At 63.5% G+C, this 56941-nt stretch carries 52 protein-coding genes, 3 tRNA genes and 1 pseudogene (1 of these 56 cut by a window edge); 24 read left to right on the top strand and 32 right to left on the bottom strand.

The window, feature by feature from the left end; translation table 11 throughout:
- The 5 genes and pseudogenes from ACOJCM_RS00120 to ACOJCM_RS00140 form a co-directional block, all read right to left on the bottom strand.
- A pseudogene (locus ACOJCM_RS00120) lies at window positions 1–75 on the bottom strand (electron transfer flavoprotein subunit beta/FixA family protein); the annotation flags it as partial.
- A 92-nt stretch (window positions 76–167) separates the two neighbouring features.
- On the bottom strand, window positions 168–1556 hold the full coding sequence (locus tag ACOJCM_RS00125; RefSeq protein ID WP_445210028.1) for a hypothetical protein: 1389 nt from the start codon (window positions 1554–1556) through the stop codon (window positions 168–170).
- Complete coding sequence (locus tag ACOJCM_RS00130) at window positions 1553–1978, bottom strand: PaaI family thioesterase (protein ID WP_445210029.1); 426 nt, start codon at window positions 1976–1978, stop codon at window positions 1553–1555. The genes ACOJCM_RS00125 and ACOJCM_RS00130 overlap by 4 nt, the downstream gene beginning before the upstream one ends.
- Window positions 1975–3576 carry a class I adenylate-forming enzyme family protein gene (locus ACOJCM_RS00135; RefSeq protein WP_445210030.1) on the bottom strand — a complete coding sequence of 534 codons (1602 nt, stop codon included), beginning with the start codon at window positions 3574–3576 and terminating at the stop codon, window positions 1975–1977. Before ACOJCM_RS00135 ends, ACOJCM_RS00130 begins: the two co-directional genes overlap by 4 nt.
- Window positions 3576–4727, bottom strand: a complete 1152-nt coding sequence (locus ACOJCM_RS00140; protein WP_445210031.1) for an acyl-CoA dehydrogenase family protein — start codon at window positions 4725–4727, stop codon at window positions 3576–3578. The genes ACOJCM_RS00135 and ACOJCM_RS00140 overlap by 1 nt, the downstream gene beginning before the upstream one ends.
- A 201-nt stretch (window positions 4728–4928) precedes the next feature.
- Between ACOJCM_RS00140 and ACOJCM_RS00145 the strand changes: the two genes are divergently transcribed.
- The 9 genes from ACOJCM_RS00145 (at window position 4929) to ACOJCM_RS00185 (ending at window position 13339) form a co-directional block, all read left to right on the top strand.
- A complete protein-coding gene (locus ACOJCM_RS00145) occupies window positions 4929–6458 on the top strand; it encodes a 3-hydroxyacyl-CoA dehydrogenase (RefSeq protein ID WP_445210032.1) in 1530 nt (509 codons plus the stop codon).
- Between the two features lie 18 nt (window positions 6459–6476).
- Window positions 6477–7685, top strand: a complete 1209-nt coding sequence (locus ACOJCM_RS00150; protein WP_445210033.1) for a 3-oxoadipyl-CoA thiolase — start codon at window positions 6477–6479, stop codon at window positions 7683–7685.
- A gap of 92 nt (window positions 7686–7777) precedes the next feature.
- Window positions 7778–8590, top strand: a complete 813-nt coding sequence (locus ACOJCM_RS00155) for an IclR family transcriptional regulator (RefSeq protein ID WP_445210034.1) — start codon at window positions 7778–7780, stop codon at window positions 8588–8590.
- Between the two features lie 96 nt (window positions 8591–8686).
- Complete coding sequence (locus ACOJCM_RS00160) at window positions 8687–9808, top strand: MlaE family ABC transporter permease (protein ID WP_445210035.1); 1122 nt, start codon at window positions 8687–8689, stop codon at window positions 9806–9808.
- A complete protein-coding gene (locus ACOJCM_RS00165) occupies window positions 9805–10611 on the top strand; it encodes an ABC transporter ATP-binding protein (protein ID WP_445210036.1) in 807 nt (268 codons plus the stop codon). Before ACOJCM_RS00160 ends, ACOJCM_RS00165 begins: the two co-directional genes overlap by 4 nt.
- Window positions 10611–11549: an MlaD family protein gene (locus ACOJCM_RS00170; RefSeq protein ID WP_445210037.1), complete on the top strand. Its 939-nt coding sequence runs from the start codon at window positions 10611–10613 to the stop codon at window positions 11547–11549. Before ACOJCM_RS00165 ends, ACOJCM_RS00170 begins: the two co-directional genes overlap by 1 nt.
- Window positions 11546–12166, top strand: a complete 621-nt coding sequence (locus ACOJCM_RS00175) for an ABC-type transport auxiliary lipoprotein family protein (protein ID WP_445210038.1) — start codon at window positions 11546–11548, stop codon at window positions 12164–12166. Before ACOJCM_RS00170 ends, ACOJCM_RS00175 begins: the two co-directional genes overlap by 4 nt.
- Window positions 12167–12281: 115 nt before the next feature.
- Window positions 12282–12968, top strand: a complete 687-nt coding sequence (gene csiR, locus ACOJCM_RS00180) for a DNA-binding transcriptional regulator CsiR (protein WP_445210174.1) — start codon at window positions 12282–12284, stop codon at window positions 12966–12968.
- 149 nt (window positions 12969–13117) lie between these two features.
- Window positions 13118–13339 (top strand): hypothetical protein, encoded by a 222-nt coding sequence (locus ACOJCM_RS00185; RefSeq protein ID WP_445210039.1) that lies wholly within the window; start codon window positions 13118–13120, stop codon window positions 13337–13339.
- Here ACOJCM_RS00185 and ACOJCM_RS00190 read toward each other — a convergent pair.
- Genes ACOJCM_RS00190 through ACOJCM_RS00200 form a run of 3 tightly spaced genes read right to left on the bottom strand, consistent with a single transcriptional unit; the run spans window position 13306 to window position 15745 of the window.
- Entirely contained in the window at window positions 13306–14289 is a 984-nt protein-coding gene (locus ACOJCM_RS00190) for a biotin-dependent carboxyltransferase family protein (protein WP_445210040.1), read from the bottom strand. The genes ACOJCM_RS00185 and ACOJCM_RS00190 overlap by 34 nt on opposite strands.
- Window positions 14286–14996 (bottom strand): 5-oxoprolinase subunit PxpB, encoded by a 711-nt coding sequence (pxpB, locus tag ACOJCM_RS00195; protein WP_445210041.1) that lies wholly within the window; start codon window positions 14994–14996, stop codon window positions 14286–14288. The genes ACOJCM_RS00190 and pxpB overlap by 4 nt, the downstream gene beginning before the upstream one ends.
- Window positions 14993–15745 carry a 5-oxoprolinase subunit PxpA gene (locus ACOJCM_RS00200; protein ID WP_445210042.1) on the bottom strand — a complete coding sequence of 251 codons (753 nt, stop codon included), beginning with the start codon at window positions 15743–15745 and terminating at the stop codon, window positions 14993–14995. Before ACOJCM_RS00200 ends, pxpB begins: the two co-directional genes overlap by 4 nt.
- Window positions 15746–15961: 216 nt before the next feature.
- Here ACOJCM_RS00200 and ACOJCM_RS00205 point away from each other — a divergent pair, with 216 nt between their 5' ends.
- The 4 genes from ACOJCM_RS00205 (at window position 15962) to ACOJCM_RS00220 (ending at window position 19395) form a co-directional block, all read left to right on the top strand.
- A complete protein-coding gene (locus tag ACOJCM_RS00205; protein ID WP_445210043.1) occupies window positions 15962–16399 on the top strand; it encodes a VOC family protein in 438 nt (145 codons plus the stop codon).
- A 50-nt stretch (window positions 16400–16449) separates the two neighbouring features.
- On the top strand, window positions 16450–17433 hold the full coding sequence (locus tag ACOJCM_RS00210; RefSeq protein WP_445210044.1) for a TRAP transporter substrate-binding protein: 984 nt from the start codon (window positions 16450–16452) through the stop codon (window positions 17431–17433).
- Window positions 17434–17501: 68 nt separating this feature from the next.
- Entirely contained in the window at window positions 17502–18059 is a 558-nt protein-coding gene (locus ACOJCM_RS00215; protein WP_445210045.1) for a TRAP transporter small permease, read from the top strand.
- 31 nt (window positions 18060–18090) lie between these two features.
- Window positions 18091–19395: a TRAP transporter large permease gene (locus ACOJCM_RS00220; protein ID WP_445210046.1), complete on the top strand. Its 1305-nt coding sequence runs from the start codon at window positions 18091–18093 to the stop codon at window positions 19393–19395.
- Here ACOJCM_RS00220 and ACOJCM_RS00225 read toward each other — a convergent pair.
- Genes ACOJCM_RS00225 through ACOJCM_RS00240 form a run of 4 tightly spaced genes read right to left on the bottom strand, consistent with a single transcriptional unit; the run spans window position 19303 to window position 25135 of the window.
- Window positions 19303–21255 carry a protein kinase domain-containing protein gene (locus ACOJCM_RS00225; RefSeq protein ID WP_445210047.1) on the bottom strand — a complete coding sequence of 651 codons (1953 nt, stop codon included), beginning with the start codon at window positions 21253–21255 and terminating at the stop codon, window positions 19303–19305. The two genes, ACOJCM_RS00220 and ACOJCM_RS00225, sit on opposite strands and share 93 nt — an antisense overlap.
- A 9-nt stretch (window positions 21256–21264) precedes the next feature.
- On the bottom strand, window positions 21265–22905 hold the full coding sequence (locus ACOJCM_RS00230) for a dihydrolipoyllysine-residue acetyltransferase (protein WP_445210048.1): 1641 nt from the start codon (window positions 22903–22905) through the stop codon (window positions 21265–21267).
- Between the two features lie 27 nt (window positions 22906–22932).
- Window positions 22933–23910: an alpha-ketoacid dehydrogenase subunit beta gene (locus tag ACOJCM_RS00235; protein WP_445210049.1), complete on the bottom strand. Its 978-nt coding sequence runs from the start codon at window positions 23908–23910 to the stop codon at window positions 22933–22935.
- A 1-nt stretch (window position 23911) separates the two neighbouring features.
- Entirely contained in the window at window positions 23912–25135 is a 1224-nt protein-coding gene (locus ACOJCM_RS00240; RefSeq protein ID WP_445210050.1) for a thiamine pyrophosphate-dependent dehydrogenase E1 component subunit alpha, read from the bottom strand.
- A 384-nt stretch (window positions 25136–25519) separates the two neighbouring features.
- Between ACOJCM_RS00240 and ACOJCM_RS00245 the strand changes: the two genes are divergently transcribed.
- Window positions 25520–27331, top strand: coding sequence for a hypothetical protein (locus tag ACOJCM_RS00245; RefSeq protein WP_445210051.1), 1812 nt, complete (start codon window positions 25520–25522; stop codon window positions 27329–27331).
- Between the two features lie 7 nt (window positions 27332–27338).
- On the opposite strand, the gene ACOJCM_RS00250 is transcribed toward ACOJCM_RS00245, so the two are convergent.
- From ACOJCM_RS00250 to osmF, 4 genes are read right to left on the bottom strand one after another with little or no spacing between them, the layout of a single operon-like run.
- Entirely contained in the window at window positions 27339–28100 is a 762-nt protein-coding gene (locus ACOJCM_RS00250) for an ABC transporter permease (protein WP_445210052.1), read from the bottom strand.
- Window positions 28097–29038, bottom strand: a complete 942-nt coding sequence (locus tag ACOJCM_RS00255) for an ABC transporter ATP-binding protein (RefSeq protein WP_445210053.1) — start codon at window positions 29036–29038, stop codon at window positions 28097–28099. Before ACOJCM_RS00255 ends, ACOJCM_RS00250 begins: the two co-directional genes overlap by 4 nt.
- Window positions 29035–30156 carry an ABC transporter permease gene (locus tag ACOJCM_RS00260; RefSeq protein WP_445210175.1) on the bottom strand — a complete coding sequence of 374 codons (1122 nt, stop codon included), beginning with the start codon at window positions 30154–30156 and terminating at the stop codon, window positions 29035–29037. Before ACOJCM_RS00260 ends, ACOJCM_RS00255 begins: the two co-directional genes overlap by 4 nt.
- Window positions 30157–30204: 48 nt before the next feature.
- On the bottom strand, window positions 30205–31113 hold the full coding sequence (gene osmF / locus ACOJCM_RS00265; protein WP_445210054.1) for a glycine betaine ABC transporter substrate-binding protein OsmF: 909 nt from the start codon (window positions 31111–31113) through the stop codon (window positions 30205–30207).
- Window positions 31114–31203: 90 nt separating this feature from the next.
- On the opposite strand from osmF, the gene ACOJCM_RS00270 reads away from it, so the two are divergent.
- The gene (locus ACOJCM_RS00270; RefSeq protein WP_445210055.1) at window positions 31204–32196 is read left to right on the top strand and encodes a DUF1853 family protein; all 993 of its coding nucleotides are present in this window, start codon (window positions 31204–31206) and stop codon (window positions 32194–32196) included.
- Window positions 32197–32242: 46 nt separating this feature from the next.
- On the opposite strand, the gene cysS is transcribed toward ACOJCM_RS00270, so the two are convergent.
- Both cysS and ACOJCM_RS00280 read right to left on the bottom strand, forming a co-directional pair.
- Window positions 32243–33652 carry a cysteine--tRNA ligase gene (gene cysS, locus ACOJCM_RS00275; RefSeq protein ID WP_445210056.1) on the bottom strand — a complete coding sequence of 470 codons (1410 nt, stop codon included), beginning with the start codon at window positions 33650–33652 and terminating at the stop codon, window positions 32243–32245.
- A gap of 1 nt (window position 33653) precedes the next feature.
- Window positions 33654–35348 (bottom strand): glutamine--tRNA ligase/YqeY domain fusion protein, encoded by a 1695-nt coding sequence (locus ACOJCM_RS00280; RefSeq protein WP_445210057.1) that lies wholly within the window; start codon window positions 35346–35348, stop codon window positions 33654–33656.
- Between the two features lie 155 nt (window positions 35349–35503).
- Between ACOJCM_RS00280 and ACOJCM_RS00285 the strand changes: the two genes are divergently transcribed.
- Together ACOJCM_RS00285 and ACOJCM_RS00290 are read left to right on the top strand one after the other, a co-directional pair.
- Entirely contained in the window at window positions 35504–36013 is a 510-nt protein-coding gene (locus tag ACOJCM_RS00285; RefSeq protein ID WP_445210058.1) for a peptidylprolyl isomerase, read from the top strand.
- A gap of 93 nt (window positions 36014–36106) precedes the next feature.
- Window positions 36107–36868, top strand: a complete 762-nt coding sequence (locus ACOJCM_RS00290; protein ID WP_445210059.1) for a UDP-2,3-diacylglucosamine diphosphatase — start codon at window positions 36107–36109, stop codon at window positions 36866–36868.
- 6 nt (window positions 36869–36874) lie between these two features.
- On the opposite strand, the gene ACOJCM_RS00295 is transcribed toward ACOJCM_RS00290, so the two are convergent.
- The 10 genes from ACOJCM_RS00295 to ACOJCM_RS00340 form a co-directional block, all read right to left on the bottom strand.
- Window positions 36875–37927, bottom strand: coding sequence for a CobW family GTP-binding protein (locus ACOJCM_RS00295; protein ID WP_445210060.1), 1053 nt, complete (start codon window positions 37925–37927; stop codon window positions 36875–36877).
- A 172-nt stretch (window positions 37928–38099) separates the two neighbouring features.
- Window positions 38100–39917: a SurA N-terminal domain-containing protein gene (locus tag ACOJCM_RS00300; protein WP_445210061.1), complete on the bottom strand. Its 1818-nt coding sequence runs from the start codon at window positions 39915–39917 to the stop codon at window positions 38100–38102.
- Between the two features lie 226 nt (window positions 39918–40143).
- On the bottom strand, window positions 40144–40416 hold the full coding sequence (hupB, locus tag ACOJCM_RS00305) for a nucleoid-associated protein HU-beta (RefSeq protein WP_445210062.1): 273 nt from the start codon (window positions 40414–40416) through the stop codon (window positions 40144–40146).
- 175 nt (window positions 40417–40591) lie between these two features.
- Complete coding sequence (gene lon, locus ACOJCM_RS00310; protein WP_445210063.1) at window positions 40592–42997, bottom strand: endopeptidase La; 2406 nt, start codon at window positions 42995–42997, stop codon at window positions 40592–40594.
- 146 nt (window positions 42998–43143) lie between these two features.
- On the bottom strand, window positions 43144–44421 hold the full coding sequence (clpX, locus tag ACOJCM_RS00315; RefSeq protein WP_445210064.1) for an ATP-dependent Clp protease ATP-binding subunit ClpX: 1278 nt from the start codon (window positions 44419–44421) through the stop codon (window positions 43144–43146).
- Window positions 44422–44498: 77 nt separating this feature from the next.
- On the bottom strand, window positions 44499–45119 hold the full coding sequence (clpP, locus tag ACOJCM_RS00320) for an ATP-dependent Clp endopeptidase proteolytic subunit ClpP (protein ID WP_445210065.1): 621 nt from the start codon (window positions 45117–45119) through the stop codon (window positions 44499–44501).
- Window positions 45120–45210: 91 nt separating this feature from the next.
- Window positions 45211–46569: a trigger factor gene (gene tig / locus ACOJCM_RS00325; RefSeq protein ID WP_445210066.1), complete on the bottom strand. Its 1359-nt coding sequence runs from the start codon at window positions 46567–46569 to the stop codon at window positions 45211–45213.
- 276 nt (window positions 46570–46845) lie between these two features.
- Window positions 46846–46920: transfer RNA gene (locus ACOJCM_RS00330), tRNA-His, on the bottom strand.
- A gap of 59 nt (window positions 46921–46979) precedes the next feature.
- Window positions 46980–47056 (bottom strand) — tRNA-Arg (locus tag ACOJCM_RS00335).
- A 67-nt stretch (window positions 47057–47123) separates the two neighbouring features.
- Window positions 47124–47200: transfer RNA gene (locus ACOJCM_RS00340), tRNA-Pro, on the bottom strand.
- A 211-nt stretch (window positions 47201–47411) separates the two neighbouring features.
- On the opposite strand from ACOJCM_RS00340, the gene folD reads away from it, so the two are divergent.
- From folD to mtnN, 3 genes are all read left to right on the top strand, one after another.
- Window positions 47412–48290 (top strand): bifunctional methylenetetrahydrofolate dehydrogenase/methenyltetrahydrofolate cyclohydrolase FolD, encoded by an 879-nt coding sequence (gene folD / locus ACOJCM_RS00345; RefSeq protein WP_445210067.1) that lies wholly within the window; start codon window positions 47412–47414, stop codon window positions 48288–48290.
- Window positions 48291–48360: 70 nt separating this feature from the next.
- Window positions 48361–48834, top strand: a complete 474-nt coding sequence (locus tag ACOJCM_RS00350; protein WP_445210068.1) for an S-ribosylhomocysteine lyase — start codon at window positions 48361–48363, stop codon at window positions 48832–48834.
- 50 nt (window positions 48835–48884) lie between these two features.
- Window positions 48885–49625 carry a 5'-methylthioadenosine/S-adenosylhomocysteine nucleosidase gene (mtnN, locus tag ACOJCM_RS00355; protein WP_445210069.1) on the top strand — a complete coding sequence of 247 codons (741 nt, stop codon included), beginning with the start codon at window positions 48885–48887 and terminating at the stop codon, window positions 49623–49625.
- Between the two features lie 73 nt (window positions 49626–49698).
- On the opposite strand, the gene pyrC is transcribed toward mtnN, so the two are convergent.
- Window positions 49699–50736, bottom strand: coding sequence for a dihydroorotase (gene pyrC, locus ACOJCM_RS00360; protein ID WP_445210070.1), 1038 nt, complete (start codon window positions 50734–50736; stop codon window positions 49699–49701).
- A 171-nt stretch (window positions 50737–50907) separates the two neighbouring features.
- Here pyrC and ACOJCM_RS00365 point away from each other — a divergent pair, with 171 nt between their 5' ends.
- Window positions 50908–51330, top strand: a complete 423-nt coding sequence (locus ACOJCM_RS00365; RefSeq protein WP_445210071.1) for a hypothetical protein — start codon at window positions 50908–50910, stop codon at window positions 51328–51330.
- Between the two features lie 10 nt (window positions 51331–51340).
- Here ACOJCM_RS00365 and ACOJCM_RS00370 read toward each other — a convergent pair whose 3' ends face one another.
- From ACOJCM_RS00370 to ACOJCM_RS00380, 3 genes are all read right to left on the bottom strand, one after another.
- Window positions 51341–52585, bottom strand: coding sequence for an NAD(P)/FAD-dependent oxidoreductase (locus ACOJCM_RS00370; protein WP_445210072.1), 1245 nt, complete (start codon window positions 52583–52585; stop codon window positions 51341–51343).
- A gap of 150 nt (window positions 52586–52735) precedes the next feature.
- Window positions 52736–53191 (bottom strand): tellurite resistance TerB family protein, encoded by a 456-nt coding sequence (locus tag ACOJCM_RS00375; protein WP_445210073.1) that lies wholly within the window; start codon window positions 53189–53191, stop codon window positions 52736–52738.
- 77 nt (window positions 53192–53268) lie between these two features.
- The gene (locus ACOJCM_RS00380; protein WP_445210074.1) at window positions 53269–53949 is read right to left on the bottom strand and encodes a GntR family transcriptional regulator; all 681 of its coding nucleotides are present in this window, start codon (window positions 53947–53949) and stop codon (window positions 53269–53271) included.
- Window positions 53950–54122: 173 nt separating this feature from the next.
- Between ACOJCM_RS00380 and ACOJCM_RS00385 the strand changes: the two genes are divergently transcribed.
- The 3 genes from ACOJCM_RS00385 to ACOJCM_RS00395 form a co-directional block, all read left to right on the top strand.
- A complete protein-coding gene (locus ACOJCM_RS00385) occupies window positions 54123–55679 on the top strand; it encodes an ABC transporter substrate-binding protein (RefSeq protein ID WP_445210075.1) in 1557 nt (518 codons plus the stop codon).
- A 66-nt stretch (window positions 55680–55745) separates the two neighbouring features.
- The gene (locus tag ACOJCM_RS00390; RefSeq protein WP_445210076.1) at window positions 55746–56723 is read left to right on the top strand and encodes an ABC transporter permease; all 978 of its coding nucleotides are present in this window, start codon (window positions 55746–55748) and stop codon (window positions 56721–56723) included.
- On the top strand, window positions 56720–56941 hold the beginning of the coding sequence (locus ACOJCM_RS00395) for an ABC transporter permease (RefSeq protein WP_445210077.1). It continues 615 nt past the right edge of the window; only the first 222 of its 837 coding nucleotides appear in the window; it begins with the start codon at window positions 56720–56722; its stop codon lies off the right edge, out of view. The genes ACOJCM_RS00390 and ACOJCM_RS00395 overlap by 4 nt, the downstream gene beginning before the upstream one ends.

A 56941-nucleotide genomic window follows, 5' to 3' on the forward strand; every position in this document is an offset into this window, starting at 1 on the left:
GTCGGAGTGATCCGGCTTGACGCGGATCTTGACGTTGTAGTCGATGACGCGTTTGACCGCGACGAGTACTTTCATGGGCTCTCTCCCGATTCATATCCATGGCCTGACGAGCAGACCGACCTCAACTTCCTAACGGTGTACAGCAGCGAGGCAAAGCCTCATGCGTCCTACCAAGACGCGAACAGGAACCAAGCGGACAGCAGCGGAATGCAGGTCAGCAGGAAACGCGCATTCCAACGATAGCCAATGCGGGTCGAGGCGACACCGGTAAAGCGCGACAGGATCAGCATCGAAGCTGTCATCGGCGAGGACATCAGGGCCAGCGCCCAGCCCACCATCAACGAGGCGCCGACGATAGCAGGTGTCAGCCCCTCGATGGCCAACGTGGGAAGCAACCCGACCAGCAGGGTCACGGTCACGATCGGATTGATTCCCACCTGAGCGAGCACCACTACCGCCAGCATGGCCAGCACGGCATTCGCCGCGCCCAGCGGACCGAGTACCACCATGAGCGGTCCCAGGCTTTCCACATCGATCAAGCCCACGCACAGGTGGCCGAGGTACCCCGCCGCCCCCAGGACGACCACCTCGTTGGCACTGGGTGCCAAGAGCCAGGGCAGCTGGCGCTGCAGGCTGGCGAGCGCCGCCGGAACGCCCAGCAAGCCCAGCCGTCGCCGCTGCCAGGCCAGCCAGGCCAGGGCCCCGAGCGGCGCACCGAGAAGCGCGGCAACAGGGAGGCGGACCTCGAGCGACCAGGCGAGGAAGGATACTAGCGAGACGATTCCCAGCAGCAACAGGCAGAAACGACCGAGCGGCGCCAGGGAAGGCGCCGGCGACTTTGCCTTGCGTGCGGCGGGATGCGGGCCGGTGACAACATCCACCGCCCAGCCCACCAGGAAGATGACCAGCGCGGCCCCGATCACGTAGGGCGCCAGGTCGAGCCAGCGTAACTCGGGCAGGCTGGAAAGCACCACGGCCACGCCGATACCCATCGGCGAGATCAGCGGCGCCAGAGAGAAACCTCGCAGCAGGGCCAGCATCATCCGCCGCCGGCGCGCCCGCTGCACCCAGGCACGCCCCTGGGCGGCCGACAGGGTGTTGCTCTTCTCGATCATGCCGGCGAAGAGGTTGAGTACGCCAATATTGAGAATGATGCCGAACAGCGCCGAGCCGGCGGAAAGGATGGGATAACGACGCCCGGGTGGCTGTAGCAGCATGGCCTGGCCGCAACGACGCACCAGGCTCGAGCGATAGGCGGGCAGGCGCAGCAGGCTCAACGCCACCACGAAGGTGGCGAAGAAGGCGAAGCGGCCGGCCGCCTCGAACAATAACGAACCCGGCGATTCGACATGCCATAGCACGAACAGGGTCAACGTCCCGGCCACCAGCAGCAGCCCATTGGCCATGGGAGACAGCACGCCTCGTAGCGTCGCCAGGTAGGCCGCCAATGCCAGCACGCCAATTGCCTGCAGGATCGTGTTGCCGAACACGAGGTGGCATAGCGTGCTCAGGGTGACCAGCACCAGCAGCCCGGTGCGCAGCCGAACCCGCGTCACTCTTCCATTCCCTCCCGGGACTCGCTGCCGCTGCGACGCCGAAAAGCGCCTTCCCCCAGGGCCAGCAACCCACCGCTGGCATCGACGACTTCCCCGCTGGCCAGGTAAACCTTGCGTCCGCCGCCACGCACCCGGCCGGTGGCCCGCAACAAGCCGACGCCGGCGGGCCCAACGAAGGTTGTCGTCAATGATAGCGTCATGCCGCGGCGTACCCGCCCGGGTAGATCGCAGTAGAGACCGGCGAGGCTCAGGGCACTGTCGAGCATGGAGGTGAGAACGCCACCATGTACGATACCGCTGCGGTTCAGATGATGCGCGTCGGCCACCAGTTCGACGATGGCGATTCCGTCGGACCACTCGACCACCTGCATGCCGAGCAGCTCGTGGTAGCCCATCAGTGCCTTTTGGGGGGCATCGTTCATGCACTGTCCTCCCGACCGGCCAGGTCGCGCAGGCGTCCCTTGAGAATCTTGCCGCTGGCCGTGGCCGGCAACGCATCCACCAGCACCAGCCGAGAGGGTCGCTTGTACGGAGCCAGCCGCTGGGCGAGGAAGTCGTCAAGCTCCGCCTCGTTGACCGCAGCGCCGGGTTCGCACTGGACGAAGGCGACGACCTCCTCGTTGCCGGCCACTTGGCGCCCCACTACCGCCGACAGCGTCACGTCCGGATGCTCGTTGATCACCGCCTCGACATCGGGGGGATAGATATTGAAGCCGGAGCGAATGATCAGCTCCTTGCTGCGGCCGACGATGTAGAGCTGCCCGTCTTCGTCGAAGCGGGCGATGTCGCCGGTATTGAGCCAGCCATCCGCCGTGAGGCAGGCACGGGTGGCCGTCGGCTGGCGGAAGTAACCCTTCATCACGTTGGGGCCGCGCACCCATAATTCGCCTGCCCCCTCGTGGTCCGACTCGTTCTCGCCGGCCTCTCCCAGCGGCTCGAGACGGTACTCCAGCAGTGGCAGCACGCGCCCGACGGTATTGCTGTCGAAGCGGTCCTCGATACGCGTCTGGCTGATGGTCGGACTCGCCTCGGTGAGGCCGTAGCCATTGTGAAGCGTGAGACCGAACAACGCCTGCACACGCCGCTTGAGGTCGCCATCGAGCGGCGAGCCACCGGCGGAAATGTAGCGCAACTCGGGGGCAACGAGAGGACGAGCCTCACGACGCAGGTACTCCAGGGTACGCGCAAACATGGCCGGTACACCCTGCAGTACGGTAATGCGCTCGTGTTCCAGCGCCTCGAGCATCGACGCAGCATCGAAGCGCGGTACGGTATAAAGGCAGGCGCCGTTGTAGAGCGAGCCCATGCACACCGACGACAAGCCGAACACATGCGACATGGGAAGTACGCCGTAAACCCTTTCGCCTTCGCCAAGATGGCGCATGCCGCCGGAAAGCGAAGCGATATAGAGGATGCCGCGATGGGTCAGCATGACTCCCTTCGGGGCCCCGGTGGTCCCCGAGGTGTAGATCATTGCCGCGACCTGGTCGGCACCGCTGGCCGTGACCGGCTCCGACGCCACCTCGCACAGCGCGGACAAACGCAGACGTCCCAAGGAAGGATGCTCGTATGCCTCGGCACCATGACGCTCGCCGTGGGCCTCGGCGTCCGGCGAGGCCTCGCTGGTGTAGAACACCCGGCGCGGCTGGCAATTGTCGCGGATGGCATCAATCTCAGGGGCCGATAGCCGCGAATTGACGATAGCCACCCAGGCGTCACGCTCGCTCGCCGCGAGGAGCAGCACGACTAGCGCCCGGCCGTTCTCGCTCACTGCCATGATGCGGTCGCCGGGGCGAATCCCCAGCGTATCGAGCCATTCGGCGGCGGCGCGGATCTCGCGACCGAGCTGGGCAAAGCTCCAGCGCACGCTGCCATCGACCAGCGCCGGACGCTCCGCGAGATGCACGGCGTTCTCCAGCACGCGAGTGCTGAGCCGCTCCGGCAGCTCGGCAATCAACTCGCTGGCCAAGCGACCGAAGATCGCTTCGTCGGGTGCCCGGCGCGTCACGGAAAGCGTCATCAGCTCGCCTCCCGCACCATGTTGCGGGCAATCACCAGTTGCTGGATCTGGGTCGTACCCTCGTAAATGCGGAACAGACGTACGTCACGATAGAAACGCTCCACCGCGTACTCGGCAATATAGCCGGCACCGCCATGCACCTGCACCGCACGATCTGCGACACGCCCCACCATCTCGGCGCAGAACAGCTTGCAGCAGGAGGCCAGCGTGGAGACATTCTCGCCGCTATCCTTGCGCCTCGCGGCATCCAACACCATGCTGCGGCCGGCATAGGCTTCGGTCTTGCTGTCGGCCAGCATCGCCTGGACCAGCTGGTGCTCGGCCAGAGGCACGCCGAACTGCTTGCGCTCCATGGCATAGTTGAGCGACTCCTCGACCAGGCGCTCGGCCACGCCCACGCACACTGCCGAGATGTGCAGGCGCCCCCGGTCGAGTACCTTCATCGCGGTCTTGAACCCCTGCCCCTCGCGGCCGCCAATGATGTTCTCGGCGGGTACCCGACAGTCATCGAAGATGATGTCGCAGGTATGCGCTCCCCTCTGCCCCATCTTCTTGTCGGCCGGGCCACGCTTGAGCCCCGGTGTATCTCCCTCGACGATGAATGCCGTGATGCCGCCCGCCCCCTTGTTGTCAGGATCGGTGCGTGCCATCACGGTGAAGACATCGGCTTCCGGACCGTTGGTAATGAAGCGCTTGGTGCCATTGAGGACGTAATGATCGCCATCGCGCACCGCCGTCGTGCGCAAGCTCGCGGCATCGGAGCCGGAATCGGGTTCGGTGAGGCAGAAGGAGCTGAGCAATTCACCGGTCGCCAGGCGCGGCACGTACTTCGCCTTCTGTTCGGGTGTGCCATCGATCAGGATGCCCTGTGCGCCGATGCCGTTGTTCGTGCCGAAGATCGAGCGGAAGGCCGGCGACGTCTTGCCGATTTCCATCGCCACCAGCGCCTCCTCTTCCATGCTCAGGCCCAGTCCACCGAACTCCTCCGGGATCGACAGGCCGAATAGGCCCATCTCCTTCATTTCCTCGAGCAGTTCGGGTGGCACGGCATCCTCTTCCGCCAGGCGTGCCTCATTGGGTATCAAGCGCTCGCGCACGAAGCGGGAAATGGTATCGATGAGCTGATCGAGCAGTTCGGGATCGCGAATCATGGCATGTCCTCACGAGTGTGGCGGGGCAAATCCTGGCCGGACCTTGAAATGTCGGGCTTTCAGCGAATAATTTCGCATAGCAGAATGAAAGACCGCTTTTTATTGTCAGGCACTCTTGCATAGCCTAGGATGGTCGTCAATAAAACGAAACCAGGTTTTGCCAAGCGAAATACAAAAAACGCATCAAGAGAGGACGTCAACATGTCGAACGGCATCTCGCCGACCCGCCCCCCCTTTCATACTCTGGGAATCGTCGGCACCGGCGCCATGGGGCGCGGTATCGCCCAGATCGCCGCCCAGGCCGGGCTGACCGTCTACTTGCACGACATGCGCACTGGCGCCGTCGACGAGGCGCGTGACTTCATTGCCGGCATGTGGCAGCGCGCCGTGAAGAAACAGCGGCTCAGCGAAGCCGATGCCGAGCGTTATCTGGCCAGCCTCAAGCATGCCGAAACGCTCGCTGAACTAGCCGGGTGCGACATCGTCGTCGAGGCCATCGTCGAGAAACTCGAAGCCAAGCAGTCGCTCTTCACCGAGCTTGAGGAGATACTCGACGAACGCGCCGTGCTGGCCACCAATACCTCGTCGCTCTCGGTGACGGCCATCGCCTCGGCCTGTCGCCATCCGCAGCGCGTGATCGGGTTTCACTTCTTCAATCCCGTTCCGCTGATGAGGATCGTCGAGGTGATCCCGGGACTGCGCACCGCAAGCGAGGTGGCCGACAACGTCGAGGCGCTGGGCCGGGCCATGGGCCATTTCACCGCCCGCGCCACCGATACGCCGGGTTTCCTGGTCAATCATGCCGGGCGTGCCTTTGGCACCGAGGCACTGCGGATCCTCGGCGAGAGCGTCACCGACCCCGCCGTTGTCGATCGCATCCTGGTCGATCAGGGCGGTTTTCGCATGGGGCCGTTCGCGCTGCTCGACCTCACCGGACTCGATGTCTCCCACGCCGTGATGGAGTCGATCTACCACCAGTATTATGAGGAGCCACGTTTTCGACCCTCACCGTTGACGCGCCAGCGACTGACCGCCGGGCTGCTCGGACGCAAGAGCGGCGAGGGTTTCTACCGTTACATCGACGGCAAGCCCCAGGTGCCCGATGACCCCTCGCTGCCAACGGCCGCGCCGCGCCCGGTATGGATCGGAGCCGAGGAGACCGATGCCGGACAGGCCCTCGCCGAACTCGTGCACAGTGCGAACTGGCCACTCGAGAGCGGCAAGTCACCCACTTCGGAAGCGCTCTGCCTGCTCACGCCGCTGGGTGAAGATGCCACTGGCTGTGCCGTTCGCCTGGGCCTGCCGGCCGAGCGCTGCGTGGCCATTGACATGCTGGCCGGCCTCGACAGGCGCCGCTCGCTCATGCTCACCCCGGCCACCCGAGGCGACATACGTGATGCCGCCATGGCCCTGCTTGGCCACGATGGCACGCCGGTCAGCGTCATCAACGACAGCAACGGTTTCGTGCTGCAACGCGTCGTGGCATGCATCGTCAACGTTGGCAGCGAAATCGCTCAGCAGGGCGTGGCAGACCCGGCCACTATCGACCGAGCCGTGGAACTGGGCCTGGGCTATCCCCGGGGGCCGCTGGCCATGGGCGACCACTACGGTAGCCGCCGCATTCTCGCTATTCTCGACACCCTGCTGACAGCCACGGGCGACCCACGCTATCGCGCCAGCCCGTGGCTACGCCGCCGTGCCACCCTAGGCCTGCCGCTGACAGCGGCTTGAGGCAACCAAGGAGCTTCCATGCAAGACGCCTATATCTTCGACGGCCTGCGCACGCCGTTCGGCCGCCACGGGGGCAGCCTGGCCGCCGTGCGTCCCGATGACCTGCTCGGCCACGTGCTGAAGGCGCTGGTCGAGCGCAACGCTTTTGCCACCGAAGCCTACGAGGAGGTGCTGGCCGGCTGTACCAACCAGGCCGGCGAGGATTCGCGTAACGTTGCCCGCCATGCGGGACTGCTGGCCGGGCTGCCCGTGGGGGTGGCCGGGCAGACCGTCAACCGGCTTTGCGGCAGCGGACTCGCTGCCATCATCGATGCCGCTCGCGCCACCCGCCTCGGCGAGGGCGAACTGTTCCTGGCCGGAGGCGTGGAGTCCATGTCCCGCGCCCCATATGTGCTGGGCAAGGCCGAGTCCCCCTTCGCCCGCAACCAGCCGATGTACGATACGGTGATCGGCTCGCGCTTCCCCAACCCTTGGCTAGCGCGGGAGTACGGCAGCCACAGCATGCCGGAAACCGCCGACAACGTGGCCCACGACCTTGGCATCGACCGTGACGCCAGCGACGCCTATGCCGCCCGCTCCCAGGCACGCTACGCCGAAGCCCGGGACCAGGGGTTCTATGACGCCGAACTGCTGAGCATCGAGGTGCCCCAGGGGCGCAAGCAACCGCCGCTTGTCGTGGCGAGCGATGAACATCCACGCCCGGGAACTGATGTCGATAAGCTCGCCCGCCTCGGACCACTGTTCGAGGGTGGTGTGGTCACTGCCGGCAACGCCTCGGGGCTCAACGACGGTGCCGCGGCTTTGGTCGTGGGCAGCCTGGCGGCCGGTGAACGTGCCGGCAACGCCCCTCGGGCACGCATCGTATCCAGCGCCGTGGCCGGGGTTCCACCGCGGGTGATGGGATTGGGCCCGGTTCCCGCCAGCCGCAAGGCGCTGGAGCGTGCCGGCCTCGCCCTCGACCAGATGGACGTCATCGAGATCAACGAGGCCTTCGCCGTCCAAGTGCTGGGCTGCGTGAAGCAGCTTGGCCTTGATGCCGATGACAGCCGGCTCAATGCCAACGGGGGCGCCATCGCCATCGGTCACCCGCTCGGTGCCTCGGGAGCGCGTCTGGCCCTGACCGCCCTGCGCCAGCTGGAAGCCACCCGTGGCCGCTACGCCCTGGTCACCATGTGCATCGGCGTCGGCCAGGGCATCGCCTGCATACTCGAGCGCCTGGACGCCTGAACGACCCGCATTCTCCCGTGCCGGGGTCGCCAGCGGACCCGGCACGAGGCGATATGCGATACTCCGCCAAACGATTGCGTCAGGGAGTCGTAATGAACAAGCCTGTCCCTCTGGAAGACGATCAGGCCACGGCGGCCAAGGATCGCAACTTCGTCACCGCCCTGGCCCGGGGCCTGGAGCTGCTGCGTGCCTTTGGCACCGGTGAAGAGTACCTGGGCAATGCCGAGCTCTCCGGTCGTACCGGCATTCCGCGACCGACGGTATCGCGCCTGACCTATACGCTGACCCAGCTCGGCTACCTGCGTCACAATACCCGGCTGGAGAAATACCGTCTGGGGCCGGGCATCCTGGCGCTGGGTTATCGCTTCCTGGCAAGCCAGGGCATTCGCGAGATCGCGCGCCCCTTCATGCAGCAGTTCGCCGAGGCCACGGATTGCAACGTCAGCCTGGGGGCGGCCGACAAGACTGACATGGTCTACATCGAAAGCTGTCATGGCAGCGGACCGTTGATCATGCGCCTCGACGTGGGTTCGCGCTTGCCCATGGCAACCACGGCGATCGGCCGTGCCTGGCTGTGCGGCCTCCCCGAGCCACGCCGCGAAGCGGTACTGGCCGAGCTCGCCCGCGTCCATGGAAACGACTGGCCAACGCTGGAAAAAGGGATCCGGCGCAGCCAGGAAGAGTACGAGCGCTACGGTTTCTGCCTCTCTGAAGGCGACTGGCAATCCCAGATCAGCGCCGTTGCCACACCGCTCATCCTCGAGGATGGGGCCGAGGTCATGGCCATCAACTGTGGCGGTGCCGCGCATCGCCTCGGCCATTCGATCATGGTCGACAACCTGGGGCCGAGGCTCAAGGAGGTGGCGCGGCGCATCCTGAGGGAACTGCAGCACGGCAACGACTGACCGCTGGTAGCAGGAAGCACCTCGCTATCCCCCAGGGACGTATGACGATATAGTGGGAATTGGCATCATTCTTCAGGGAGAGACGAACGACTCGCCATGCCCCACACTGCCTCCCGTCCCGGCATGCTCGTCCAGGATGCTCATCGGGTGAGCGCCGTAGGCGACTGGACGCTGCCGCATTACGCCAGGCTGCGAGACGCCGTAGCCGGGGTCCACCAGGTCGACTCCATCGACCTGGAGCAGCTCGGAGAGCTGGACACCGCGGGCGCCTCCCTGCTGGTCGACCTGCTCGGTCCCGATGCCCTGCGCGAAACTGCCAGGTACGCCTTGAAACTTCGCCCTTCGCAGCTTGCGCTGTTGACGACGGTGGCCGATGCCGCTCAGGGTCCGCTCTATCCGCCCCAGCCGCCTCGTACCGGCCTCAAGTCGACGCTGGCCGACCTGGGCCGGGCCATTGAAGACCTCGGCCGACAACAAGGGAAACTGCTCGCCTTCATCGGGTTGACGCTCGTCACGCTGACGGTAGCCCTGAAGTCTCCCCGCCGCTGGCGCCTCACCTCACTCGTCGCCCACATTCAGCAGATCGGGCTCAACGCCCTGCCCATCGTGGCCCTTCTCACTTTGCTGGTAGGAGCCGTCGTGGCGTTTCTTGGCGCCACCGTACTGCAGGATTTCGGAGCGACCCTCTACACCGTCAACCTGGTGACCTATGCGTTCCTGCGTGAGTTCGGTGTACTACTGGCCGCCATACTGCTGGCCGGCCGTACCGCCAGCGCCTTTACCGCCCAGATCGGCGCCATGAAGGCCAACGAGGAGCTCGACGCGCTGCGTGCCCAGGGTCTCGACCCCATGGAACTTCTGGTGTTACCCCGCGTACTGGCGATGATGGTGAGCCTGCCCATCCTGACCCTGGTCGGCATGCTCAGCGGGATGCTGGGTGGGGCCCTGGTCTGCGCCGTGGTGCTCGATATCCCTTCCACTCAGTTTCTCACCATCCTGCAGCGCGACATTCCCCTTGGCCATTTCCTGGTAGGCATCGGCAAGGCCCCACTGTTCGCCTTCGTTATCGCCGTGATCGGTTGCCTCGAAGGCTTCAAGGCCGACCCCAGCGCCCAATCCGTGGGGGAACACACCACTTCCAGCGTGGTGCAGTCGATCTTTCTCGTGATCCTGCTCGATGCACTTGCTGCGCTGTTCTTCCTGGAGATGGGCTGGTGAGTCAGCGAGAGGAAGCCATCGTCGAGATACGCGGCCTGGTCAATCGCTTCGGACGCCAGGTGGTACACGATGGCCTGGACCTGGACATCCGCCGCGGCGAGATACTGGGCGTCGTGGGCGGCTCCGGCACCGGCAAGTCGGTTCTCCTGCGCAGCATCGTCGGCCTGAAGCGGCCCGATGACGGCGCCATTCGTGTCTTCGGCGAGGATCTGCAGCGTTTGCCTCCGATTCGGCGAGCCAGGCTCGAGCGTCGCTTCGGCGTACTGTTCCAGCGCGGCGCCCTCTTCTCCTCGCTCAACCTGCAGGAGAACGTCGCCCTGCCGCTCGTCGAACACGCGGGCCTGTCGCGCGCCGACGCCGAGCGACTCGCTCGCGTAAAGCTGGCGCTTGCGGGCTTGCCTCCCGACGCTGCCCACCTCAACCCGGCGGAGCTGTCGGGCGGTATGATCAAGCGCGCCGCTCTCGCCCGCGCCCTGGCGCTCGACCCCGAGGTGCTGTTTCTCGACGAGCCCACCGCGGGTCTCGACCCCATCGGGGCCGCCGCTTTCGACCGGTTGCTCAAGACACTGCGCGACGCGCTCGGCTTCAGTGTGTTCCTGGTCACGCATGATCTCGATACCCTCTATTCGATCTGCGACCGGGTCGCCGTCATCGCCTCAGGGCAGGTGCTGGTGGCCGACACCCTGGCGGCCGTGGAAGCCACTGACGATGCTTGGGTATACCAGTATTTTCATGGCCCCAGAGGGCGTGCCGCCAGTCTGGCGGCGCATCGCCACCCATCGCCACAAGGGGAGTATCGCTGATGGAAACCCGCGCTCACCACGTCGTCATCGGCTTGTTCGTCGTAGTGGCCATCGTCGGCGGGGCCCTGTTCGCCCTGTGGCTCAACCAGAGTACCCGGGCCCAGGCCTATACCGAGTATGAGGTCCTGTTCAACCACGGTGTCAGTGGCCTCGCCGAGGGCAACGCCGTGGAGTACAGCGGTGTGCGAGTCGGCGACGTGGTCGAGTTGCGCCTCGACCCGGCCGATCCTCGCAACGTCATGGCACGCATCCGCGTCGAGAGCCAGGTGCCGATTCGCCAAGACACACGGGCGCGCCTGGCGCTTGCCAACATCACCGGCAGCATGTCCGTACAGCTGCACGGCGGTTCGCCCGAGAGCCCCTTGTTGATCTCGCGCCAAGACGCTCCGCCGCGAATCGTTGCCGACCAGTCGCCGCTCGGCGCACTGCTCAGCGACAGTGAAGAACTGCTGGGCAGCGTCAACCGCGTGCTGACACGACTGGAGGCGGTACTGTCGGAGGACAACGTGGAGAACGTCGAGCGGATACTGGCCAACCTGGAGCGCACCACGGCTCAGCTCGCCAGCCTGGGTGACACTCCCGGACGGCTGGCCGAGCACATGGACGAAGTCTCGCGGGAAGCCGCCCGCGCCCTGGCCGAAATACGCGCCCTGACCAGCCGCACCGGCGGCATGATGCAGAACCATGCCGAAGACATCATGATCGATGCCCGCGACCTCACGGCCAGCCTCGCTCGTGCGGCCGGCAGCGTGGAAACGCTGCTGGAGGAGAACCAGGGTGCGCTGGAGAGCGGACTGCGCGGCGTGGAGGAGCTGGGGCCTGCCACGTTCGAATTGCGCAATACGCTCTCTACCCTCAATCGCCTGGTACGTCGCCTGGAAGAGAACCCCCGCGATTTCCTGCTGGGCCGGGATCGCGTTGAGGAGTTCAGCCCGTGACGCTCCGCTCACGTTGGCCGGGTGTGCTGCTGGCTTCCGTGATACTGGCACTGGCCGGGTGCAACCTGGTGCCGGAGCGTACCCCGATCGCGCTCTACGACCTGCCTGCCCGCCCCCTCGAACCCGCCCCCGGCGACAGCCCGCGTATCGAACTCACCCTACGTCTTGCGACACCTCGCGCCGATGGCTTGCTGGAAGGCTCACGCATCGTTGTCGTACCGCAGCCCAATCGGCCACAGGTCTACGAAGGCGTGCGCTGGTCGGACGGCGTTCCGCTGTTGCTTCGCGACCGCCTGATCGATGCCTTTCATGACGACGGTCGTGTCCTGCATCTGGTGCCGGCTCGAAGTGGTGTGTCGGCGGACGTGGAACTGCTCACCGATCTGCTTCGCTTTCGCAGCGAATACCGTGAAGGCCATCCCGAGGCGGAGGTTCGCCTGGACGCCCGCCTGGTCGACGCAAGCACCGGTGAATTGATTGCCAGCCAGCGCTTCTCCCAACGTCACGTTGCCGACAGCGAGGCCGTTGGCGACGTGGTCGAAGCTTTTGGATTAGCCACGGACAGGCTGGCGAGCGAGCTGGTCGACTGGAGCGCGGACCAGCTGCAACAGCGCTGAGAGCGGCGCCCGGCCCGGCGAATGTAGATACTTGGCGTTAATAACCCTTAGTTACCGACAAAGCTTCCATTTGGGTATCATGTGCGGCAAAAGCAAGGAAAAAGCGATAATGACGATGGATAGCTTGCCGCGACAGAACCTCGGCATCAGCGCTTACAGCTGGCTCAAGCGCGATATCACCCGTGGCGAATTCCAGCCCGGCGAGAAACTGCTGATGAGCCGACTCAAGGAACGCTACGAACTGGGTATCGGCCCCCTACGCGAGGCCTTGTCACAACTCGTCGCCGAGCGCCTGGTGGTTGCCATCAGCCAGCGCGGCTACCGGGTCGCCCCCATGTCGCTTGCCGAAATCAACGATCTCTACGATGCGCGCGCGCAGCTGGAAGGCTTGATGCTCAAGCTTGCCATCGAGCGCGGCGACGATGCCTGGGAAGCCGATATCCTGGCCAAGGCGCATACGCTGTCGAAGATCATGGAAGTGAACAGCCCCGATGAATTGCTCGACGTCTGGGACGCTCGTCACAAGGCGTTCCATACGGCCATCGTGACGGGCTGTCGCTTACCTCACCTGCTGCAAGTTCGCGATAGCCTGTTCGACCAGGTAGAACGTTACCGTCACCTGTGGTTGCGCGAGACGGTTTTCTCGGAAGAGGCGCTCGAGCGCAAGCGTCAAGAGCATGCCGCCCTGGTCGATGTCATCCTCGAGCGGCAGGCCGAACGCGCCGCCGACATGATGCGTGAACACCTGATGACACCAGTGCCGATCATTACCGAAGTGATGTCGCGCCGCGGACTGGCATGAACGCATAGCCATTCATCACGCCGTCACTCCCCTGTCATGCCCGTCAGCGACAATCCCGGTGACAGGCCGCGCTTGCCGATTTATGTTGTGAACGAAACCACAAGAGCCGGCCAGCGCTACCCGGCTTGCCAGCTCCGATGGAGGGCACCATGCCACATCTACTGCGGTTCTCACGCGATATCGAAACCCGCCTCGAGCGACTCGCCCAGCGTACCGGCAAGAGCAAGGGAGAGCTCATCGAGCGTTGCCTGAACGTAGGCATGCACGATCTCGAATCCCAATTGCTGCTGGAGGAAGCGGTCAGCACGCCGCTGCCCATCGACAAGCCCTCCCTCGATCAGGTATTGCGCGAAAGCGGCCTGGGCGCCTGACCCACGCCGCCTTCAGCGATCTTACCCAGGTAGCGACGATGTTCCGCCAGAGCACGTTCGCGGGAGGTGGCCACCAGCCTGACCGCGTTTTGCGGTAGGCATTGAGACAAGCGCGCCGCGGCAAGGGGCGTCAACGCCCCGAGGCGGGGATATCCCCCAATGGTCTGGCGGTCATTGAGCAAAACGATGGGCTGCCCATCCTTCGGCACCTGCACCGCTCCCAGGGGGATGCCTTCCGAAATCATGCTTTCGAGTCTGCAATGCAGTGCGGGACCGAGCAGCCTCACTCCCATGCGGTCAGCGCGGTCATCGACATGCCAGGGCTGGTTGAAGGCACGGTAGAGGCTAGCCCCGGTAAAAGTGCCAATCTGCGCGCCGGGAACCAGTGCCAGGTGGTTGCCATCGAGGGTGGGGCTTGTCCTTGGGTCGAAAGGCAGTCGGCGCGTGACTGACGGCTTCCCACGCCATTCGAGTCGATCACCAGCCTGAAGCGCCCTGCCATCGCCGTGCTGGCCGCCCAGCTGTTCTCGCGGCGTGGCACTGCGACTGCCCAGCACCTCCGTCGCGTCGAAGCCGCCCGGGACCGCCAGGTAGACGCGAAGACCGTTGCGCGGCTGTCGGAAGACGAGCTGTTGACCAGCCGCCACGCGGAAGGCCGCGCCGGGCGCGAGCGGATAATCGTCTAACCGCGCGTCGAGATCCGCCCCCACCAGGGCCAGCGTCGTCTCCTTTTCGACTTCAAGCGTCAGGCCGCCCCCGAGGACGATTTCCAGCGCCGCGGCGTGCAGTGGATTTCCCAATAGCCAGTTGGCCCAGTAAAACGATACCCAGTCGGCAGCGCCTCCCTGGGTCACTCCCAGGTGACGCACACCGTAGCGCCCCCCATCCACCATGAGCGCCAGGGGTCCCTTCTGGACCACCCGTAGGGAGTCGGTCGCCGGTACGGTCATGATACGGCCTCCAGCGGTGTCGTATCCCCGCCCTGTTCGATGAACTCCTCTCGACTTATCGCCCGGAAGCGCACGCGATCACCGGGACGCAACAGCGGTTCGCCACGCCTCGCATACTCGAACAGTGGCAGCGCGGTTCGCCCCAGGATGTTCCACCCACCCGGCGAAAGCAGCGGGTAGATCGCTGTCTGGCGGTCGGCAATGCCGACACTGCCTGCTGCCACCCGCTGCCGCGGCGTCTTCAGGCGCGGGGTGGCCAACACCTCTTCCACCAATCCCATGAAGCCATAGCCGGGGGCGAAGCCGAGCGCAAAGACCTGATACTCCCGGCCGCAATGTAGCCGCACCACATCGTCCACCGCGATACCGGCCCGCTCGGCAATACGCGTCAGCTCGGGGCCGACGCTGGGGTCGTACCACACCGGCACCTCGTGGCGCCGACCTAGCCCGGTGCTCGCCGGTTCGAGACGATCGAGTACAGACGCGATACGCCGAATCGCCTCATCGTGCTCAAGTTGCAGGCAGTCGTAGTGGAGCATCAGCGTGGTATACGAAGGCACCAGGTCGATCAGCGAATCGGCAAAGGCCTCGCGAAGCGCCGCGTCGGCAGCCATGATCCAGGCCATGTTGGACTCGTCAATTCGGTCGAACAGGCGCACCATGAAGACATCGAAGGCCGTCAGCTCGATACGGGCCTTTCTCGTCACGTTGCCTCCAACGCTCGGAAGGCTTCGCGAATCGCCCGCACCGCCGCGACCGATTCGGGATTGTCGCCGTGCACGCAGAGCGTATCGCAGGGTAGCTGCAGAAGCGTGCCGTCGGCGGCCTCGAGGGGCTCACCGCGGGCCAGGCTTACGGCCTGGGCGACAATGACCGCCTGGTCGTGATGCACGGCCCCCGGCAGGCGGCGGGAGACGAGATGCCCGTTGGCATCGTAGGCCCGGTCGGCGAAGGTCTCGAACCACACCGTGATACCCATCTCCCTTGCCAGCTCACGACTCGGCTCGGGGTCGGCGGTGGCCATCAGCATCAGCGGGAGGTTCGGATCATAGCTGCGCACCGCCTTCATTACGGCACGCAGCAAGTCGGCGTCACGTGCCATGTCGTTGTACAGCGCGCCATGGGGCTTGACGTAGCGTAAGGCGGTACCTTCGGCCTGGCAGATACCGGCAAGTGCACCGGCCTGGTAGAGCACCATGTCCTCGATCTCGGCAGGAGAGCAAGCCATGGAGCGACGCCCGAAACCCATCAGGTCGGGATAAGCCGGGTGAGCCCCGACCTTTACCCCATGCTCCACTGCAAGCCGTACCGTATGACGCATCACGTGGGGGTCCGAGGCGTGAAAGCCACAGGCGACATTGGCGCAATCGACGTAGGGCATCACCTCGCTGTCGAGCCCCAGTGAATAGTTGCCGAAGCTTTCCCCCATATCGCAATTGAGCAGCGGAACGGTCATTGGCGACTCCTGGATTGTCCGGTGTTATGGACTGTTATCGGGACGAATTCCACTATATGTAGCGCCTGATTTCATTGCCAATCGTTTTTGACGACATTCGTATCGTCGCCACCTATCGTATTGTTATTAGATGGAAAAACGGTTGACGAAGCCTCACTTCGGGATTATCAATGGAATCAGGCATGTCATGACAACGTCAACAAAAGGAGCCCTCTCATGGCGGTGAAAGATCCTTTCCATCTCGCCGTACAGGTTCGCGATATCGACGAGGCGCGGCGATTCTACGGCGATTTCCTGGGCTGCCCTGAGGGTCGCTCGTCTGAAAGCTGGGTCGATTTCAATCTCTTTGGGCATCAGTTCGTCTGCCACTTGAACCCCGCCCTGCGTGACGCCCCGGTTGCCAGCCACAAGAATCCCGTCGACGGCCACGGCGTACCGGTGCCCCATTTCGGTGTCGTGCTGGACATGGCAGCCTGGGAAGCTCTGGCCCAGAAGCTGCGCGACCACGGCGTCCCTTTCGAGATCGAACCCTACATTCGCTTCAAGGGCGAACCGGGCGAACAGGCAACCATGTTCTTCTACGATCCCTCCGGCAACGCCCTGGAGTTCAAGGCGTTCAAGAATCGCGAGGAACAGCTGTTCAAGAAGGCCTGAGCCGACCCGCAACAAGGCAACCAACACAAGACCAACAAAGAGAGAAGACAATGAACGCTACCCTGCCCCGCTCCCTGCTGCTTGTCGCAGCCTGCAGCCTATCCACGGCGGCGACAGCCGCCGAATGGACCATGGCCACACCCTATGGCGATGCCAGCTTCCACACCAAGAACGCCAAGCAGTTTGCCGAGGACGTGGCGGAAGCCACCGGCGGCGAGTTGACCATCAACGTTCACAGCGGCGGTTCACTGGTCGCCCACGGCGAGATCAAGCCTTCAGTCCGTCGCGGCACCATCGAGGCCGGCGAGGTGTTTCTCTCTACGCTCTCCAACGAGGACCCGATATTCGAGGTCGATACCCTGCCCGGCGTAGCCGGCAGCTATGACGAGGCGTATGCGCTGTGGGAAACCACGCGCCCCGTCATCGAGGAGCTGTTTGCCAACCAGGGCCTGATGCCGCTCTACGCCGTTGCCTGGCCGGCCCAGGGGATCTACACCGACTTCGAGCTGAACGACCCGGAGCAGTTCGAAGGGTTGCGGGTGCGTGCGCCCAACATCAATACCCAGCGCTTCGTCGACTACCTGGGCGGCAGCCCCACCGAGACCGAGGAATCGGACATCCCCACCGCCTTCAGCACCGGCCGGGTCGATGCCATGATCACCTCGAGCTCCACCGGCAACTCCATGACCGCCTGGGATTACGTCTCGCATTACACCGACGCCAACCTTTGGCTGCCAAAGAATATTGTCTTCATCAACCAGCGCGCTTTCGACAGTCTCGACGAGGCCACCCAGGACGCCCTGCTGGAAGCCGCCGAACGGGCCGAGGAGCGCGGCTGGCAAATGAGTCGGGAGGACAACCAGGCGAGCCTCGAGACGCTGCAGGAGAACGGCATCACCGTCTCCACGCCGAACGAGGAAGTGGCAGCCGCACTGCAGGAAGCGGGCGATCAACTGTTCTCGGCATGGGAAGAACGTGCCGATGAGCAAGCCCAACAGGTCCTTCAGGAGTATCAGGACCAGCGCGGCGACTGAACTTTGCCCCACGATGGCGCGGCGGCCCGGCTGCCGCGCCTCCTGCCAGGACGCCATGAGCCCGTGCCATGACCTACAAGTTCCATTTCCTCTATCGTCTGGGCGCCTGGGGAGCGGCTGCCTGCATGGTGGCCATCTGCGCCCTGGTCGCCTTGCAGGTCACGTTCCGCCTGCTCGATGCCCTGCTCATGCTGGTCGGCATGAAGCGGTTCGGCTTCAGCATTACCGGCGTCTCGGAAGTGGCGGCCTACCTGCTGGTCGGTGCGACTTTCCTGGGACTGGCCTACACCTTCATCCACCATGCCCATATTCGTGTCACGCTCCTGATCTCTCGCTTGCCGTCGGCGCTGCGCGCCTGGTTCGAGGTCTTCTGCCTGACGGTCGCACTGATTATCACCCTACTGCTCGGCTACGGCCTGGTCGGACTCATTCGCGAGAGCCTGGCGTTCAATGATGTCTCCTCCGGCTTCCTGTCGATTCCTCTGTGGATTCCCCAGACCGTGCTGCTCGTGGGCGTCGGCCTGCTCGGCCTGGCGTTGGCGGAAACCCTCGCCATGACGCTGCGTATCGCCATCCGCGAGCCGGGCAGTTTCCGCGAAGCGTCCGACGACAGCGAGCCTCGTTGAGGCGAGCCGCAACCACACGGAGACACCATTCGTGCTGACACTCAGCCTGGTCACCATCGCTACCCTGGCGATCCTGCTCGGCAGCGGGGTATGGATTGCCTTCGCCCTGATCGGCACCGCCTGGATCGCCTTGGCCTTCTTCAGCCCCTTCGCGCCGGGATCGGTGCTCGCTTCCGATTTCTGGGGGGCCAGCTACGGCTGGGACCTGACCGCCCTGCCGATGTTCATCTGGATGGGCGAGATCCTGTTTCGCTCGGGGCTTGCCGACAACATGTTCCGCGGCCTGTCGCCATGGCTCAATCGCATGCCCGGCCGCTTGCTGCACACCAACATCGTCGGCAGTGGCATGTTCGCCGCCGTCTGCGGCTCGTCGGCGGCCACCTGCGCCACGGTGGGCAAGATGACCTTGCCGGAACTGGAGCGTCGTGGCTACGACAGCAACATGGCCATCGGCACCTTGGCCAGCGCCTCGACCCTGGGGCTGCTGATTCCCCCCTCCATCGTGCTGATCGTCTACGGCGTGGTCACTGAACAGTCGATCTCGAGGTTGTTCATGGCCGGCATCGGCCCGGGCCTGATGATTCTGGCCCTGTTCATGGGTTACCTCGTCGCCTGGTCACTGCTGCGGGGGAATCGCCGAGGATTGACCGGCCGGGACGAATCGTCGCTGCCGCTGCGCGAGAAGCTGCACAACACGCTCGAACTGATTCCCATCTTGCTCCTGATTGGCGGGATCATCGTGTCGATCTATGGCGGGCTCGCCTCGCCGACCGAGGCCGCAGCGGTCGGCGTGGTATTGTCGATGCTCATTGCCCGCTGGAACGGCAGCTTCGGCGTCGACGTGTTCAAGGCGTCGCTGTTCGCTGCCGTGCGGACGGCCTGCATGATCGCATTCATCATTGCCGGCGCCTCGTTCTTGACCTCGGCCATGGGCTTTACCCAGGTCCCCATGCAACTGGCCCGGGCCATCGGCGAGATGGGCCTGTCGCCCACCATGCTGCTGGTCGCACTGACCCTGCTCTTGCTGGTGATGGGCTGCTTTCTCGATGGCATCTCGCTGATCCTGCTGGTAACGGCCATCATCATGCCGCTGGTGGACGCGGCCGGGTTCGACTTGATCTGGTTCGGCATCTACCTGGTCATCGTGGTGGAGATGTCGCAGATCACACCGCCGGTGGGCTTCAACCTCTTCGTCATCCAGGGACTGACGGGCAAGGACATCGTTACCATCACCAAGGCCACGCTACCCTTCTTCCTGCTGATGCTGGTCGCTATCGCGCTGATGCACCTGTTTCCGGACATCGCCCTCTACCTGCCCCAGAGCATGACCCGCTGAAGCGACAACGCCCGAGACCGCTCCCTGTGCGTCGTCATGGCGGAGTTCTTCGCGGGGGTTACGCGGGTAGTAGCGCTCCGGCTGGCGCTCGACGTGAGCGAAGAAGCGCGTGTCCTTGTAGGGCATCTTCATGAAACCCGACACCCCGAGCCCCTCGATCAGGCCCACCGCATCGAGGATATCCTCGAGCCGCTCGCGAAATTCTGCCTCCCGGGACGGGTCGAGAAGGCGGTAGTAACTGTGAATCTTGAGGTGCTGGGGCAGCGCCTCGAAGATGATCATGCCGGTGTGGTGGATATCGTTGAGTGCCTCCAGCGAGGTGATGATCGGCTCCGGCAGGACCAGGAACTCCTCGGGGTCGGGCCCGTCCTCGAAGTAGCTGTGCAAGCGACTGCGATCCTCGAGCTCAGGCACGGCGCTGACTTCGTAGCGCAGCCGCATGCCGGGTTCGATCGTGAAGGGGTGCGCCGGGCTCTCGCGATCCAGGTGCAAGGTGTCGCGCGCATTGAACAGACAGCTCTTGAATATGCCCTGGCGGTAGATGGCCCGTGCCAAGTTGACCATGTTGTTCACCGCTGCGATGAAGGCGGGCCGCAGCGCGGAGTCATGCAGATTGAGCGAGGTGTCGATATAGACACCGTCAGCTTCCCAGCGTACCGCGAGCCCGCCTACCACCGGATACCTGCCCAGGCGGCTCACCGCGGCGAGAAAGGCCTTCTCGGTTTCACCCATGCCTTGCATGAAATTCTTGTAGTAGCGGTCGAGCTGAACGTCGTTGACGTCGTTGAGCGTCTCACGCCCGCCCTCCTCGCGCAGGAAGGCCTTGCGCGAGCTGTACACCACCGTGTCGATCTCGCGCGTCGATGGCCGGACCCAGGTCGGCACCAGCGGCGTCTCCGCCGCTTCCGGCAGGTCGATCATCACGACCCGCGAAAGCCGCGGCATCTCGCGAATGAAGTGATCCCCGGCCCGCAGGCGCACCCTCGGATCGGGATCGAGCATGCCATCGAGCATGCGCGCAAATTCCATGGGCAGCCCCAATGAGGTGGCGGGTATCGCGCGATGGCCGAAACGACACGACTGGGCCGAGGCCAGTGCGTACAGGGTGCCGGCGGTGCCCTGCTCATCGAAACGCGGCGAGGAGAGAGCGCCGTTGAGCTGCTCCTCGCCGATAAAGTAGACGTCGCCCAGGCGCGCATTGGTCTGCTGCAGGTTGTCCGACATCAGTTCCATGACGTTGGCGGCAACGAACTGCTGACTGGCATCGAGCTGGGCGAACACCGACGAGCCCCAGTCGATCAGCGCGACCGCCTCGCGGCGGGCGTCGAAAACCAGGTTCGAGGGCTTGATGTCGCCATGCACGATGGGGCGTCCCGCCGGCCCCGACTCGCGACGCAGGCTGCGCAGAATGTCGGCGAGCTGGTCGGCAATATGTACTACCAGGCGCGGCGACAGGCGCCCCTCGCGCAGCGAGACCTCCTCCAGGTTGATCCCCGGTGCGCGCTGCATCACCAGAATCGACTGGTTGCGCACGCGCTGGAAGGCGATCAGCCGCGGTACCCGAGGGTGGTCGACATGCTCCAGCATGAACGCCTCTTCCTCGAGGCGGTCCTGCAGCTGCTGGGGCAGATTGACCCGGGTGAACTTGAAGACATACTCTTCGTCGTGGGCGGTGATGCCGGCAAAGACGAAGCCATAGGCGCCCTTGCCGATCAGCTCGATGTGCCGATAGCCCAGTTGCTCTAGCTGGGCCCGACACAACGCCACCCACTCCTTCAGCTTGCGTGCATCATCGTGGCTGAGCAGGTAGATCGACTGCTCTTCCGGTATGTAGAACTGCTGCAACGCCGCCTGTGACATGGTCCGACCTCAGCCCAGGTGAAGGAGCATGGTCTCCGGCGCTTCCAGGTATCCCTTCCAGGCGTTGCAGAAGCGGGCAATGGTGCCGCCATCGATCACCCGGTGGTCGCCCGCCCAGGTCACTGTCATGATCGCTCGCTTCGTCAACTCACCCCGTTCGTCGAAGCGTGGCAGCCACTGGCTCTTGCCGATGGCAACGATGGCCAGTTCCGGGGCGTTGATGATGGGAGCCGCATAAGTACCACCGAGCGCTCCGATGTTGGAGATACTGATGGTGCCGCCCTTGAGGTCCTCCTGGGCCACCCGCCCTTCACGCGCATCGGCGGTGAGGCGCTGGATTTCGCGCGCCACGTCGAGCACGCTGCGCCGTTCCACCTGCTTGACGTTGGGCACGATCAGTCCCGTCTGGCTGTCCACCGCCATGCCGACGTTGACCGACGGCAGGTAGTGGATCTCGGTGACCTCGGCGTTGAGCCTGGCATTGAGGATCGGCTCTTCGCGGACCGCCAGCGCCAAAGCCTTCATGAAGAACGGCATCAGCGTGAGACGTACCTGCTGCGCCTGGGCCACCGGCTTTAGCCGCTCGCGCAGGGCCAGTAGCTCGGTGACATCGATTTCCTCGCCATACTGGAAGTGCGGAATGGTGCTGGCCGACTCCACCATGCGCCGCGCCATTACCGCTCGTACACCGCGAATCGGTTCGACCCGGACCTCACCGCGTGTCTCGCTCGGCACATCCCCTTGGCGCACGGTGCTTTCGTTTGCCGAAGCCGCCACTGACGGCTCGGGCTGCGCCTGGCCGTGCTCGGACTGGCCGTGCTCTAAATAGCGCAGCACGTCCTCCTTGAGCACGCGACCGTCCTTGCCCGAACCGGGAATCGCCTCGAGCGACAGGCCATGCTCGCGTACCAGGCGGCGAACGGCGGGGCTCGCCGGGATGCGCCCGTAGGGGCCGCGACCGCCACTGGCCACCGGGGTAACGCCGGGCGTCTGTGCCGGGCTCACGGCGCGCGGTGCCTCGGTATCGACGGCACGGCGCTCGCTCGGCTCCGCATGGGCGGGAACATAGGCGAACAGCGGGGCATGGACTCGAGCAATCTCCCCCTTTGGCACGTAAAGCTTGCTGACGGTGCCCGCTTCGGGAGCTGTGATCTCGACCAGCGCCTTGTCGGTCATCACATCGACCAGCGGCTGGTCCTCCGCGATCGCCTCGCCCTCAGCCACGCGCCACTCCACCACCTCGCACTCGACGATCCCCTCGCCGATGTCGGGAAGAATGAAATCCTTCGCCGAGACGTCAGGATCGACACTCGCCTCGGCGACAGGTGCCGGCGCTTCCGCGGCCGGACTCGCCACTTCGTCCTCGTCCCTTGCGACAGGTCGCGGCGGCTCGACCGTTTCGGTGCTCTCCTCGCCCTGGGCCTCATAGGCGAACAGGGGAGCATGTACCTTGGCAATCTCGCCCTTTGCCACGTACAGCTTGGTGACACGCCCAGCCTCGGGTGCGGTGATTTCGACCAGTGCCTTGTCGGTCATCACCTCCACCACCGGCTGGTCCTCGGCGATCTCGTCGCCTTCGCTGACGCGCCATTCGACCACTTCGCACTCCACGATACCTTCGCCGATATCGGGCAGCATGAAATCGCTCATTGTCTTCTCCTGTCCTGATATCGGGCGTCAGAACGCCACGGATGCCTTGATCGCTTCGAAGATCTTCAGGTGGTCGGGCAGATACTCCTTCTCCAGCGTCAGCGGGAAAGGCGTGTCCAGCCCGGTCACGCGTTCGATAGGCGATTCCAGGTACAGGAAGCAGCGCTCCTGGATAGTGGCGGCGATCTCGCCGGCAAACCCGCCGGTACGCGGCGCCTCATGGGTAATCACCAGCCGGCCCGTCTTGAGCACCGACTCGACGACGGTATCCTCGTCCCAGGGCAGAATGCTGCGCAAGTCGATCACCTCGCAGGAGATGCCGCCCTTCTCGGCCAGCTCCACGGCACGGTCGATCACTTCCATCTGGGCGCCCCAGCCGAGCACCGTGATGTCGCTACCCTCCTTGGTGACCTCCGCCTCGCCGATGGGTAACTGGTAGTCCTCTTCGGGAACCTCGCCCACCGAGGCGCGATAGAGGCGCTTGGGCTCGAAAAAGATCACCGGGTCGGGATCGCGGATCGCGGACAGCAGTAGCCCCTTTGCCTGGTAGGGATTGCGCGGCACCGCGATCTTGAGGCCCGGGGTGTGGGCGAAATAGGCCTCGGGCGACTGCGAGTGATAGAGGCCGCCGGAAATGCCGCCGCCATAAGGAGTGCGGATGGTCAGGCCGCCGACGTTGAACAGGTCGCCGGAGCGGAAGCGAAACTTGGCCGTCTCGTTGACGATCTGGTCGAAGGCCGGAAAGATGTAGTCGGCGAACTGGATCTCGGCCACCGGCACCGAGCCCTGGGCCGCCAGTCCATTGGCGAAACCGATGATGCCCTGCTCCACGAGCGGCGTGTTGAAGCAGCGGTCGCGGCCATACTTCTCCTGCAGATGGCTGGTCGCGCGGAAGACCCCGCCGAACACTCCCACATCCTCGCCAAAGCAAAGGACTTTGTCGTCCTCGGCCATGGCGATGTCGAGCGCGTTATTGATCGCCTGCAGCATGTTCATCTTGGGCATGTCAGGCTCCTCCCTGCTCGTCGCCGGCCTTGCTGTCGCCCGGCACCTTGACGTCGGGGTCGAGCGATTGAGCGCCCTTCGGATAGGCATCGGGGTGCTTGCGGATATGGGTCTTCAAGGCGTCGAGCTGACGCTGCAGCGTTGGCGTCACGTCGGCATAGACATCCGTGACCAGGCTCTCCAGCGGCGGTGGCGACCGCTTCTCGGCGCGCTTCATGGTTTCCAGCACTTCGCGACGCAGGCTCTCCTGCCAGCTCTTCTCTTCCTCTTCGTCCCACCAGCCAAGGGAGAGCATCCATCGTTGCATGCGCAGTAATGGATCTTTTTCACGCCAAGCTTCTTCTTCTTTGCGCGAGCGATACCCCGAGGGATCATCGGAGGAGGAGTGAGCCGCCAACCGATAGGTCATGGCCTCGATCAGCACCGGCTGGTTCTGTTCCACGGCGATCTTCCGCGCTTCCTGGGTGGCGCGATACACCGCCAGCACGTCGTTGCCGTCGACACGGATGACGTGCATGCGGTAGCCGAATGCCCGCGGAGCGATACCGTCGGCGGCGAACTGCTCGCTGGCCGGCGTGGAGATGGCATAACCGTTGTTACGGCAGAAGAAGATGACCGGCACCTTGTGCACCGAGGCCATGTTCAACGCCGCGTGGAAGTCACCCTCGGAGGCTGCCCCCTCGCCGAAGAAAGTGATGGTGCAGTGGCCCTCGCCGGCCAACTTCTGGCCGTAGGCGTAGCCGGTGGCTTGGGGAATCTGGGTCGCCAGCGGTGACGAGATGGTCATGTAGTGCAGCTTGCGCGAACCGTAGTGGATCGGCATCTGCCGCCCCTTGCCGTAGTCGAGCTCGTTGCCGAACAGCTGGTTCATGAACTCGTCGTAGCTGAAGCCACGATAGACCAGTGCCCCTTGCTCGCGGTACTGCGCCATGATCATGTCCGCATCGTCCAGCGCCGCAGTCGCCCCGATGACGGCAGCCTCCTCCCCGGTGCACTGCATATAGAAAGAGAGCCGACCCTGCCGCTGCGCTGCCATCATGCGCTCGTCGAGCACCCGAGTTATCAGCATAGCGCGGTAGATCCTGAGCGCTTTCTCCTTGTCGAGCTCGGGCGCCTCGGCGCCTTCGAACAGGGAGCCGTCCTGCTGCAACAGGCGGAAGGTGGGGATGTGGAACTCATCGCCGGTCATGAAACTCGGCGCATGGACGTCATATGTTGTTGTCATCTTCCTGATCCTAGGTAATGGCAGGAGGAAATACCGCCCCTTGTGAGGGCAGTGTTGACTCTAATGTAGCCGTCTGCCAGAGGGTCACTCCAGCAGTTCGCCAACGCTGGAGCAGTTGACGTTAACGTAAGATGAATCTAAACGCATCCTTTTTGCTGGCCTATAGACCGTTCGTATGAGTTTCCGACTGCCTCGCAGAGGATCGGCAGACCAGCACGGCTGATAAACTTCGTGGTTTCGTCTTGCTGTGCCTCGTCATCACGACTAGAAAGGTAGAGGCGTGCCGAAGCCGGGCCTCCCTGGCCACCGTGTTTTCTGCACGTGACATACACCGGGCCACCCGGGCAGCGGATCTTGCTCGCGGTCAGTCAATGGAGTGCTCACATGACACGCCACCTCAAGGCAGCGACCCCGTTTCATCATGCCAGCCATCCCACAGCAGAGCAGAATTCGGTCCATGCCGCCCTTCTTCGACCCGACATATCGCACTTGAGCGAGCTTCGCTCGGATATCGAAGACGCCATGTCACGGCAGCAGGAAGCCTATGCCAACCTGACGCAGGAGGCTCCCACCCTGCTGCGCGACCTGCGCGACAAGATACGATCGGAAATCGAGGCGACTGTCGCTTCACTGCGCGAGGGCCTGCCGAGCTCCCCCCACGATTCCAAGGAGGATGGTGAAGAGGATGAACGCGAAGAGCGCCATGTGGAAACCGTCGTGCTGGGTGACACTGATGAAGACATCGCCTACGAAGACATGGGTGACGCGGCCCTCGAGCTGCGCTTGAGTGCCGACGAGATACACGCGGAGTATCACGGTGAGTTCCGCTTCGACGGCAGCGGCCCCTCGGCGATCGAAACCTTCGAGTCGGATGACCCCGATCCGAGTTTCAGCTCACCCAGCGGCAACTACCATCTACCCAACAGTGAATCGGTGAGCTTTTTCGTGGCGGAAGACACGGGGTTTCGCGGTACGGTGCATGCCGATGCGGCACGGTCGTTGGAGGTGGAGGCGCCCGGCTGGTTCAGCGGTGTTACGCTGCACGGTGCCAGCCTGACTGAAGCCACCTTCAACGTGGGCATGCTGAGCATGTACGAGGATGACCTCATTCACGGTGGCACCTATCATTCCGTACAAATCGATGCCGAGAACCTGGAAACACTGACGGTGCTGGGCGATGCACGGTTTCGCCTCAACTCCATAGCCGATTCGGATGTGCTGCAACGGGTGGAGGCGAACACCGACGGCGAATTCCTCCTGTCGGGTTTCGAGCTCGATCATCTCGAAGAGGTCGATCTCAGCGGCGGTGGCCGGGTCGTGATCTCGTCGGACATGGTGGGCACGCAGGTCGACACGATTCGTGTCGACGCAGCCGACCTGCACGGCGATGTCTATCCCCTGCCCCCGGGCGAGGATGCGCTGAGTCTCTGGATCGGTGCCTTTGACGGCTCGGCGCGCGGCACGGCCGAGATCGCTGGCTCCGAGGTCGGCCAAAACTCAGTCCGGGTGGCGGGTCGGGACCTGACCTATACCGGGGGGGAAGGCAGCGATTACCTGAGTTACCGGGACGCGGGGGAACTGGACGACATGGCCAGCTTCCGTATCGAGGCCCCCAGCATTTCCGCCTCCCTGACCGACGTGGTGGGCCGTGGCGAATTCGCGCTGGAAGACGGGTCGTTTTCCATCACGGGCAATAGTCTTGTGCAGACCGAGCATTTCTTCGTCCTGAGCGGCAGTTTGCTGCATCCGGAAAGCGACGATGGGGCGGTTCGAATCCTCTCGGATGGTGAGGTGACGCTCTATTCAGGCGCTAGATACGCTACGGATATGGCAACCTACAACGATGCCTATTTCGCGCGCGATACGGGCGAGAGCCGCTGGTCGCTCGACGAGGAGGATCGCTTCGACGGCACTTTCGATTTCATGGACAGCGTGACCAACGACGATACCGAGACCCTGGATGGCCTGCTGTTCGAGGACGACGCCGGCGACCTTTTCTACGTGCTGGATACCGATACCGACCCCGGCATCGAGCAGGGAGCGGATGCCTTCCGCATCGCCGAGGTGGGCAATGGATGGGTCGATGACGGTAGCGTGCAGAGCGCCGCCGACGTGAACGCCTTCATCGATAGTCATGCCCTGGCACTGCTGGGGGTGGGCGAAACGACCCTGGCCGAGCACGGCGAACTGGCATGACGCGACATCATCTTCGGCGCTGCAGGTTCTCGAAGGTGCTGTCCACGGCTAGCGCCAGCAGGCCGGTCAGCACAGCACCCTGCACGATATAGGCGGTATTGCCGTTGACGATGCCAGAGATGATCGGATCGCCCAGGTTGCTTGCGCCGACGGTCGCTCCCAGTGCGGCGGTAGCGATATTGATCGTGACCGAGGTGCGAATCCCCGCGAGTATGACGGGCGCCGCCAGCGGTAGCTCCACCTGACGCAGGATCTGCCCTGCGGTCATGCCCATCCCGCGCGCCGCCTCGTGCACGTCGAGGTCGATCCCGCCGATCCCCGCCAGGGTGTTACGCACGATGGGCAACAGGCCATAGAGCAGCAGGGCGACGATAATGGGGAGCGTGCCGAAACCCAGTGCAGGGACGGCCAGAGCCAACACGGCGACAGGGGGAAAGGTCTGCCCGATGGAGGCGAGTTGCGCCACCAGCGGCTGAAAATTCCGACCTGCCGGACGTGTCACGGCGATGGCCGCCCCGACGCCAATGCCCACGGCCAGTAGCGAAGCGATCCCTACCACTACGATGTGGCGACCCAGCAAGGTGTAGAAGTCGGCACGACGATAAATCACTTCGCGTGTATCCGGCTCGATCAGCCGGAACGGCCATTCGAGATAACCCATGCCGAACGTCATCAGCAAGAGCAGCGTGAACCAGACGACAGGCATCACCCAGCGCTGTGGCAGGCGCACGGGCGTCATCCGCGCCATGACGGGAACGGCTCGCTTCATGTCGCCTTGGCTCCGAGCAGCCGGCGCAGCGATAGCTCACCTATCGGAATGTCTTCCTCGTCGACGACCGTCAGCCGATCGACCCGGTGCCAGAGCATGACCGAAAGCGCTTGGCTGAGCGATGCGCCATAAGGGATCCGCTCGCTGGCCAGCAGGCGAGGCCCCAGCGGCAGCATGCGTTCGCCCACCTGAATCAGCGAAGCCTCCTTGAGGCCTCGATCAAGCCCGCCCAGCAGCGATTCGACGAAGGGATTGGCCGGATCGTGCAGCAGCTCGATGGGCTTGCCCTGCTGCACGATCCGGCCCTGGTGCATCACGACCAGCCGGTCGGCCAAGGCCAGCGCCTCGTCCATGTCGTGTGTGACGAAGACGATCGTCTTGTGCAGGCGCGCCTGGAGCCCACGCAATTCATCCTGGAGCGTTTCACGCGTAATCGGATCCAGCGCGCCGAAGGGTTCGTCCATGAGCAGGATGTCCGGGTCCGCTGCCAGCGCCCGTGCCACGCCGACGCGCTGGGCCTGACCGCCCGAGAGTTGGCGTGGGTACTTGTCGGCGAACTCCGCTATCGGCAGCCCCAGCAGTTGCATCAACTCCTCGACCCGCTCACGCACCCTTGTCTTGGGCCATTTGAGCAGGCGCGGCACCAGGCCGATGTTGCGAGCCACCGTCCAGTGCGGAAACAGTCCGGTACTCTGGATGACGTAACCAATGCGCCGCCGCAGCGTGACTTCGTCGAACGAACGCACCGGCTGACCATCCAGGTGAATCTCGCCCGCATCATGCTCGATCAGGCGGTTTATCATGCGCAGCGTGGTCGACTTGCCGCAGCCGGAGGTGCCCACCAGGGCGCACAGCTCTCCCCTCTCGACACGCAGCGAGATCCCATCGACAGCGGTCTCGCTGCCGAAACGCTTGCTCACGTCGAACAGCTCGATCATGCAGCCCCTCCCGGGCGAAGCAGTTCACTCAAGGCGCCGATCAGGGCGTCGGCAACGAGCGCCAGGGCGATGATCGGCAAGGCGCCGAGCACGACCATGTCCATCGCCGCCTGGCCCAGCCCCTGGAAGATGAAAGTGCCGAGGCCACCGGCGCCGATCAGGGCCGCCACGGCAGTCAAGCCGATGGCCTGGACCGTGGTGATACGGATGCCTTCCAGCACCACCGGTAACGACAGGGGGAGCCGCACCTGCAGAAACACCTGGCATCGACTCATGCCCATGCCGCGGGCCGACTCTATCACTGCCGGCTCGACATCATCCAAGGCCACGTAGATATTGCGCACCATCGGCAGGAGGCTGTAGCCCAGCAGAGCCAGGAACGCCGGTGCCCAGCCGATGCCACCGACGCCGATCTCCCCAAGCCACTCGACGTGCGAGCCGACCCAGGCGAGCGGCGCCAGCAGCAGACCGAACAGCGCCAGGCTGGGAATGGTCTGGAGGAAATTGAGCACGCCGAACCCGGCACGGCGCACGCCAGGATGACGCCGCATGACCAGCACCAGCAGCGCAGCCAAAATCAGGCTGGCACCGACAGCCGCGCCGACCAGCGCGAGATGGGTCCCCAAGGCACTCACGAACTGTTCGCTGCGGGTCTGGTACTCGCGCTGCAGCGCCAGCGGCTCCAGCCATAGCGAGAGCGCCAGCCACCAGCTCGAAACCACCGGCACCAGCAGCAGCCACGTCAGCGGACGCGACAGACCGAGCCGGGTACGCAGTTCGATCACGGCCAGCAGCAGCAGGAACAGCAGCAACCACAGCGCGCGGCCGATCCCCACTCGCGCCTGAGCCATGTCGGGCTCCACCAGGGTTACCGTCGCTGCCGACAGCCATAGCGGCACCAGTACCAGCAGGGCAACGACGGCGGCCAGCGACGATTTGAGCCCTTGTCGATTGGGCCGCCAGGAGAGCACCGCCACGGCGAGCATGGGAACCATCATCAACACGGCCGGCCAACCGCCCATCACCTGGAGCGCCGAGTAGGGTGAGCCGGGTACGATCCGGTTGGGGGCGACACTGACGGCATCCAGCAGCAGCCACACGGTCAAGCACGCCAGCATCAGGCTCAGCAGGACCCAGTTGGGTATTCGGCTGCCTTCACCCACGCCTCAGTCCTGCAGCTCGGACAGGTAATCCTCGGCGACCTCGCGCGGGTCCCGCCCATCGACTGCGACCTGTCCGTTGAGTTCCTGCAGGGTCTCGAGGTCGAGAGAGCGGAACAAGGGCTCGAGGAGCTCGGCGATCTGTGGATGGGCATCGAGCACTTCCTGGCGCACCACAGGCGCCGGCTGATAGACCGGTTGCACGCCGAGTGTGTCTTCCAGCACGACCAGGCCGAGCGCGCCAAGCCCGCCATCGGTACCGTAGGTCATGGCGGCATTCACACCGCTGGTCTGCTGGGCGGCGGCACGCATGGTAGCGGCCGTATTGCCACCCGACAGCACCAGCAACTGCTCTGACGACAGCTCGAAGCCATAGGCCTCCTGGAAAGCCGGGAGGGCCTGATCTGATTCGACGAACTCTGCGCTGGCGGCAAACTTGAACTCACCGCCCTCGTTGAGGTAGTCGGCCAGATCTTCCAGGGTTTCCAAGCCATGCTCGTCAGCCAGATCTTCACGAACGCTCATTGCCCAAGTGTTGTTGGCCTCCGCGGGGGTCAGCCATACAAGATCGTTTTCGGCATCCCGTTCACGTACCGTCTCGAACGCTCGCTCGGCATCGTGCCAGACGTCGCTATCGGTCATATCGAAGAAGAAGGCGCCGTTGCCCGTATATTCCGGATAGAGGTCGATCTCACCGTTAAGCAGCGCTTCACGAACGATATTCGTGGCACCCAGCTGCAATCGATCTTCGGTTTCGATACCCCCCTGCTGCAGGCGCTGGAGAATCAGCTGGCCCAGCACCGAGCCTTCGGTGTCGATCTTGGAGGACACGGTCACCGTATCGCTGGCCTGCGTGCCGGCAGCGAGGAGCAACGAACCGACGAATAGGCTCGCCAGGGACAAGGAGCGTTTCATGTTCAACACCATCCGTTGTGAATGTGATTAGAGTATAAGGCGTGTACAGTTTGGCTGTCAGACCCGATCTCAACGCGGAGCCTCCACGCCATGGCCGAGGATGATGCCGCCCTGCTCGCGCCTTGCCACCACCCGCTGGTTCGCGACCTGGCGTGGATCGTCCTGGCTCCCGACCTGATCGCGACGCCATGGCCGGGCCGACCCACGCGCAGCGACCTGGGCCTGGAGGAGAATGAGCCCCTGCGTCGCTACCTGGCGGCGCTGGAAGCCAACCCGCAGGGACTGGAGCGACGCGTAGGCGATACCGTCGCCAAGCGAATGGGCCATTATCACGAACGTCTGTGGCAGTTTCTGCTCGACTCCGCCCCACACACTCGCCTGCTCGCCAGCAATCTCAGGATACACGAGGGCAAACGCACCCTGGGCGAACTCGACCTGCTCTATCGCCGACGCAGCGAGCCCACTCCCATACATCTCGAAGTCGCCATCAAGTTCTACCTCGGCCTGCCCGAAGGTCCCGGATCGATACGCGACCAGGCACGCTGGATAGGTCCCGGTGGCGCCGACAGCCTCGCCACCAAGCGAGAGCACCTGGATCGCCACCAGCTACGGCTGACCGAGCGTGCCGAAACTCGCCAGACGATCCGCCAACATACCCAGCCACGCGATATCGGTCCCAGCCCCGACATCGCCATCGAGCGACAGCTGGCGATACCTGGCGTGCTTTTCTACCCCTGGCCGTTGGCCATGCCCGCACCACGCGAAGCGGCTTCCGGGCACCTGCGCGGCCACTGGTTGCGCTGGCACGACTGGCAGCGTCTGCGCGACGGCCTGGCACGCCATACCCGAGCCGCCTGGCTCGCCAAGCCGCACTGGTTGGCCCTGCCGCGTGACGAAGCCTTTGTGCCGCTTCATCAACTCGAGGCGCGTCTGGCAGACCACTTTGCCGGCCCGGCCACCCCGGTACAGATCGCGCTGCTCAACCCCACCGCACCAGACGACAGTCGCCGACGCCTGTTCATAGTAGACGACAGCTGGCCGCGGCAGATCCCGCTACCGCCACGCCCCGGAACGAGCGCCTGAACCGCAATCGCCCGGCCAAGGCCGGGCGACATGGGGAAGCGTCCGTTTACTGCCGGGGGGATTCGAAGATCCAGCTCGTACCTTCGCGTGAGTCCTTGAGAACGATGCCGAGCGCGGCAAGCTCGTCACGGATGGCATCCGCCGTGGCGAAATTCCTGGCCTTCTTGGCCTCGGCTCGCTGTGCGATGCGCGCTTCGATCTCGGCTTCGGACACGGGCAACGCCGCCTGGTCGCCCTTGAGGAAGGCTTCGGGCGACTGGCCGAACAGGCCCAGCACATCACCCAGGCGGCGCAATTCTGCGGCGAGCACCGGCGCCTGGGTGGGCGCCTCCTTCTTGGCCCGGTTCAGCTCACGCGCCAGCTCGAACAGCACCGAGAGTGCCTCCGGGGTATTGAAGTCGTCATCCATGGCAGCCGTGAAGCGTTGGGCGAAGCGGCCATCCACTTGATCGTTGTTGCCCCCTTCCCCGCTCTCACGCGGCAGGCCCTCGAGCGCGGTATAGAACCGCTCCAACGACCGGCGCGCCTCGGCCAGGGAATCCGGCGCGTAGTTGATCGGGCTGCGATAGTGGCTCGCCACCAGCAGGTAGCGCACCACTTCCGGGTCGTGAACCTCGAGCACCTCGCGAATGGTGAAGAAGTTGCCCAGCGACTTGGACATTTTCTCCTGGTTGACCCGTACGGCACCGGCGTGCATCCAGGTATTCACGTAAGGCTTGCCGGTGGCCGCCTCGGACTGTGCGATTTCGTTCTCGTGGTGGGGGAATGTCAGGTCCGGGCCGCCGCCATGGATGTCGAAGGTGTCGCCCAGGCAGGAGGTCGACATTGCCGAACATTCGATGTGCCAGCCGGGGCGCCCCTCGCCCCAGGGCGAGGGCCAGCTCGCCTCACCCGGCTTGGCGGCCTTCCACAGCACGAAATCGAGCGGATCCTCCTTGTGCTCGTCGACCTCCACCCGGGCGCCGGCGCGCATCTCGTCGGGGTTGCGGTTGTTGAGCTTGCCGTAGCCTTCGAACTTGCGCACCCGGTAATAGACGTCGCCATTGCCGGACGGGTAGGCATAGCCCTTGTCGATCAGGGTCTCGATCATGGCGACGATTTCGTCGACATGTCCCGTGGCACGCGGCTCGCGGTCCGGTCGCTTCACACCCAGGCGGGCTTCGTCCTCTTGCATGGCGGCGATCATGCGCTCGGTGAGCGCGGCGATGCTTTCGCCGTTCTCGTCGGCACGCTTGAGGATCTTGTCGTCGATGTCGGTAATGTTGCGAACGTAGGTGACGTCATAACCGCGCCAGCGCAGATAACGGGTCACCACGTCGAACGCCACCATCACCCGGGCATGGCCCAGGTGGCAAAAGTCGTAGACGGTCATGCCGCAGACATACATCCGAACCCTGCCCGGCTCGATCGGCGTGAACGGCTCCTTGCGTCGCGTCAGCGTGTTGTAGATCTGCATGTCAGCCCTTCTTCTGACCGTCTTTCTTCTGGATTCGAGCCCAGCTGTCCTTCAGCCCGACCGTGCGATTGAATACCAGCTTGCCGTCACGGCAGGCGTGACGGTCGGCACAGAAGTAACCGACACGCTCGAACTGGAAGCGAGATTCGGCCGCCGCGTCGGCGAGGCTTGGCTCGCCCATGGCCTGGCAGATCTGCAGCGAATCGGGGTTGAGGTGCTCGAGGAAATCGGCGTCCCTATCCTTGTCGGGCTGCTCGACCAGGAACAGGTTATCGTAGAGGCGCACCTCCATCGGCACCGCATGGGTTGCGCTGACCCAGTGAATCACGCCCTTTACCTTGCGACCCTCCGGGTTCTTGCCCAGGGTGTCGAAATCGACCGAGCAACGCAGTTCAACGATCTCGCCGGCGTCGTCCTTCACCACCTCGTCGCAGCGGATCACGTAGGAGTTGCGCAGTCGCACCTCCTGGCCCGGTGCCAGGCGGAAGAACTTCTTGGGCGGCTCCTCCATGAAGTCGTCCCGGTCGATATAGACCTCTCGGTTGAACGGCACCTGGCGCACGGGCATGTCGTCGCGCGCCGGGTGGCCAGGCACCGGGTAGATCTCCTCGTGATCCTCGGCGACGTTGGTCAGCACCACCTTCAGGGGATTCAACACGCACATGGCGCGCGGTGCGTTGTCCTCCAGATCGGAACGGATGGCGTGATAGAGCATGGCGATGTCGACCAGGCCGCCATCGGCTCGGGTCACGCCGATCATATCGCAGAACTTGCGAATCGAGGCAGGCGTATAGCCCCGCCGGCGCATGCCCGAAATGGTCGGCATGCGCGGGTCGTCCCATCCGTCGACGATGCCCTCGTCCACCAGCAGCTTGAGCTTGCGCTTTGAGGTAAGGGTGTAGTTGAGGTTGAGGCGCGCGAACTCGATCTGGCGCGGCCTGGCCGGGACCGGCAGGTTGTCCAGGAACCACTCGTAGAGCGGACGATGATCCTCGAACTCGAGCGTGCAGACCGAATGGGTCACGCCCTCGATGGCATCCGACTGACCGTGGGTGAAGTCATAGGAGGGATAGATCTTCCACTTGTCGCCGGTCTGGTGATGGTGGGCGTGGCGGATACGGTAGAGGATCGGGTCGCGCAGGTTGATGTTGGGCGAGGCCATGTCGATCTTGGCCCGCAGCACCTTCTCGCCTTCCTTGAACTCCCCGGCGCGCATGCGCTCGAGCAGGTCGAGGTTCTCGTCGACGCTGCGCTCGCGCCAGGGGCTGGGGCGGCCCGGTTCCGTCAGGGTACCGCGGTATTCGCGAATCTCCTCGGGCGAAAGGTCGTCGACGTAGGCCTTGCCTTCGCGGATCAGGTGCTGCGCCCAGGCGTAGAGCTGATCGAAATAGTCCGAGGCATAGCGCACCGCTCCCGCCCACTCGAAGCCAAGCCAGCTGACATCCGCCTTGATGGCATCGATATAGGCCTGCTCCTCCTTGGCCGGGTTGGTGTCGTCGAAGCGAAGATGACAATCCCCACCGAACATCTCGGCCAGACCGAAGTTCAGGCAGATCGACTTGGCGTGACCGATGTGCAGGAAGCCGTTGGGCTCCGGCGGAAAGCGGGTGACGACCTTGTCGACGCGACCGGCCTCTATTTCGTCAAGAATCTGGTTGCGGATGAAATTCGGCGCACTGGCGTTTTCGGTGGTCATGGGGTTGCGACAAACCTCTGGTTGAGTGGCGAGTCCGGAAGGAGCTCGGATAACGAAGGCTCCGTCGCGCTTCGCGCATCGATGCAAAACCGCTATTATAACGCCACGCCCATGCACGGCGCCAAGGCGCGCTCCTTTCGAACAGGAAAACTTCGATGATCATTCTCGAGACCAGCTTCGGCGACATCGCCATTGCCCTCAATCACGACCAGGCGCCCAAGACTTCTGCCAACTTTGAGCAGTATGTGCGCAATGGACACTACGACGGCACGCTCTTCCATCGCGTTATACCGGGCTTCATGATCCAGGGAGGCGGCTTCGACCAGGACTTCAACCAGAAGCCAACCCGCGACCCGATCGAGAACGAAGCCGACAACGGCCTGAAAAATCAGACCGGCACCCTGGCCATGGCTCGCACCCAGGACCCACACTCCGCCACCGCGCAATTCTTCATCAACGTGGCCGACAACGACTTCCTGAATCATAGCGGCAAGTCGATCCAGGGCTGGGGTTACTGCGTGTTCGGCGAGGTGGTCGATGGCATGGACGTGGTCGAGCGGATCACGGCGGTGGACACCACACGTCGAGGCATGCATGCCGATGTCCCGGCGGAGGACGTGCTCATCAAGCGGGCCTATATCAAGGACGAGCCCAGCGACAGCTGACTTGCCCTGCCCTGTACGCCCGAAGCACGGGCGTACAGCCGCGAGGTTCCGTGCGAGCCCCTTTCGTTCGACCCGAACCCACGAGACACGGCCATGAGCATTACCCTGCTGATCTCCGACCTGCATCTGCATCCTGGCGCGCCCGACGTCACCGAAGGCTTCCTCGACTGGCTCGACAAGCGCGCGCATGGCGCCGATGCGCTCTATATCCTGGGTGACTTCTTCGAAGCCTGGATCGGCGATGACCTGCTCGATCATGCCGACCGCGACCCCAGCGGCAATGCCGCTCTCGCGATACGGGCAGCCACTGCGCTGCGCCACCTGGCCGACGAGGGCACCGCCATCTATCTGATGCATGGCAATCGCGATTTTCTCCTCGGCCATCGCTTCGCTGCCGCCGCCGGTGCGAAACTGCTGACCGACCCGGCCGTGCTTCGCTTCGCCGACGAGCCGGTCCTGCTCATGCATGGCGACAGTCTGTGCACCCAGGATGAAGCCTACATGGCCTTTCGCAGCCAGGCACGCAACCCGGCTTGGCAGGAGCAGGTGCTGGCCATGCCGCTGGCCGACCGCATCCAGCTGGCTGCCTCGCTTCGGCAGCAGTCGGGCGAAGCGAATTCGAACAAGGCCGAAGACATCATGGATGTCACGCCCGAGGAAGTGGTACGCGTCATGCGCGACCACGGTGTCACGACACTGATCCACGGCCACACCCACCGCCCTGACGTTCACGATATCGAGGTCGACGATCAACCTGCCCGGCGTATCGTGCTGGGAGACTGGCAACCCGGCAGGGGGTGGGAAGTCGAGATCGGCCCAGACGGCAACCCGGTACTGCGCGAGATCGCGCTCTAGCCCTCTTCAGGGCGGCACGTTACCGACGTCCTGGTCGATGCAACACGCCTGGAGCGCCTCCAGCAGCTCCGCGGCAGGCGGCATGCCCCGAGCACCGATCACCTCCAGACGTGAGTCCTTGCGCCAGGCGCTTGGGGCAAGGCTGGCCGAACCTTGCCCACGATTGTAGAGCTTCCAGCCAGCATTCGTATGCAGGATCCCCTTCATACGCAGCCCCACCGGCATGCGATCCAGTACCCGGGTCAGACGGTCGAGATCGAAGATGTCCTGCGGATGCCAGCGCCAGCCCAGGGAATCGTAGCCTAGCGCCCGCTGACTCTCCTGCAAGGGTTTGCCCGGCGCCGGCATGGTCCGGGTGAATTCCTCCAGCATCACGACCTGCTGCGCCTTGTCGCGAAGCGCATCGTGATCGCCGTTTCCTCGGTAAGCCGTGTCTTCCCGGTGATGGCCGCTCTCGAGAAGCAACGCTATCGGCAGCGCACCGTGGGGAGCCTCGGCCACCCATTTCTTGCGCGGCCAAAGCTCACCCACAAAAGTCCGGGCGGCTGCCAGCTGGTCGCTGCTGGCAAGATCGCTCATCGTCAACGCGACGGCATCGGCCATGGCCAATTGATCGTTGAACGTCTCGTGCTCTCGCGCACGAGGGTCGTCGAGCCGAGCAGGATCGAGCAGCACGATGACGTCTCGTATCTCGAGAATGTCTGCGAAAGCCTCGCTGCGCAGCACATCGACCAGGCCGGCAGGATGCCCGAGCCCCGAAGGTTCGACAATGAGTCGATCAGGCCGGTAGCGGTGCAGCAGGTTGACCAGGGTAGCCTGTAGAACGAAAGCGAGCTGACAACAGAGACAGCCTCCCGGGAGCCCCTTGACGATGACGTCATCGCGCATCTCGAACATGGCCTGGTCGATGCCGATCTGACCGAACTCATTGATCACTATCGCCCAACGCTCATGCGGCGGCTTGTGCTCGATCAAACGGCGTATGAGCGTGGTCTTGCCGCTACCAAGAAAGCCACTGAACAGGTGCACGGGTATAGATGCGAGGGGTGCCGTGCGCATAATCACTCCTGCCGGGAATAATTGTTATAGAGTAACACATGGCGCGCATTACCTTCCCCCTGATTTCCCATGAGCGAAATAACAGTGAAGCAAGATAACGGTATAAAACCACTTTGATAGAAAAGGGGGCATGCCCCCTTTTCTATCGACTCGAGATCACACGAAGCCAAGTTCAGCGTCGTTCGATCTCGGCCGTCTCACGCAAATGGCTGCGTAAACCTTGAATAGCCGCCTGAGCGCGTAGCTGATCGGTCATTCGCGCCACGAAGGCTTCCGTCTGTTCGTCAGCCTCACCGGCTTCGACGCTATCCAGGGCGATCAGGTGGATTCGCTCGCCATCGCTGGCATAGCCGAAGACAGCCTCGCCTGCTTCAGGATGCGGAAGCCTGAAAGCCGCTCGTAGCACAGCGCCTGGCGCATCGCCCTGCTGCCGAGTCGCCTGCTCGACCTGATGCCATTCAAGCTCAAGGTCTTCACCCGAACGCAGTCGCTCGATTCGCTCACGCGCCACGTCGAGAAGTGCTTCGCGCTGCTTGCGCTGCTCGACGGCTTGCGCCACTTGGTCCCGCACTTCGTCGAGCGGGAGTACGGTCGCTTCGCGATGGTCGGCAACGCGCAGCACCATGCGGCGATCCGCGTCGAGCTCGATGACCTCGCTATTGAAGCCTTCGACAAGGACATCCTCGCTGAACGCCTCACTCATCACCCCTGGCTCGGAAAGGACGCCCGAGCCCCCGTCACGAGAGACCCAATCACTCTCATGCAGTTCGAGCTCGAGGCTTTCGGCGACACTGGCCAGGTCATCGGCGGCGAAACTCTCGTCGATCAGTTCCTGCACGCGACGATTGAACTCTCCCGTTACCTGTTCCAGCCCCAACTCACGGGCCAGCTCATCGCGAATCTCTTCGAAGGAAGGCTGGTCCAGCTCCGTCACCTTGATCAGGTGAAGGCCATTTTCGGTTTCCACGATGCCCGATACCTGACCAGGCGCGAGCGCAAAAGCCGATTCGTCAAACGCATCACCGAAGAAGCCGCGGCTGATCACGCCGAGATCGCCTCCTTGCTCGGCGGTGGAGGGATCTTCCGAGTATTGGAGGGCCAGCTCATCGAAGGTGTCGCCCTCAGCAAGGCGCTCCCGAACCTCTTCCAGTCGCTCGATGGCGTCGTCGCGGGAGCGCTCGTCGCCAAATGTCGCCATGATATGCGACACACGCCGATCGGCATCGCGCCCCCGCTCCTGCCACTCCTGACGCAATGCGTCCTCGCTTACCTCGACTTGCTCGGCCATCTTCTCACGGTCGACGACCACGTACTCCAGACGCACCTGCTCGGGCCGCTGGTAGCGCTCGCTATTTTCCTCATAGTAGACCTGAAGCTCCTGTTCGCTGACCTGGACGGGCTCGTCAAGTTCTTCGGCGCTCAGCGTATGGTAGCGGAAGCTACGAACTTGCCGCTGTAGCTCGGCCAGGGTCTCGCGCTCTCCGTCAAGTACGATTTCGCTGAGCGCCAGACCCTGCTGAAGCTGTTGGCGCTTGAGGTCCACCCTCAATGCGGTGCGAAAGGAGGTTGGTGTAAAACCGGCACCGGCCAGGCGGTTGCGAAACAGGTCGGCATCGAAACGGCCATCCTGATCCTGAAATTCGGGCAGGGTCACAATCACGTGGTCGAGTTGTTCATCGGAAAGGTAGAGACCACCACCCTCGGCGAAATCCTGCATCAGGCGTTCGCCGATCATTTCTTCGAGAACCTGACCGCGCAAGGCCCGCTCCTGCTCCGGCGGTACCTCCCCGGAGCGGATGGCGCGCTGCACCTCCATCTCCAGTTCCTGACGCGTTATGCTTTCGCCGTTGACCTGGGCAACCTCGTCGCCGCCTCCGCCGAACAGCCCCACCAGGGACTCGATACCGAACAGCGCCATGGTGACGACGACGGCACCCACGATAATCTTGGCGCCCCAACTCCTGGAGCGGTCACGAATACTTTGCAGCATGCAGGCCTCGGTTGCTGATGGTTGGCTGGCTGTGGCGCAACATTATACGGTGGCCAGACGTTGCGGACCATGGCAGGAGGGCCCGCCTTGCTTCGGAACTCGTCTTATCACCCAGGCCGTGCCAGAACCTGCCAAAAAGAAGGCGCACCGCCTGAGCGATGCGCCTGATCGTTTGCTGCCGACGCGGGATCCCGTACTCGAGATGCGGCGCAAATAACCCGTTGACTCAGTTCACGGAGTCCTTGAGCGCCTTGCCGGCCTTGAATGTCGGCACCTTGGCTGCGCTGATCTGGATCGGCTTGCCTGTCTGCGGATTGCGGCCGGTGCGAGCGGCGCGCTCTTTGACCGTAAAAGTGCCGAACCCGACGAGAGAGACGCTGTCCCCTTTCTTGAGGCTCTCGGTGACGGTATCGACCATGGCATCCAGTGCGCGAGACGCAGCGGCCTTGGGAATATCGGCAGACGCGGCGATGGCTTCGATCAGCTCGGATTTGTTCACACTTCACCCCTTAACTGTTTCAGAAAATGGCTCTAATCGGCGGCCTTTCGCCCGGCAACGCGATCACAGCATGGCTGGCAGTTTATAGCAATGCTGTAAAAGAGGTGTCAAGCAACTGAGGCGCCAAACCGCGCCATGCCGGGATTTTATCCCCGGCATAACACAGAAATTATCGTTAATGCGTACTGATCATGGTGGAGGAAGAAGCCGATTCTTCCGTCCGCGATTCATCCCCACCAGCGCCGGATCTTTCGACCAGCGCCGACTCCAGTACTTCGTCGACCCAGCGCACTGGTCGGATATCCAGCGCATCCTTGATATTGTCCGGTACCTCCTTGAGGTCCCGGCGGTTCTCTTCCGGAATGAGCACAATCTTTATACCACCGCGCCGTGCCGCCAGCAATTTCTCCTTTAGACCGCCAATAGGCATCACCTCACCGCGCAGATTGACCTCACCGGTCATGGCGAGGTCGCAGCGTATCGGGCGTCCGGTGTAGGCCGATACCATGGCTGTCACCATGGCGATACCTGCGCTGGGACCATCTTTCGGCGTGGCACCCTCCGGCACGTGGATATGCAGGTCTTCCTTCTCGAAGCGCTCAGGATCGATACCGAGTGCCGCGGCACGAGCACGCACTACGGTGTGGGCGGCACTGACGGACTCTTTCATCACGTCGCCCAGCGACCCGGTCTTGTTGATACGCCCCTTTCCGGGAGTGACGACCGATTCGATATTGAGCAACTCCCCACCTACCGACGTCCAGGCCAGTCCGGTCACGCGACCCACCTGATCCTCCTTGTCGGCCAGGCCATAGCTATAGCGGCGCACGCCAGCATAGGTTTCGATGTCAGCCGCAGCAAGCAGTACCTGAGCCTGGGCGCCCTGCCCCTCGTGTTCGAGGCGCTCGCGCAGTACCTTGCGACACACCTTGGCGATTTGCCGTTCGAGCTCACGCACCCCGGCTTCGCGGGTGTAATAGCGTATCAGCTCCAGCAGCGATTCATCGGAGAACCGCAGTTCCTCCTCCTTGAATCCGGTCGCCTTGAGTTGCTTGGGCACCAGGTATCGCCGCGCGATGGCGAGCTTCTCGTCTTCGGTGTAGCCGGGCAGGCGAATGACTTCCATGCGGTCCAGCAAGGGACCGGGAATGTTCATCGAGTTGGCGGTACAGATGAACATCACCTCGGAGAGGTCGTAATCCAGCTCGAGGTAATGGTCGTTGAACTTGTCGTTCTGTTCCGGGTCGAGCACCTCGAGCAGCGCCGAGGCAGGATCACCGCGGTGATCCATACCGATCTTGTCGACTTCATCGAGCAGGAACAGCGGATTCTTGACCCCGGCCTTGCTCATGCGCTGGATCAGCTTGCCCGGCAGTGAGCCAATATAGGTCCGGCGATGGCCTCGAATCTCGGACTCGTCGCGTACACCGCCGAGCGCCAGGCGGACATACTTGCGGTTGGTCGCCCGTGCGATCGATTGGCCGAGCGAGGTCTTGCCCACCCCGGGCGGCCCAACGAGGCAGAGTACGGGCCCCTTGAGCTTCTTGACGCGTTTCTGCACGGCCAGGTATTCGAGGATGCGCTCCTTGACCTCGTCGAGACCGTAGTGGTCCTCGTCCAGCACCTTGTGGGCGTGCACCAGGTCGTGCTTGACCCGGGTGCGCTTCTTCCACGGCACCGCCACCATCCAATCGAGGTAGGACCGCACCACAGTGGCTTCCGCGGAACTCGGCGACATCATCTTGAGCTTGCCAAGCTCCTGCAGGGCCTTGTCGCGAGCTTCCTTGGGCATGCCCGATTCTTCGATGGCCGCTTCGTACTTCTCGGCCTCGTTGGGCACGTTCTCGAGCTCGCCCATCTCTTTCTGGATGGCCTTCATCTGCTCGTTGAGGTAATACTCGCGCTGCGACTTCTCCATCTGGTCCTTGACCCGAGAGCGAATGCGCTTCTCCACCTGCAGCAGATCGATCTCCGATTCGATCAGCGCCATCAGGTGTTCGATGCGATCACGTACGCGATCCATCTCGAGCAGCTGCTGCTTGTCCTGGATCTTTAGCGACAGGTGAGCGCAGATGGTGTCGACCAGACGGCTCGGGTCCTCAATACCTGATAGCGAGTTGAGGACTTCGTTGGGTACCTTCTTGGAAAGCTTGACGTACTGCTCGAACTGGTTGAGCAGTACCCGGACGAGCGCCTCCTGCTCACGCTCGGTCAATGGCTCGCTGTCACGCAGCACCGCATCGGCCATGCTGTGGCCCTGATCGGCATGGTGTACCTCGCGCAGGTTGGCGCGAGAGACCCCCTCGATCAGCACCTTGACGGTCCCGTCCGGTAGCTTCAATAGCTGCATGATCTCGGCCACGGTGCCGATGGTGAAGAGATCCTCGGTACCGGGGTCGTCCTGCCCGGCTTCCCGCTGGGCTACCAGCAGCACGCGCTTGTCGGCGGCCATGGCAGCATCCAGTGCCTGGATCGACTTCTCGCGACCGACGAACAGGGGAATCACCATCTGCGGATAGACGACCACATCGCGCAGTGGCAACAGGGGCAGACTCAAGGTCTGAACGGCGTTCTGCTGCATCGCAGACGTTCCTCAAAACAGAAATCGGTGGATACAGAGGGAGTGGGGGCTTGGAGCCCGCTTTGCAAGGGGCCATGACTAACGGGAAAGGGGCCGCCCGAGCGACCCCTTTTCGTCATGGGCGTGACGGCACGAGCCGCCCAACCTCAACCGTCGGTTCCGTCGACCCTCTGGTCCTGCTGTGAATAGATCAGCAAGGGCTCGCTGTCGCCGGCGATGACCGACGCATCGATGACCACCTTGGACACCCCCTCCATGGATGGAATCTCGTACATGGTGTCGAGCAACACCGACTCGAGAATGGAGCGCAACCCGCGGGCGCCGGTCTTGCGCGCCATGGCCTTCTTGGCGACGGCACGCAGGGCATCCTCACGGAACTCCAGCTCAACGCCCTCCATATCGAACAGCCGGGCGTACTGCTTGACCAGCGAATTCTTGGGCTCGGTGAGAATCTGGATCAGCGCCTCCTCGCTGAGCTCGGTGAGCGTGGCGATGACCGGCAGGCGGCCGACGAACTCGGGTATCAGGCCGAACTTGACCAGATCCTCCGGCTCGACGTCGGCAAGCAGGTCACCCACGCCCTTGGTCTCGTCCTTGCTCTTCACCTCGGCACTGAAGCCGATGCCGCCCTTCTCGGCGCGGTCGCGGATGACCTTGTCAAGACCGGCGAAGGCACCGCCCACGATGAACAGGATATTGCCGGTATCGACCTGCAGGAACTCCTGCTGGGGGTGCTTGCGCCCGCCCTGCGGCGGGACCGAGGCCGTGGTGCCCTCGATGAGTTTCAGCAGCGCCTGCTGTACACCCTCGCCAGAGACGTCGCGGGTAATCGAGGGATTGTCGGACTTGCGCGAGATCTTGTCGATCTCATCGATATAGACGATGCCACGCTGGGCCTTCTCCACATCGTAGTCGCATTTCTGCAGCAGCTTCTGGATGATGTTCTCGACATCCTCGCCCACATAGCCCGCTTCGGTGAGCGTGGTGGCGTCGGCGATGGTGAAGGGCACATTGAGCAGACGCGCCATGGTCTCGGCCAGCAGGGTCTTGCCGCTGCCGGTGGGACCGATCAACAGAATATTGGACTTGCCGAGCTCGACGTCGTCACCCTTGATGCCGGCACGAAGACGCTTGTAGTGGTTGTAGACGGCTACGGACAGCACCGTCTTGGCGCGGTCCTGACCGATGACGTATTCGTCCAGGGTGCGACGAATCTCGCGGGGAACGGGTAGACGCTCCTCATCGCTCTCGGCATCGGCATCGAGAACTTCCTCGCGAATGATGTCGTTGCACAGGTCGACACACTCGTCGCAGATATAAACGGACGGGCCGGCAATCAGCTTGCGTACCTCGTTCTGATTCTTGCCACAGAACGAGCAATAGAGCAGCTTGCCACCTTCGTCCTTGCCTTTGCCGTCGGCCATTCGCGTACCTCTGTCACTTCGGCGGCCGGGCCGGCCGCCGCTTATCACGTATATGAAGCGTACCTGAATTCACGCTATCAGGATGTGGGGCGCTTATCCAGTACAGCATCGACCAGACCGTATTCCACTGCCTGCGTGCCGCTCATGAAATTGTCGCGATCCGTATCCCGGGCAATCGTCTCGATGTCCTGTCCGGTATGGTGGGCAAGGATACGGTTGAGCTTGTCGCGGATACCGAGGATTTCCCGGGTATGAATCTCGATGTCCGCCGCCTGGCCCTGGTAGCCACCCAGCGGCTGGTGAATCATCATGCGCGAATGGGGCAGCGAGTAGCGCTTGCCGGCAGCACCGCCCGCCAGTAACAGCGCCCCCATGCTGGCCGCCTGGCCGATGCACACCGTCGAAACGTCGGGCTTGATGAACTGCATGGTATCGTAGATCGCCATGCCGGCAGTCACCGCGCCGCCTGGCGAGTTGATGTAGAGATGGATGTCCTTGTCCGGGTTTTCGGATTCAAGAAACAGCAGCTGTGCCACGATCAGGTTGGCCATGTGGTCTTCCACCGGTCCCACCAGGAAGATCACACGCTCCTTCAGCAGCCTGGAGTAGATGTCGTAGGCCCGCTCGCCTCGCGCGCTTTGCTCTACTACCATCGGCACCAGGCCGCCGGCGTTTCGGGTCTCGAACTCGTTGCTCATCTGTGTGATGTCCTTGCATCCGATGAATGGAAGCGCTCCCCTCCTGCCGGCCGCCTCCTCGGCAACCGGCAGGGACGGATTCGCCGCCGAATCAGCTGTTGGCTTCTTGCTCGCCTTCCTCGGCCTCGCTCTCGTCGGCCTGCTCGCCCTGCTGGGCGGCGGCCAGCGCCTGCTGGTAGCTCATCTCAACGTCCTTGACGTTGGCTTGCTCCAGCAGCTTGTCGACAGCCTTCTCCTCGAGGATAGCCGACTTGACCTGAGTCTTGAGCTGATTGTTGCCCATGTAGTAATCGATGACTTCCTGCGGATCCTGATACTGCTCGGCCAGTTCCTCGACCTTGGCACGGATCTCGTCGTCGGTGGCATCCAGCTCGTTGGCCTTGATCACCTCGGCCAGCAATAGACCGACCTGCACGCGGCTTTTGGCCTGCTCGGCGAACAGCTCGTTGGGCAGCTGGGAAACGTCAAAATCCTCGCCCAGGCCGAACTGCTGGGCCGCCTGGCGCTTGAGCGCATCGGTTTCCTGCTGGACGAGCGCCTGAGGCACCGGAATGTCATTGGCCTTCTTCAGCGCCTCGAGAACCTGCTGCTTGACGCGATTGTCGACAGCCTGCTTGGCTTCGCGCGCCATGTTCTTCCTGACTTCGGCGCGGAACTTCTCGACGTCGCCATCCTCGACGCCGAAGCGCTTGATGAACTCCTCGTCGACTTCCGGCAGGGCCTGACCCTTGACGGCGTGCACCTTGACCTTGAAGGTCGCTTCCTGACCGGCCAGGTGCTCAGCCTGGTAGTCCTCGGGGAAGGTGACCTTGATCTCCTTCTCCTCGCCCGCCTTGGCCCCGACGAGCTGATCTTCGAAGCCGGGAATGAAGTTACCGGAACCCAGCACCAACTCATGGCCTTCGGCACTACCGCCCTCGAAAGGCTCGTCGCCGAGGAAGCCCTGGAAATCGATCTTGACCTGGTCGCCCTCTTCAGCGGCGCGGTCGACCTCTTCCCAGGCAGCATTCTGCTTGCGCAGGGTCTCGACCATCTCTTCGAGGTCGGCATCGCTGACCTCGACGACCGGCCGCTCGACCTCGGTGCCTTCGATCGAGGCAAGCTCGATCTCGGGATAGATCTCCAGGGAGGCCACGAACTCCAGATCCCTGCCCGCCTCGTCTACCGTGGGCTCGATGCTCGGGAAACCTGCCGGATTGAGATTCTGTTCGGTGATCGCACGCACGTAGCGCTCACGCATCAGCTCGCCCACGACCTCGTCGCGCACGCCGCGACCGTAACGTTGGCGCACCACGGACATGGGTACCCGGCCCTTGCGAAAGCCGTTGAGGCGAATATTTTTCGCCGTGTCCTTGAGGCGGGCCTCGACGGCCTCGTCGACCTCGGCGGCCGGCACCTGAAACGTGACGCGGCGCTCGATCTGGGAGGTCGTTTCGACGGAAACTTGCATGAATGGTCCTCTACCGACTGGGGGCGTTCTTGGGAAGCGTGAATGTAAAAGAGAGATTCTAAGAATCCCGCCTTACGCTGGCAAGCGTTACGCCTCAAGGATTGGGGCGCACGGGCATTTTACAAGGGCGCAGGGAGAACTTGCTGTTATGCCTCAGCCGCCTCGAGAGGGATTGGTGTAGTCACCAACGCACCCAGACGACACCCTGACGGCATGGTCACTCGAAGGCTTCGGCTGGCGGATGAGAGTACGACTCGGACGAGAGTCAAGTTGCAATGGGGTGGATGATGGGGATCGAACCCACGACCACCGGAGCCACAATCCGGGGCTCTACCACTGAGCTACATCCACCATATCGACACGACACTGATACGCCACACTCGAACCGGAGGCCACCGCGAGCGCCACAATGGCACGCCCAGCAGGACTCGAACCTGCAACCTACGGCTTAGAAGGCCGTTGCTCTATCCGGTTGAGCTATGGGCGCATTCTACGTTCCATGGCGTCTGACCGCAACCCCGTTTCGCCATTTTTCCAGCATAAACAAAAGGTTGTGGTCGGGGTGGAGGGATTCGAACCCCCGACATCCTGCTCCCAAAGCAGGCGCGCTACCAGACTGCGCTACACCCCGCCGGCCTCTGCACGGCCCTCGACACCCTTATGATGGGCCTCGTCGAGCGCTGCGTATTCTACGCGAGAATCGACTGTGGTCAATAGTTGCCTGACATGCCGGGGCTTTTGCGCTTTGCCTCGGCGGCACGGCATGCGAAAATCGGCACCCTTCGCCCATTCGCAGCCGGCGCCGCCAGCGCCGCTCACACCATCCACTCAGGGGAGTTACGATGACCGCCCAACTCATCGATGGCAAGGCCATAGCCGCTCAGGTCCGCGAGCAGGTTGCCCGCCAGGTCGAGGCGCGGCGTACCGAGGGCAAGCGCATCCCGGGCCTCGCCGTCGTACTGGTGGGCGAGGATCCCGCTTCCCACGTCTATGTGAGCAACAAGCATCGCGCCTGCGAGCAGGCCGGCATTCTCTCCTTTCAGCATGCATTGCCCAACGACACCACTCAGCACGAGCTCGAGCAACTGATCGATACCCTCAACGATGACTCGCGCATCGATGGGATCTTGCTGCAGCTGCCGCTACCCTCCCATCTGGATTCGCGGCCTCTTCTCGAGCGCATCCTGCCGCACAAGGATGTCGACGGCTTTCATCCCTACAACCTGGGCCGGCTCGCCCAGCGTCTGCCGATGCTGCGCCCATGCACCCCCAAGGGCGTCATGACCCTGCTGCAGGCCAGCGGCCTGAAGGTGCGTGGCCTTGACGCCACCGTGGTCGGCGCCTCGAATATCGTCGGCCGCCCGATGGCGCTGGAGTTGATGCTGGCCGGCTGCACCACCACGGTCTGCCACCGCTTCACGCACGACCTTGAAGCGCATGTACGCCGCGCCGAGCTTCTCGTCGTTGCGGTCGGCAAGCCGGGCCTGGTCAAAGGCGAATGGGTGCGCGAGGGCGCCATCGTGATCGACGTGGGAATCAATCGGGAGGAAGACGGTCGTCTGGTGGGGGACGTGGAGTTCGGCCCCGCCGCGGAGCGCGCCGCCTGGATCACACCGGTACCGGGCGGCGTAGGTCCGATGACCGTCGCCTCGCTGCTGGAGAACACGCTATTCGCGGCCGAGCGCCACGATGCCATGGAACAGGATGTCGCGCTGCTTTGAACCCGCCTGACATGGGCGCACTGCTCCGCTAGAATGCGCGCTTCCTTACTCCCCTGACGCGAGGCCGCTCATGAGCGACAAGATGAACGTCGAAAGCTTCAACCTTGACCACACCAAGGTGAAGGCCCCCTATGTGCGCCTGGCTGACATCAAGACCGGGCTCAACGGCGACCGAATCCACAAGTATGACATGCGCATCTGCCAGCCCAACCGGGAGCACATGGAGATGCCGGCGCTGCACTCCCTCGAGCACCTTCTGGCCGAACTTTCACGCAACCACTCGGACCGCATCGTCGATATCAGCCCGATGGGCTGTCAGACCGGCTTCTATGTCGCGCTGATCAACCACGACGATTACAACGACGTGCTGAACCTGCTGCAAAAGACCCTGGAAGACGTTCTGGTGGCCAACGAAGTGCCGGCCTGCAATGAAATGCAGTGCGGCTGGGCGGCGAGTCACAGCCTGGAAGGCGCCAAGCAGATCGCCCGCGATTTTCTTGCCAAGCGCGACGAATGGACCCAGGTTTTCGCCGAAAAGGCCTGAGCCTTGGCCCGCAGGCGCCCTGCGCCGCTGACTGGAGAGCGCAAGACAAGATGAGACGTATCGGTATCATTGGCGCCATGGCGCAAGAGGTGGAGTATCTCGCCTCCCTGCTGAAAGAACGCCGCACACGCACCCATGTGGGCTGTACCTTCCATCACGGCCAGCTGCACGGTGTCGACGTGGTGATCCTGCAATCGGGCATAGGCAAGGTCAATGCCGCCATCGGCACCACCCTGCTGCTCGATGTCTACCGGCCCGAGGCGATCATCAATACCGGCTCTGCCGGCGGCTTCGGTGAAGGACTGGAGATCGGTGACGTCGTGGTGTCCAGCGAGGTGCGCCACCACGACGTCGATGCCGTGGTATTCGGCTACGAACACGGCCAGGTGCCTCAGATGCCCGCGGCCTATCTGCCCGACGCGCGTCTCGTCACCCTCGCTCGCGAGTGCGTCGAGGCACTGGGCGAAGTCAAGGTGGTGGAGGGCCTGATCGCGACCGGGGATGTCTTCATGGCCTGCCCGGAACTGGTCACCAGGACCCGCTCGCGCTTCCCGACCATGCTCGCCGCCGAAATGGAAGCCGCTGCCATTGCCCAGACCTGCCATCTGTATGGCTGCCCGTTCGTGGTCGTCCGCTCGCTGTCCGACATCGCAGGCGGTGGCGACAATCATCTATCGTTCGAGCAATTTCTGGAAAAGGCCGCCGCTCACTCGGCACGCATGGTCGAGCGCATGGTCGCGCGCCTGGCCGAGGCCACGCCTCAGCCCGGCGTCGAACTCGAAGCTGGCTGAAAATCCACGTCGATCCTTCCGCCAAGGGAGACGGCCGCCGTCAGGCGGCCTTCGTCGTTCGGCTGCGCTTTGCCTAGTCGCGTAATTTCCAGGCCAGCTTCTCACCGGCCTGCAGCGGCACGATGCGCTGCCCACCGGCATAGGGCAGCGATGCCGGCAGCGTCCACTCCTCGCGCACCAGGGTGATGGTGTCGGCGTTGCGTGGCAAGCCGTAGAAGTCGGGCCCGAAATGACTGGCAAAGCCTTCCAGGCGGTCCAGTGCCCCGGCCTGCTCGAAGGCGGTGGCATAGAATTCGATCGCCGCCGGCGCGGTGTAGGCACCGGCACAGCCGCAGGCCGACTCCTTGTCACCCTGGGCATGTGGAGCACTGTCGGTGCCCAGGAAGAACTTGGCGCTGCCCGAGGTGGCGGCCGCGAGCAGCGCCTCACGATGCCGCTCGCGCTTGAGGATCGGCAGGCAGTAGTAATGCGGGCGGATGCCGCCGACGAGCATGTGGTTGCGGTTGAACAACAAGTGGTGAGCGGTAATCGTCGCCGCCACGTTGGCAGGCGCCTGGGCGACGAACTCCGCCGCATCGCTCGTGGTGATGTGCTCGAACACCACCTTGAGTTCGGGATGCCGCTCGAGGAGCGGCTTCATCACCCGCTCGATGAATACCGCTTCGCGATCGAAGATATCGATCTCGGCATCGGTGACCTCGCCATGAACCAGCAGCGGCAAGCCGAGACGCGCCATGGCGGCGATCGCCGCGTCGCAGCGGGCCAGGTCGGTGACCCCGGAATCGGAATTGGTCGTCGCGCCCGCCGGATACAGCTTTACCGCGTGAACCAGGCCACTGGCGACGGCGCGCTCGATCTCCTCGGCTGGTGTATTGTCGGTGAGATAAAGTGTCATCAGAGGTTCGAACGAAGCCCCCTCAGGTCGCGCCGCCAGGATCCGCTCACGATAATCCCGAGCCAGCTCGGTGGTGGTGACCGGCGGCCTCAGGTTGGGCATGACAATCGCCCGCCCCATCTGGCGGGCGCTCGCAGGTACCACGGCCGCGAGCGCTTCGCCGTCGCGCAGATGAAGGTGCCAGTCGTCGGGTCGGGTCAGGGTGATAGCGGTCACGGCATGTCCTGTCGTTCAGCAAGAGAGTCGACGCCAGAGTATACCGGAAGGCAGCGCCGGCGACCTGTTCGCACGACGGATTCGCGACGAACACCCGTGTGGCCTCCCGCGGCAGCATCGCGCTCCGATATGCCGTATCATCGACGCCGATTATCGAAAGAGACGCTGCCAATGCCTCGCGTTCGCCACTACGCTGACATCGTCGCCATCCTGGCTGGCTTGATGTGGATCGTTTTCTACTGGTCGATCAGTATTTCGGCCAGAATGGACAGTATCGAGCCCACCCTGGCCGCCATGCTCGCGCTAGGGGCCATGATCCTGGTCAGCTTCATGCACCGTCCCTTCCGCATCCACCTGAGCCGCTATCACGTACGCAAGCGCCGCACCGAGATGTGGATGCACATTCTGGCCCTGCCCATGGCGCTGGTGCTGCTGCTGGGTGCGCTCATCGAGACGCTGGTCGCCCCCATGAGCGGCCAGCAGAAAATGCTGCTGTTCAATGTGTTGGCCACCGCCGGCTGGGTGGTCTACGTGATGACCCTGGTCATCAAGTTCATCCATCATCAATGGCGCCGGCGACGCAACCGCCCCTGACCCGGACAGGTTAGAAACGATCGGCGCGAAACGGCGTCATGTCGACTGCCGTCTCCTCCCCTTCCATCATTTCCGCCATCAGCCGTCCCGTTACCGGCCCCATCGTGAACCCCTGGTGGCCGTGGCCGAAGGCCAGCCACAACCCCTTGTGACGAGGCGCCGGTCCGATGATCGGCTTCATGTCCGGCAGGCAGGGGCGCGCGCCCTTCCACGGCGACGCCTCCAGCCGGGATCCAAGGGCGGGATAGATTTCACGGGCCTTGCGTTCTGCGGCGTCCAGTTGCCCATGCGACGGCGGCGCCTCGAGACGGGCCAGCTCGGCTCCGGTCGTCAAGCGTATGCCGGGGCGCATCGGCGCCAGAATGTAGCCAATGTTGGCGTCTGCAATCCAGTGGCGTAATCGCTTCCCTTCCGTGGCGCCATAGTGCATGTGGTAACCTCGCTTGACAAAGGTCGGCAGCCGGTAACCCAGGTCCTTGAGCCAGCTTCCCGCCCAGGGTCCCAGCGCCAACACAACCTCCTGGGCATCGAGGCTGCCCTGATCGGTAGCGATACGCCAGCCACGCCCGTTCTGGCTCACCCGCTGAACGCTGGCCTGCCGGATTTCTCCGCCCTGCTGTTCGAAACTCCTGGCATAGGCCCCGACAAGCCCACCCGGGTCGGCCACGCTCCAGGCGTTGGTCCAGTGAATGGCACCGGCCAGGTCGCCGCCCAGGTATGGCTCCAACTGTGCCAGCCCCCGGGCATCGAGCAGCTCATGGCGAACGCCGAAGCGTCGCGCGGCGTCCTCGGCCTCGAGTGCGCGGCGCTCGAGTTCGCCCCCTCTGCGATGCACCTCGAGCCAGCCCTCCTTGCCGATCAGCTCGGCTGCCCCTGAGGCCTCGATCATGGGCTCGTGCTCCTGTGTGGAGAGCGCAATCAGGGAGGCGTATTGGTCGACGATACGTTCATAGTGGCGTGGCGCCGAGTAGCGCCAGTAGCCGAACAACGGGCCGGCATACGTCAACATGCCACTCACCTGGTAGCGAATGTCTACGCGACGATTGGGCAATGCGCTGAGCAGCTTGCCCAGCTCGCGGGGAAAGGGATAGGGCCTTACGGCCTCGCGCTGGATCAGTCCGCCGTTGCCGTAGGAGGTCTCCTGCCCGGGGGGACGACGGTCCACCAGCAGCACCGATCGGCCACGACGGGCCAGATGCCAGGCGATGGAAACGCCGACCATGCCGGCTCCAAGAACGACGGTTTCACGAGACATGCCACTCCTCCTGGGCGCTGACGCATCCGGCACAGCCGCCGGAACGAACGGCCAGTCTAGCAGCGCGGAGAAAGGAGCGTCGCCGCTTTTGCCCGATTGCTGAGCCGGATCAAGAACATGCGATGCAGGCGCCAGCGTCGGTGGGCGACGCTATTCAGCTCTGCCTTGTTCAAGCAGCTTGGTGCGTATGAAATCCGAGTGGCTGACATGCAGGAGCTCGGCCAGACGCCTGATGCGATGTTCCTCGAGATGGTGCGATTCGCCGTCGGCGAATGCCAGCGACCACATCATACGCACCAGCTCGCAGCGCTGGTCGTAATCGTAGTGCTGCTTAATGAGGCTGACGAATTGGTAGTGATCGACGGCGTGCTCCGCCTCCTCGCGCGCCAGCTCCATCAGCTCATCGACTTCGGCGTCGAGCAGCCCGAAACGGTCCTGGAGCATCTGGCGCAGTGCATCGAGTTCGGCTTCATCGGTATGGTAGTCGGCGCGAACCACCTCGCACAGCAGGGCGGCGGTGGCACGCTCGAGGGTTGGCGCGGCATCGTCCGAGCGCTTCGGCTCGGACAGCGCCTGCTGGAAGAAACGCTGGATGGTATCGAGCATGTCGGCCCCCTTGCGATATTAACGCATCTGACTCGCGGCAGACCCAGGCGTTCCGTCCGTCTCCCCCGGTCCTGGCATCAGCATTCGCCAATTCCCTGCACCACGTAATCCCGCGCCACGCCGATATGGTAGTCGATGGCGTCGCGGCAGCGCCCGGCGTCGCCGCTGGCCAAGGCGTCGAGTAACGCCCAGTGGGAAGTGGCGATGGTATCGGGATCGGCGTGCGTCTTGCCGATCAGCGCGATGCACAACCGCAGCTCATGAGAGATGTCATCGAACGCCTTGAGCAGGCGGCGGTTACCGGAGAGAGCGATCAGCATGCGATGGAAGGCCAGGTCTTCCTCGATCTTGCGGCTGTCGCTGTCCTCGAGCGCCACCTGGCACATGAGCTCGACCTGCCGGCGCAAGGCCAGCTCCATCTCGGCATCGTAGATGCCAACCAGTCGCGACAGGGCATGGCGTTCCAGGCAGAGGCGAAGGTCGAAGACATCCGTCAGCTCCGAGGCATCCAGCGCACGCACGAAGAACCCGCGCCGCGGTTGCGATACCAACAGGCCACGACTTTCCAGCAGGCGCGCGGCTTCGCGGACCGGTGCCCGACTGACGCCCAGGTCGCGCGCCAACTGCACCTCCGACAAGCGCTGTCCGGGGGCGTAGTGCTGACTGATGATGGCCTGGGTCAGGAAGTCGGCCACCTGCTCCACCAGGTTGCGCTGCTGGATGACCATGCCACGTCCGAAAGCGTTGGAAGCTGTCATTCATCGGGCTCAGTAGGATTGAATCGTTACAGTATGATGTAAAGCGGCGCTGTGTCGACCGTCGATTGGCGACTGTCGACAGTTTATCGAAGCGCTGCTATGGTCAAAGTGCTGATAGACGGCAACTATCCCGCTCAAGAACAAATCGCCGAGATAACAAGAAGGAACCGACAATGAGAAAGACGCCCTTGGCTGCGGCCCTCGCTGCCCTGGCCTTCACCGCTACCTTTTCCATCGCCGATGAGCCCAAGCGTGGCGGCGTCATCGACACCATCATCCAGCCCGAACCACCGGGTCTGGTGCTGGGCATGGTTCAGAACGACCCCACTCGCAAGATCTCCGGCAATATCTACGAGGGCCTGCTGCGGTACTCCACCGATCTGGAGCCGATCCCGCAACTGGCGGAGTCATGGGAAGTCAGCGACGACGGCCTGACCTACACCTTCCACCTGCGCGAAGGCGTGCTATGGCATGACGGCGAGCCTTTCACTGCCGAGGACGTGGTGTTCTCGGCCGATGTCTTCCATCGCGAGCTCAACCCCAGTGCCCGTGCCGTACTGCAGCACGTCGAGAGCATCGAAGCGACCGACGACCACACCGTTGTCTTCACCCTTGCCGAACCTTTCGGTCCGTTCCTGATCTCGTTCGAGGCCGGCACCTTCACCATGGTGCCCAAGCACATCTACGAGGGAACCGACTTCCGCGACAACGAGGCCAACAGTCACCCCATCGGAACCGGCCCGTTCAAGTTCGACAACTGGGATCGCGGCACCGTGATCCAGCTGGTGCGCAACGATGACTACTACGAGGAGGGCCTGCCTTACCTCGATGGCGTCAACTGGCACATCATTCCCGACGGCGCCTCACGGGCCGTGGCCTTCGAGAACGGCACCGTCGACGTACTGCCCAACGGCACCGTGGAAAATTTCGATATCCCGCGTCTCTCCGCCATGGAGAATGCCTGCATCACCGACGAAGGCAACGAGTACTTCAGTCCCTTCGCCATGCTATGGATGAACAACCGTGAAGGCCCCACCGCCGACAAGCGCTTCCGCCAGGCGGTGATGTACGCCATGGATCGCGAGTTCGCCCGCGACGTGCTGTGGAATGGCATGGGCCAGGTGCCACTCTCCGCCTTCGGCTCCAATGCCAAGTTCCAGCATGAAGACCTGGAGCCCTACGACCACGATCCCGAACGCGCCCGTGCGCTGCTCGACGAGATGGGCTACGACGACGAAGAGGTGCGTCTGCTGCCACTGCCCTACGGCGAGACCTGGAACCGCTGGGCCGAGGCCGTCCAGCAGAACCTGCGCGAAGTCGGCATCAACGTACGCACGGTGGCTACCGACGTAGGCGGCTGGAACCAGCGCCTGGGCGACTGGGACTTCGACCTGGCGTTCACCTACCTTTACCAGTACGGCGACCCGGCACTGGGCATCACCCGCTCCTATCTTTCGGACAACATCGAGAAGGGCTCTCCCTGGAACAATGTCGAGGGTTACGAGAACGAGCGCATCGACGAGCTGTTCGACGAGGCCGCCACCGCCTATCCCGAGGAAGAGCGAGAGGCGCTTTACCACGAGGCCCAGGAGATCCTCCACGAGGACGTGCCGGTAGGCTGGCTGATGGAGCTCGGCTTTCCGACGATCTATCGCTGCGACGTGAAGGACCTGATCACGTCCGGCGTGGGCATCAACGATGCCTTCCGGGACGCCTGGCTCGATCGCTGATCGCTCTCGCGTGACCGGGGCGGCCCTGCCGGCCGCCCCTCCCTTCCGACTGCAGAGGCTTGCTGCATGCTCTATGCCCGCCTGATCGTGATGCGGCTGCTAAAGGCCGTCGTCGTGCTGTTCATGATCGTCATCTTCAATTTCGTCCTGATCCAGCTGGCACCGGGCGATCCCGCCGCCATTCTGGCCGGCGAGGCCGGCGCCACCGACGAAGCGTTTTTGCAGCAATTACGTGAACGCTTCGGCCTCGATCAGCCCCTCTACGTCCAGCTATGGCGCTATATCTCGGGCATTGCCATGCTCGACTTCGGCTGGTCCTATCGCCAGAGCATGCCGGTGCTCGACCTCATCCTGGCGCGACTGCCCGCCACCCTATTGCTGACCGGCACTGCCTTCGTGCTCTCACTCGCGCTGGGTATCCTGGCCGGCTCCATGGCCGCGGCCCGGGTCAAGAAACCCTCGGGGTCGCTGATCATGGCGCTGGCATTGATCTTCTATGCCACGCCGCTGTTCTGGGTCGCGCTGATGGCGGTGGTGTTGTTCTCGGTCTACCTCGACTGGTTGCCGGCCTACGGCATGTATACCGTGGGTGCCGGCCTCAGCGGCCTGGAACTGGCCCTCGATGTGGCGAAGCACTTGATTCTGCCTGCCACGACGTTGGCGCTGTTCTTCATGGCCATCTATACCCGCATGACCCGCGCCTCGATGCTGGAGGCAAGCCAGCAGGACTACGTCAAGACCGCACGCGCCAAGGGGCTATCTCCCCGCGTGATCCAGCGTCGGCATATCCTGCGCAATGCCCTGTTGCCGATCATCACCCTGGCCGGCTTGCAGGCCGGGCAGATGGTGGGCGGTGCCATCCTGACCGAGACGGTGTTCGCCTGGCCCGGTATCGGAAGGCTGATGTTCGAGGCGCTGCAGCAGCGCGACTACAACTTGCTGCTGGGCATCTTCTTCTTCTCCGCTGCCCTGGTGATTGTCTTCAACATCATTACCGACCTCGTCTACCGCCTGGCGGATCCGCGCATCAAGGAGGCAGTATGAGCTTCTTCGCCCGCTTCGCCCAGAATCGGGGCGCCCTGATCGGCCTGGTCATTCTCTCGCTCATCATCCTGATGGCCATGCTGGCTCCGCTGCTCTATCCCGAGTCGCCCTGGCGCATGGTGCAGCGCCCCTTTCTGGCCCCGATGGAAGTCGACGGCTTCTGGCTCGGAACCGACACCATGGGCCGCGACGTGGCCGCCGGGCTGATGCACGGCGCC

It is taken from the genome of Billgrantia hypersalina, assembly GCF_052584175.1.

Coding starts and splice junctions, on each gene's coding strand:
- ACOJCM_RS00210 (WP_445210044.1), top strand. CDS start 16,450: ATGAACGCTACCCTGCCCCGCTCCCTGCTGCTTGTCGCAGCCTGCAGC.
- ACOJCM_RS00215 (WP_445210045.1), top strand. CDS start 17,502: ATGACCTACAAGTTCCATTTCCTCTATCGTCTGGGCGCCTGGGGAGCG.
- ACOJCM_RS00290 (WP_445210059.1), top strand. CDS start 36,107: ATGAGCATTACCCTGCTGATCTCCGACCTGCATCTGCATCCTGGCGCG.
- ACOJCM_RS00145 (WP_445210032.1), top strand. CDS start 4,929: ATGTCGAACGGCATCTCGCCGACCCGCCCCCCCTTTCATACTCTGGGA.
- clpX (WP_445210064.1), bottom strand. CDS start 44,421: ATGGCCGACGGCAAAGGCAAGGACGAAGGTGGCAAGCTGCTCTATTGC.
- folD (WP_445210067.1), top strand. CDS start 47,412: ATGACCGCCCAACTCATCGATGGCAAGGCCATAGCCGCTCAGGTCCGC.
- ACOJCM_RS00200 (WP_445210042.1), bottom strand. CDS start 15,745: ATGACCGTTCCGCTGCTCAATTGCGATATGGGGGAAAGCTTCGGCAAC.
- ACOJCM_RS00350 (WP_445210068.1), top strand. CDS start 48,361: ATGAGCGACAAGATGAACGTCGAAAGCTTCAACCTTGACCACACCAAG.
- tig (WP_445210066.1), bottom strand. CDS start 46,569: ATGCAAGTTTCCGTCGAAACGACCTCCCAGATCGAGCGCCGCGTCACG.
- ACOJCM_RS00130 (WP_445210029.1), bottom strand. CDS start 1,978: ATGAACGATGCCCCCCAAAAGGCACTGATGGGCTACCACGAGCTGCTC.
- ACOJCM_RS00295 (WP_445210060.1), bottom strand. CDS start 37,927: ATGCGCACGGCACCCCTCGCATCTATACCCGTGCACCTGTTCAGTGGC.
- ACOJCM_RS00250 (WP_445210052.1), bottom strand. CDS start 28,100: ATGAAGCGAGCCGTTCCCGTCATGGCGCGGATGACGCCCGTGCGCCTG.
- osmF (WP_445210054.1), bottom strand. CDS start 31,113: ATGAAACGCTCCTTGTCCCTGGCGAGCCTATTCGTCGGTTCGTTGCTC.
- ACOJCM_RS00155 (WP_445210034.1), top strand. CDS start 7,778: ATGAACAAGCCTGTCCCTCTGGAAGACGATCAGGCCACGGCGGCCAAG.
- ACOJCM_RS00190 (WP_445210040.1), bottom strand. CDS start 14,289: ATGACCGTACCGGCGACCGACTCCCTACGGGTGGTCCAGAAGGGACCC.
- ACOJCM_RS00235 (WP_445210049.1), bottom strand. CDS start 23,910: ATGCCCAAGATGAACATGCTGCAGGCGATCAATAACGCGCTCGACATC.
- ACOJCM_RS00375 (WP_445210073.1), bottom strand. CDS start 53,191: ATGCTCGATACCATCCAGCGTTTCTTCCAGCAGGCGCTGTCCGAGCCG.
- ACOJCM_RS00135 (WP_445210030.1), bottom strand. CDS start 3,576: ATGACGCTTTCCGTGACGCGCCGGGCACCCGACGAAGCGATCTTCGGT.
- ACOJCM_RS00370 (WP_445210072.1), bottom strand. CDS start 52,585: ATGTCTCGTGAAACCGTCGTTCTTGGAGCCGGCATGGTCGGCGTTTCC.
- ACOJCM_RS00140 (WP_445210031.1), bottom strand. CDS start 4,727: ATGATTCGCGATCCCGAACTGCTCGATCAGCTCATCGATACCATTTCC.
- ACOJCM_RS00245 (WP_445210051.1), top strand. CDS start 25,520: ATGACACGCCACCTCAAGGCAGCGACCCCGTTTCATCATGCCAGCCAT.
- ACOJCM_RS00150 (WP_445210033.1), top strand. CDS start 6,477: ATGCAAGACGCCTATATCTTCGACGGCCTGCGCACGCCGTTCGGCCGC.
- ACOJCM_RS00390 (WP_445210076.1), top strand. CDS start 55,746: ATGCTCTATGCCCGCCTGATCGTGATGCGGCTGCTAAAGGCCGTCGTC.
- cysS (WP_445210056.1), bottom strand. CDS start 33,652: ATGCAGATCTACAACACGCTGACGCGACGCAAGGAGCCGTTCACGCCG.
- ACOJCM_RS00285 (WP_445210058.1), top strand. CDS start 35,504: ATGATCATTCTCGAGACCAGCTTCGGCGACATCGCCATTGCCCTCAAT.
- ACOJCM_RS00205 (WP_445210043.1), top strand. CDS start 15,962: ATGGCGGTGAAAGATCCTTTCCATCTCGCCGTACAGGTTCGCGATATC.
- ACOJCM_RS00170 (WP_445210037.1), top strand. CDS start 10,611: ATGGAAACCCGCGCTCACCACGTCGTCATCGGCTTGTTCGTCGTAGTG.
- ACOJCM_RS00225 (WP_445210047.1), bottom strand. CDS start 21,255: ATGTCACAGGCGGCGTTGCAGCAGTTCTACATACCGGAAGAGCAGTCG.
- ACOJCM_RS00255 (WP_445210053.1), bottom strand. CDS start 29,038: ATGATCGAGCTGTTCGACGTGAGCAAGCGTTTCGGCAGCGAGACCGCT.
- ACOJCM_RS00185 (WP_445210039.1), top strand. CDS start 13,118: ATGCCACATCTACTGCGGTTCTCACGCGATATCGAAACCCGCCTCGAG.
- ACOJCM_RS00160 (WP_445210035.1), top strand. CDS start 8,687: ATGCCCCACACTGCCTCCCGTCCCGGCATGCTCGTCCAGGATGCTCAT.
- ACOJCM_RS00380 (WP_445210074.1), bottom strand. CDS start 53,949: ATGACAGCTTCCAACGCTTTCGGACGTGGCATGGTCATCCAGCAGCGC.
- ACOJCM_RS00280 (WP_445210057.1), bottom strand. CDS start 35,348: ATGACCACCGAAAACGCCAGTGCGCCGAATTTCATCCGCAACCAGATT.
- ACOJCM_RS00365 (WP_445210071.1), top strand. CDS start 50,908: ATGCCTCGCGTTCGCCACTACGCTGACATCGTCGCCATCCTGGCTGGC.
- mtnN (WP_445210069.1), top strand. CDS start 48,885: ATGAGACGTATCGGTATCATTGGCGCCATGGCGCAAGAGGTGGAGTAT.
- ACOJCM_RS00300 (WP_445210061.1), bottom strand. CDS start 39,917: ATGCTGCAAAGTATTCGTGACCGCTCCAGGAGTTGGGGCGCCAAGATT.
- ACOJCM_RS00270 (WP_445210055.1), top strand. CDS start 31,204: ATGGCCGAGGATGATGCCGCCCTGCTCGCGCCTTGCCACCACCCGCTG.
- csiR (WP_445210174.1), top strand. CDS start 12,282: ATGGATAGCTTGCCGCGACAGAACCTCGGCATCAGCGCTTACAGCTGG.
- ACOJCM_RS00385 (WP_445210075.1), top strand. CDS start 54,123: ATGAGAAAGACGCCCTTGGCTGCGGCCCTCGCTGCCCTGGCCTTCACC.
- clpP (WP_445210065.1), bottom strand. CDS start 45,119: ATGAGCAACGAGTTCGAGACCCGAAACGCCGGCGGCCTGGTGCCGATG.
- ACOJCM_RS00260 (WP_445210175.1), bottom strand. CDS start 30,156: ATGCTGGCGTGCTTGACCGTGTGGCTGCTGCTGGATGCCGTCAGTGTC.
- lon (WP_445210063.1), bottom strand. CDS start 42,997: ATGCAGCAGAACGCCGTTCAGACCTTGAGTCTGCCCCTGTTGCCACTG.
- ACOJCM_RS00230 (WP_445210048.1), bottom strand. CDS start 22,905: ATGAGCGATTTCATGCTGCCCGATATCGGCGAAGGTATCGTGGAGTGC.
- ACOJCM_RS00240 (WP_445210050.1), bottom strand. CDS start 25,135: ATGACAACAACATATGACGTCCATGCGCCGAGTTTCATGACCGGCGAT.